The following is a 57,671-nucleotide window of genomic DNA, read 5'->3' as shown; positions in this document are numbered from 1 at the left end:
ATCGTTATCTGGTGGCGGCACAGCAGGCAGATGTTCAGGCGCTGGCGGGTATCTTACGCCAGTTGCCGCTGGCGAATACCAATCAACGGTTGCTGTTGCATTTGACGCTGCATAACCATGCACCGGAACGCTTTTCCGTGTTGGCTCGTGAACGTAAACAGGCGTGGTCGTTGTTGACGAATACAACGGAATGGTCGCTGTTGTTGCGGCTGATCGCGCTTCAATTAACCGGCATCATCGCGATGAAGGATTTGGAAGGACTGATCAAGGCCATTGCGAACCAAGTGCAAACACCGAACACACCACAGGATCATTTGAATCTGGCCAATCGCGCGTTCTTGACCGCTTCTCTTCGGTATATTGCGGCAGGGCAACTGGACAACGCGCAGGAAACACTTGCGTTAATTCGGCAGGCAACAGTGGGTGACATGGGGGTTGAGTTTCAGATTGCCTGCACAAAACGTCTGGTGATGATTTATTCACCGGATAAAAGCAAGGCAGCGCGCGGTTGGCAAGAGCTTGCCCAACTGAAGGCGTTGTTGAATGAGGTGGCGGCACCGGACTGGACGGCAAGTTGGCTGCCAGCTTTGGAGGCGTTAGCTGAGGTAAAGCGGTGTGGTAAGGAAGCCTGACTTTGCTTTTTGGAAAATTCGAATAGTAGCAGTTTGTAACGGACTCGCGATCAGCGGAATTAAGTTGATTGTGGATCCGTTTTTTTGGTGTGTTCCACGTGAAACGTCATGAGTTAAGAAGGAAGACTGTTTTTTGACACGATAATAGGTTCGCAGTCAAAGAAAGTACGCGCCACCTTGTGGATCCTTGATATTGATTCGGACGACCTTCAATAAGTAGCGCAGCCAACGTTCCTGTGTCGGTTGGTCCAAGATATGCTCTAAACTGATGGCCTGTTGGCATAACTCGTATCCGGCTGTGGTTTGACCAATGACGGCTTGGTACCAGCCGCGTAAAAATAAGAGGAGAGCCGAGTTTGAAAGGTCGTTGGTGTCATGTAAAATTTTTTCGGCAGTGGTGAGGACTTTTTTGGCATCGGTTAAGTGGCGTGTGTTGATGAACACGGTGAAGGCGGAGAAGAGCGTCTGAATCCGCAGATTACCGATTTGATTGAAGGCGCGATATTTTTCCGAACGCTTCATCGCTATTGGCAACAAGTTTTGAATGGTTTCAGCAGGTAAGGCGACCATGAGATGGCGGAACCAATAAAGCTCAAAGTAATTCCAGGTTTCGACCGAGTAGAGATAGCTGACCAGCGGCTTGGCGCGTTCCTGCAATTGGGCCATGGCGTCGGTCACATTTTTGAATGGTGATGGCTGGTCAGGGGGCTTGACGCGATCAATCATGGTTAGGCGGAAAATCTGGATGCTGATGAGTTCAAATTGGGTTTGGCGGTTGTGGTCGTGCTCGTACCGTTTCTGCCAAGCCTTTTCCTGTTTCAACAAATATTGATAGTCGGCTAGCGTGGGATTTTCAAAGCCAAGCCGGTCCTGATTGGCGATGACCTCTTCGAAGTCGCGGTGAACTAAAGTGTTGTAAACAAACCGCGTGTGAGCCGAGGGTGGGACGGCGCCTGCCTGGAGATCGCGAATGAAGACGAATTCTTCCACCGAAATGTTGATGCGAAAAAGCAGGTGACTCAGGCGGGCAAAGCTGATATTGGAGTGGCCTTGTTCGAACTTACTAATGAAAGCGATGGAATTATGGGCATCTGCGACCTGTGCCAAGGTCAGATGGTGGTTGCGCCGGAGTTGGCGGAAGACGGCGCCGTCAGTGGGATTGATTTTTTCTACCATAGTGGAATTTCACCTCGCCTTGAGTGTAGCCTGCTTACACTCAAAGTACAAACCAAGTAGGAATCGAAAATGACATGCTTGGCTGCAGGGAGGTAGCAACATGCATGAATATTTCAATAATCGGGGTTATCGCGCCATTTTAAATGCCAGTTTGTTAAGCGGGATTGGCGATAGCCTGTATAACATCGTGTTTATCATTTACGCGGCCACGATGCCGTTTAAAAGTCTGGCCGTCACATTGGCAGCGATGGCAACCACTTTGCCGACGATGCTGTCGCTGGTGACTGGCAGTCTGGCCGATCGAACCCAGGCCAAAACCAGTCATATGGTGGCTACGCGTATTGGCCAAACGTTACTTTTCCTAGGGTTGGCAGGGATGATCCTGCTGCCTGCCAGCTTGCCATTGTTTTTGCTGTTGCTGGGCATCAACATACTTTCTGATACCCTGGGGCAATATGGGAATGGTCTGGTGCTGCCACTGTTGCATCGACTGATTCCCGCTAAAGAACTGAACACGGCGATCAGTTTTCAAAGCGCGACCGGTACGACGGTTCAAATGATTTTTCAGGCGGTCGGTGCGAGCCTGATTGTCTTGCTCAACCACAATTATGCGCTGTTTGGCGGGCTTAATGCTGTGACGTTTTTACTCGCAGCTTGGGTTATAACCCGGGAAAAGAGTCGCCTTAAACAGGCCGAGCCACCAGTTGTTGCGCATACGCATCAGCCGATTCTCAAGAATATTGGTAATGTGCTCAAATTTCTGGCAACCAACCGTTTTCTTTTGGCAGTCATTGTTTTCGCAATGTTTGTCAATACACTGGGCTCATCGGTTGACGGATTAATGTCAGTCTCGCTGGTCCAGCAACCGGGCATGTGGCTGCGTGACTTTGGCACCACGGTGGCTTTGCTGAATATTGTCTTCTCGGTAGGGCTTATTCTAGGCGCACTGTTTGCCCAGGATGGCTTGCAACGGCTCAGTACGTTCAAACTGCTGAGTCTTTTGACAGCGGCGATGATTGGGCTTAGTTTTAGTTTCTTTCTTTTCCGTTCGCTTGCTGCCGTCATGGGATTCAGCTTCGTGACATCCTATCTCATGGGAAAAATCAACCCGCGGGTGTCGACGGTGATGATGCGGCTTGTTCCTGAGCAGCAGATGGGGACAACGGCAGGGGTCGTTAACCTAGTGGCGCTTTTGGGTATGCCGGTCGGTCAAGTGGTTTTCTTCACATTGGCAAATGTCATAAGTGCTTCGGCAAGCTGGATGCTCATGGCGGCGCTGTCAGCGGTGTTATTATTAGTGCTTTTATTAGTGGGCACGCGCATCGCCGACCCTGTCTTTACCGATTCTGAAAACGCTACTGAAAAGGTATAGCTGAGGTTCTCGTTAATTGGTATCTACCAATATACCAATTTCAATAGATACCAATTTGAAGTGCGTACTTGATGTATGCGCTTCTTTTTTTAAATTTCATTTTAAGTGAAAATGCTTGCATAGCGGCGCGGAGGAAGTCATACTAACTTATTGGGAAGCCTTGTATTTTTGATTATTTTTGTTTTTTGCAGATATTATTTTCGAGGCAACCACAAATTTTTAGGAGGCGTAATAATGGTCGGAATCATTCTTGCTAGTCATGGCCAATTCGCTGCTGGCATCAAGCAATCCGGTCAAATGATCTTCGGTGAGCAAGAAAAAGTCGAAGCCGTGACCTTCATGCCCGATGAAGGCCCGGATGACTTGCACAAGCACCTCGAAGATGCGATCGCTAAGTTCGACCCAGACGATGAAGTTTTGTTTTTGATCGATTTGTGGGGCGGATCACCATTTAACCAAGCGAACACGATTTATGAGGAACACAAGGATAAATGGGCGATTGTGACCGGACTGAATTTGCCGATGCTGATTGAGGCTTATGGCTCGCGGCTGTCAATGGATTCTGCACAAGACATTGCCGCACATTTACTTGAAGCCGGACGTGACGGTATCAAGATTAAGCCAGAATCACTGGACAAGGTGAAGAAGCCAGCTGCTCAAGCTGCCGCACCAAGTACAGCCAATGCTGGCCAACCGGGATCATTCCAGTATGTTCTGGCCCGGGTTGATTCACGTTTGTTACATGGTCAGGTTGCAACCACTTGGACTAAGACCACGAACCCGACGCGGATTATTGTTGTCTCTGACACAGTGGCAAAAGATGAGCTGCGGAAGAACCTGATTAAGGAAGCGGCACCATCTGGCGTCAAGGCACATGTTGTTCCGATTGATCAGATGATTAAGTTGGCCAAAGATGATAAGCACTTTGGCGGTCAACGCGCATTGCTATTATTTGAAACCCCTGAAGACGCATTACGCGCCATTGAGGGCGGTGTTCCGATTAAGGAGCTTAATATCGGGTCAATGTCGCATTCAGTCGGTAAGGTTCAGCCTAATAAAGTACTGGCCTTTGACCAGAAGGATATCGACACCTTCCACGAACTGGCCAAAGATGGCGTCAAATTCGACGTTCGTAAAGTGCCATCCGATCATCCGGATGATATGAACGCGATTTTGAAGAAAGCTCAAGACGAATTGAATGCGCAGAAGTAATTTTTGAAATGGAGGAAGAAGACTTATGACTTTGAATTTTATTCAAATCATCCTGGTCCTCATCGTGTCATTCCTTGCTGGTATGGAAGGTATTTTGGATGAATTCCACTTCCATCAGCCAGTTATTGCGTGCACGTTGATCGGACTTGTGACCGGCGACTTGACCCCTTGCTTGATGCTTGGCGGGCAGTTGCAGATGATCGCCTTAGGCTGGGCCAACATTGGCGCGGCCGTCGCACCCGATGCTGCATTGGCATCAGTTGCATCAGCTATTATTCTTGTTCTTGGCGGTCAGGGTACTAAAGGCATTAGCTCAGCGATTGCGATTGCGGTTCCGCTGGCCGTTGCCGGTTTGTTGCTGACCACTTTGGTTCGTACCTTGGCAACCGCGATTGTTCATATCATGGACCGCGCTGCTGAAGAAGGTAGTTTCCGTAAAATTGATTTCTGGCAATGGGTTGCGATCTGCATGCAGGGCTTGCGGATTGCCATTCCAGCCGGCTTGATCCTTGCCGTTGGTGCTGGCCCAGTGCGGGCATTGCTTGAACAAATGCCTGATTGGCTCACTAAAGGTCTTGGCATTGGCGGGGGCATGGTTGTTGCCGTTGGGTATGCCATGGTTATTAACATGATGGCGACCCGCGAAGTATGGCCATTCTTTGCTATTGGTTTTGTTCTGGCGACTGTCAAAGAAATTACCTTAATCGGCCTTGGTGCTATTGGTATTTCCTTAGCACTGATTTACTTGGCACTGTCCAAGCAAGGCGGCGGTTCAGGTAACGGCGGCAGCTCAAATAATAGTGGTGCCGGTGATCCTGTCGGCGACATTATTGACAATTATTGAGAAGGAGGTTGACAAACATGGCTGAAGAAGTTCATATCACAAAAAGCGACCGAATTAAGGTTTGGTGGCGGTCAACCTTCCTTCAAGGTTCTTGGAACTACGAACGTATGCAGAACGGTGGCTGGGCTTACACCTTAATCCCTGCGCTGAAACGTTTGTATCACACCAAAGAAGACCGCGCAGCTGCTTTAAAACGGCATCTGGAATTCTTTAACACTCACCCATATCTGGCATCACCGATTCTGGGTGTTACGATGGCACTGGAAGAAGAACGTGCCAATGGCGCTCCGATTGATGACAAAGCCATTCAGGGTGTCAAAGTCGGGATGATGGGTCCGCTGGCTGGTGTCGGCGATCCAGTGTTCTGGTTCACGGTTAAACCAATTATTGGTGCGTTAGCCGCATCGCTGGCGATGGCCGGCAACTTAATGGGACCAATCCTTTACTTCGTACTTTGGAATGCGATCCGTATGGCGTTCCTATGGTACACTCAGGAATTTGGTTACAAAGCCGGGAGCAAGATTACCGAAGACCTTTCCGGTGGTTTGCTACAGGAAGTTACAAAGGGTGCCACAATCCTAGGTATGTTCATTCTGGGATCACTGGTCAATCGATGGGTTTCCGTCAAGTTCACGCCAGTTGTTTCGGATGTTCCGAACCAAAAGGGTGCCTACATTGACTGGAGTTCATTGCCAAGCGGTAAAGCCGGCATCCAAAAGGCTTTGGAATTGCAATCTCAAGGACTGTCACTAACAAAGAATAAAGTGACAACGTTACAAGATAACTTGGATCAGTTGATTCCAGGCCTAATGGGCTTGTTGCTAACCTTATTCTGCATGTGGTTACTGAAGAAGAAGGTTTCTCCAATCGTCATTATCCTTGGCCTGTTCGTTGTCGGGGTTGTCTTCCACGTCATCGGTTTGATGTAAGACAAATTACCAAAATCGAACAAAACGCCCAAAAGCTCAGACACAAAGTCTGGGCTTTTGATTTATAATGGAAGAGCGTGAGCGTGGCCGGTTAGAAACCGGAGCATAAGTGGCCTTGGTCGTGATGGCCGGTCTTTGGCCATTGCGACCAAGGTCCTTATGTGCAGGTTTCTGGCCACGCGAACGCATTTGTGGCGTTTCGGGCACCGCGTAAGCTTTAAGCTTTAGCCTCTTACACAGAGCTCTTAACCACACTCCCACAGCACACAAGATCAGTCTAAAAGGATGGCAAAAAATGGTTCAATCAATCAACACCAAATCAGAATTAGTGATGGAAGGCACAGCCTTTATGGGAATGCCGGTCTATGGCAAGATCATGATCGGCGATAAGGGCTTCGAATTTTTCAACGAAAAAAATGTGCATGACTTTTATCAAATTCCTTGGGATGAAGTTAACTGGGTCATTGCATCTGTCATCTTCAGGGGCAAATGGATTCCTCGTTTTGCCATTAAAACCAAGAAGAACGGGACGTATACGTTTGCGGCGAAGGATGCCAAAAAGGTCTTGCGTGCCATTCGTGAGCACATTCCTGCCGATCGGATCGTCAAGTCACTGACTTTCTGGCAAGTCGTGAAACGGGCGTTTACTCGGAAAAAATAAATTGCGTCTTCTATCAGAGGGCGTCAAGAAAAGGCAGCTCGCCATTTCCGGAAATCGGAGTGGCAAGCTGCCTTTTTGCATTCTTGATATTTTGTAGCATGGCATCGACATCCGTCATGACCGCTAACGTTACTTAGGCCGAAATTCTTTAAATAGTTCATCAATAGAACCATATTCCGGATCGCGCAGTTGAACTTTCAAAGCGTTGGCGTTGCTAGCGGCTTGTTCCGGCAAGCGTGCGCCAGGGATGACCACGGCAATATCCGGATTTTTCATATACCAGGCAAGCATGATCTGGGCAATGGTTGCTTGATGCGCGTCCGCGATGCCGTCAACTTCGCGTAAGGCGGCCAGAATCGTCTTGAACTGGGAAGCGGAAAAACGGCCGCTGAATTTTTCGGCGTCATCCGGACCATACTTGCCAGTTAATAAGCCAGAGGCAAGCGGGAAGTACGGAACGAAACTGATGTGTTGTTCCTGGAGGTAAGGGAAGAGCTTCGTTTCAGCGTCGCGGTGCACGAGGCTATAATTATCTTCCACAACGTCAACTTGCTGATCCTGATTCGCTTCTTTAATTTGATCGAGTGAAAAATTGGAAACGCCAATAGCGCGAACTTTCCCGGCCTTGCGGGCATTGGCGACAGCATTGACCGCTTCGGCTTTATCGGTTTTTTCATCAGGGAAGTGAATATAGAAAATATCGAGGTAGTCGGTTTTGAGGCGCAGCAACGCGTCATCAATTGCTTGGGTCAAAAACTTGGGGTCGTTGTTGGGCTTGAGATCCTGGTGGGGGTCTTGTGCCGCTTTGGTCGCCAGAACAATTTTTGCACGGTCATAGCCTTGAATCGCCTGACCAATCAAGGTTTCGGATTGGCCAAGGCCATACATATAAGCAGTATCAAGCATGTCGATGCCATGATCCAACGCTGTTTTCACAACCGCCAGTCCGTCTTCGTCATGCAGGTTGGGGAAAAGATTATGTCCGCCAACCTTATTGGTGCCCAAACCTAGCTTGCCGGTAACAACATTGCTTTTTCCGATCGTTGTTGTAAGTGACATTTGGTAATCTCCTTATTTTGAGTGAGCGTGAGCCACCGCGGGTAGAAGTCGGAGTGTAAGTGGCCTTGGGCGTGATGGTCGGTCTTTGACCATTGCGACCAAGGTCCTTACACGTAGACTTCTGCGGTGGCGAACGCGTTATGGTGTGAGCCTAACATAATGCCAGTTTAGAAAAAGTAAGCTTAATGTGCAAACGCTATTTTCGATCCGATGCACTGAAAATGCTGGGAGTTGCGTTGATGACCAGCCCAACCGCAAACATGATCAGGGTTAAGACCACTGTGACCCACAAAAGTAGATTCCATGATCCGGTGAGTGTCTGGATAAAGCCATAAAGCATCGGACCCACTGCCGCGAATAAGTATCCCAAGCTTTGGGCGAAGCCGGATAAACTGGCAGTTTCGTATGCATCGGCCGTTTTCTTTTGGAAGAAGACGATGCAGATGGCAAATGCTGCCCCGGACGCAACGCCCATCAGCAGGGAGAAAATCACGTTTAAGCCGAAGTTGGCACCGGGAATAAGAATGCCCAAGGCGCCTAGTGCAAAGCCCAGCATGATGCCCCAGACGCTGTACGCAAGGCCGTGGCGCCGTTCGGCAATAAATGGAATGGATAATGTCGCCGGCATGCCGCTCAACTGAAAAATCGTAGCCAGATTACCCGCGGTTAGTTGCGAGAAGCCGGCAGCCTGCCACAGACTCGGCAACCAGGTCAGGAGGGAGTAATAGAGAAAGCTCTGTAGGCCGAAAAATAACGCAATCCACCAAGCCAACAGCGAATGAGAGACGGCCACGTTTTTGCGGGCACTGCCTTGCCAGGTTTTGACGGGTGGCAAGGTGCGCAACGCCAATGTCCAAATCACCAAACCGGCCACGCCAACGAGTGAAAAAGCCGCCATGGTCAGCTTCATATGAAATTGCTGGTTCAAGAGGCCAGCCAAGCCGGTCCCCAGTGAAGCGACCAATCCCATAGTCACGGTATACAAGCTGGTTTTAGCGCCGATTGACTGCGGAAACTGATCTTTGATAATCGCTGGCAATAACACATTCCCACCAGAAATCCCAAAACCGATCAGCAGTGTGCCAACGATTAACGCAATCAAACTAGGGATAATCCGCAACAAACTGCCAAGTAACAGGATCACAAGCGCAATGAGCAAACTCCACTCATTACCTCGGCGATTCCCCATTTTGGCGATAACAGGCGATGCCAAGGCAAACATCAGCAGCGGAATCGTCGTTAATAAACCAGCCATAGAAGCCGGTAACCCAAGCGTATGCTCAATCGTCGGCAACAGCGGTGGAATCATGGTAATCGGCAGGCGCAAATTAGCCCCCACCAAAAGAATGCCCCATGTAAGCAAGGTGGTCGAATGATGCTTTTCCATGTGTCATGTCCTCCTCGAAAAGTGACTAGCAGTCTAATGCTAGCACTTTTCCGAAAGAGCGTGAACTGGCGCGGTTAGAAATTGGAGACAAACGCGTTGTAGAAACTCAACAATCAATTCTTCTCATGCACTTGCCACGGCTTGATCGTCAACCCAATAGCAATGGCACCCAACAATGCCAGTCCTGCAGCAACCAGCATGGCGATCTGAAGACCGGCGATAAAGTATTCCGGATGGTTCGTCGGATAAGTGGTAACCCGACTACCGGCAAGCTGGCTCATTGTTCCAAACAAAACCGTTGTTGCCACCGCGGTACCGCTGACCATGCCAAGGTTGCGGGCCAGCGCGTTGAAACTGCCGGCGATGCCCAGCTGATCTTTTGGCACCACTGACATGACCACGTCGCCGATGGGGGACTGGAACAGCCCACTGCCGATACCAATCAAAAGGGTGCTGATGATATAAATCATGAGTGGCGCATCCAATTTTAAAAATGCGCCGACAATGCTACCGGCCGCAATAAGCAGGCTGCCCAGCAACGCAACGGCCGGCACCTGCCACTTGTCAGCCAACCAGCCGCCGAATGGTGCAAAGAACACCATCATCAATGGATAGAGTGACAGCAAGGTGCCTGCCGCGCCCGGCGTGAGGCCACGCGCATCTTCAAGGTAGAAGGGCATTAAAACGGTGCTGAAAAACTGAACCATAAAAATGAAGAAGACGGTCAGGACTCCTAAAGTGAAAATGCGGACTCGAAAGATACTCATTGGCAGTAACGGCGTCTCTTGATGATTTTCAAAGATCAGGAATGCCGCCAGACTGATGATGGCCAAAGCGAAGGTAGCAAGCACAACTGGATCGCCGAAGCCGCTTTGTTGAGCCAAGTTCAGTCCCCAGAAACCGCTGGCGATGGCCGTGGCCTGCAGCAACATTCCCCACTTGTCATACGTGCCGGGTTGCGGTTCCCCGTTATCCATTGACCACAACGAGATTCCCAATGCGACAACGCCGATCGGTACATTGATCAGAAAAATCATCGGCCAACTAAAATGTGCCAAAATAAGGCCACCGAGACTGGGACCGGCCACGCCGCCAAGCGCCACAAACGTACTGACAACGCCCATAGCACGGCCGCGTTCAGCTAGTGCAAACGTCGATGTCACAATCCCGTAAGTGTTCGCCAAGGTCATCGCACCACCGATGGCTTGCACCATGCGGCCCACCATCAGAAAATTAAAGCCAAGATTAATGCCAGCCATCAATGACCCAACCACGAAGGTACCGGTGCCCCACTTGAAAATTCGGCGTTTGCCAATGCGGTCGCCAAGTTTACCAAACGGCAGCAGTAGGGCACTTAATACAATCAGGTACAGAGAGACCGTCCATTCCATCCGGCTCGCCGAAACGTCCAGGTTCTTCGCCATAATCGGAATCGCAATATTGACGATCGAGCCATCAAGATTTGTCATAAAAGCGAAAAAGCCTAATGCTATCAGTAGCCACCAACGTTTGGATCCAGTTGCAAAACGCTGCATATAAATTCCCCCAAACGCGTTTCTGGCGCAGAAGTCTGCGTATAAGGACCTTAGGCGCAATGGCCAAAACCGAGCCATCACGCCTAAGGCCACTTATACTCCGACTTCTAAACGCGCCAGTTCACGCTCTTGAAAATCTTAGGGGCAATGGCTAAGCATGCCATTGCCCCTAAGGACATTGATATTCAATTTTAAAAAGACATCAACTGCTGTCGGCGTTAACCGCATCGTCGAAAAAGGATTAAGCGCCTAAGTTGATGAAGTCACCGTTTTCGAGCAAAATTTTAACGAAATCCGGCACAGTATCGGTCCGGTTCCAGTCGCGCTGCCACTCGCAAGCTAACTGCGCATTGGTAATCAGCTGCGCACCAGCCTGTTCAACCCGTCGCAGGGCCGTTTCGTGGGCAATCTTTGAGGTGCCGCCCACGGCATCGACGACTGGATAAACCTGGAAGCCTTCCGCTAACGCATCAAGCGTCGGGAAGGTGAGACAGGCTTCGGTCCATAATGCGGCCATGATGAGCTTTTTCCGTCCGGTAGCTTTGACTGCTTCAACAAAATCCTGATCCTGCCAGGCATTAATTGAAGTTCGGTCAATGCTTGGTTGGTCGCCGAGAACTTTTTTCAAATCAGGAATCGTGTCCTTATTCCGGCCACTTTTGACATTAACCGTTGAAAGCACGATCGGGACTTGATAAATTTTGGCCAATTTAGCGGTCATCACCACGTTCTGAATAAGCGCATGATGATTCATGGAGCCGATAGATTCGACCTGCGTTGGCTGATAGTCAATCAAAATCAACGCTGAATTTTCTGGTGTCAATAGCTGATCTGTCACAGGATCACGCCGTGGATAACTTGTCATTAAAAATCACTCTCCTAGTTTTAGTGAATGACGAAACTGAAAGTATCCCTACCAGCTCATTCTAATCCGATCTTGATAAAAGCAGTAATAATTTGCCCAGAGCGTGAGCGTGGCCGGTTAGAAACCGGAGCGTAAGTGGCCTCAAACACTTTCAACTATTAAGATCAGCCAAAATATGCCCAACCACGTCATCATGTGACCAACTGGCAGGAATGGTCTGCTCACCGGGAATCCCCAATAAATCATGCGGCTGGAACCAGCGGCGCATGCTGTCGGCACCAAACTCGTTAGCTTTAGCGCGACCGGCATGACGATGAAGGGTTTCTTCAAATGACAGATCATAATAGTAGATGAAAGTGCGATCGGCTGCGGCAATTAATCCTTGCAGCATCTGGCCGTAACGTGCCGCATTCAGGATGCCTTCAACGATAACCACTTTTTCATGTTGCAGTCCGAAGCGGGCGATGAGTTCAATTAAGGCAATATTCGGACTGTTAGGTTTATCTTTTTCCGCTAACATGTCGCGGCGGATCACATCCTGGGAGATCAAAAGTGTGTCAGTGAGGTGTTCACGCAAGACTTTAGCAGTGGTTGTCTTGCCACTGCCTGAATTGCCACGTAGAATGACGAGTTGATGCATCAGTCAAAATACCCTCTTTCCCCAGCGATGAAATGGGCGAGGGCCTCACGATGTTGCTGGTTAAACAAACGCGGAGCGGCTGCGGGATCGAAGAATTTTAGTGCCTCGGTCTCATCGTTATTGCCATTTAGTTCGCCGCCTAATTGTTTCACGAGAAACACTGGGCACAACCACTGGGCGACATCGCCGTTTGGATAGGTGAGGGTCAGATTGCCATTGACGCCGAGCAAGGAGACAACCGTGACCGATAAGTTAGTTTCTTCTTTGAACTCGCGAACCATTGTCTGCGCCGGCGTTTCCCCATATTCAATCGTGCCACTGATGAGCCCCCATTCACCGGTAAAATCGCTGCGTTGCTGAAGTAAAACGCGGCCAGCGTCATCCGTTAAAATGCCAATCGTCCCCGCCATAATCAGCGGCATATGTCCGACTTTTGCGCGAACCTGCTTAATATAGTCTGCCAAAAAAATCCCTCCCGAAAATTGAGTCTACTCCAACAAACAAGTGCGGAGTCATGCTATGATTTAGGTTAACATAGTTGCGACTTGGATTATTTCCTGGGTAATAATTGTGGTATGTTTTAGACAAACATAAAATGCAAGCAGGAGCGTTTAGAAATTGGTGAATCAGTGGCCAGTAACCGCGTTCAGGAAATATAATGAGACCTTTTACTTAAAGCTCCGCAAATCGTGTAACCAAATGAAGAAAGAGAGTGTGCCCAAACATGACAGTAACGTTAAAACATTTTCAAACGGAAGATCTTGAGACATTGTGGAAGGTTGCCTTTTCCGATCCCAATGCAGAATGGCACAAGTGGAATGGGCCTTACTTTAATGACGAAATTCCCACACTGAAAGAAATGCAGGATGATCAGGCCAATCAGACCGGCTATCAATGGGTTGCTAATCCTTTTGTTAACGGCATTTGGGATGATGGTATCTTAATCGGCGACGTCTCCGCGCATTATGAAGACGGGGATTTGCAACGGTGGCTGGACTTGGGTATCGTGATTTACGATGAGAGCTACTGGGGTAAAGGCATTGGCAAGCAGGCGCTGGATCAGTGGATTGATCGGATCTTCGGCCTAATTGACTTGCCGCATCTGGGCATCACGACTTGGTCCGGGAACGAGCGGATGATCGGTTTGGCCAAGGCAGTGGGGATGAAGCAAGAAGCCCGCGTGCGCCAAGTTCGTTATTATCAGGATCGCTACTGGGATTCCATTAAATACGGTATCTTACGTGAGGAATGGCAAGCGCTGCGGCAACAGCAATAAGTTAAAGACCAGCAAAAGAGGCGGCTTAGTCAAGTCGCTTTTTTGCTGGTCTTTTTGGGCTTTAAGTGTGTCTGTAGTGTAGAGGGAGGCTGAACAAAGAAAGCGTCATTGCAGCATAAGGAGTCGCATTTTTCGCCACAAATAAGCCTTTGCCGGTTCACATGACTGGCAAGGGTTTATTTATTTGGCTTCTTCGGTACTTAATCGCTTATAAAGTGCCACTATTTCGCCAGCTAGATCGCGAAAGGTGATGGCGTTCATCAAGTGATCCTGACTATGCACCATCAATAAGGTGACCTTGGCGTGATCGCCTTGCGCTTCCGCCGTCAGCATGCCACTTTGGACATTGTGTGCTTGGGTTAAGAACTGATCGGCTTCTTTAAGTTTCTCATCAGCCAGTTTGAAATCGCCATCCTTAGCTGCGTGAATGGCTTCAAAGGCCGAACTTTTTGCATTCCCGCCATTGATAATCAAGCCCATGACGGTTTCGAGGCTCTGTTCACCTTCACTCATGAAGCTCCTCCTTCACTGTCATCGATTGCCTTTAACGAGGCTTTTAACACTTTTTCGCCGTTCATTAAGCCGTAGTCCTGCATGTTAATGACGCTGACGGGAATGTCTAAATCTTTTTTGAACTGGCCTTCAAGGTAGCGAACTTGTGGGCCGAGCATCAAAACATCTGGCTTCTCTGCCGCAAGCTTGTTGTCGGCATCGGAAGCCGAAGTGGCAAAAATATTAACGGTGATGCCGTCTTTTTCGGCGGCTTTTTGCATGCGTGCAACCAGCATACTTGTTGACATACCGGCAGCGCAGACCAACATAATCTTTTTCTCTGTCATTTTTCTGACCCCTTTTTTAAAAAGTGTAACCGTTTTCTGTTTCTTGTGCTATTGTAATTCGTAGGTACAAATTTTACAAGCGTTTTCAGGATTTGAAATTGGGGGAGGTTGTCGATGTATCACGATATTGCAGAGCAACTGATTCAAGATATTCTGGCAGGACAGTATCCGGTCAAGCTGCCAACCGAGCAGGTGTTGATGGATCGTTATCAAGCCAGTCGCAACACGATTCGTAAAGCATTGGATGTGGTGTTTGCCCACGGACTGGTGCGCCGGGTTCAGGGCAGCGGCTATTACGTCATTGATCATTCGGCGCAGTCGGACGCGGTGCTTAATATGTCGATCGGTTTTGATCAGACGGCCATGGTAAAAGGTGGCCCGCTGACATCTAAAGTCGTTAAGTTTGCGCTGATCCCCGCAACGGCTGCGTTGGCTCAGCGCGGTAATGTCACCCGTGGCGATCCGGTTTACCAAGTCGTGCGACTGCGGTACTTAAAGAAGCAATTGTACGACTTGGAAGAATCGTATTTCCCGCAAGCGATTGTGCCGCATCTTTCGGCTGAGATTGCGCAAGGATCGATCTTCGCTTACTTGCGCAACACGTATCACATGGTCGGCAGTACGACCGAGAACTACATTCAAACATTGCCACTGCCAGCTGACTATGCTGACTTGATGGGGTTGCCGGTAGAAACCAATCATCTTTGTCTTGATGGGATTAACTATTTGGCAAGCGGCAAAGTTTTCAACTTTTTACGAACTTATTTTGTTTATCAGGGTCTGACGCTGTATTACCACACGACAAATATCGATTTGGAGCGGTAGGGCCGGGACTGGCTCACGCTCACCATAACGCGTTCACCAGCCCAGAAACCTGCGTGTAAGGACCTTGGTCGCAATGGCCTAAGCCCGGGCCATCACGCCCAAGGCCACTTACACTCCGGTTTCTAACCGGACTGGCTCACGCTCAAAAAATTTGAGGGGTGTAAATAATGAATAAGCTTATCAATTGGCTCAATAAACATGTTGTCCCAATCGCGGCACGGATCGGGTCGATTCGCTGGTTAGTCGCGTTGCGTGATGCTTTTATTGCCATCATGCCGGCGATGATGGCCGGAGCGATTTCTACTGTGTTGAATGCGTTGATTCGGGATATTCCAACGCAATTCGGCTGGACCGGCTTCGTGAATTCGATGCAGTGGCTGATCGGGATTAACGCGGTTGTCTGGACGGGGACGCTGGCAATTCTCGGATTGATTTTCTCGTTTACGTTCGGTTACCAACTGGCGGTTCAATATAAGGTCGAACCGGTGACGGCAGGGATCGTGACGCTGGGCACATTCATTATGAGCCTGCCGCAAAACTTTACCCTGACCTTGAAAGCTGGCTTGGCAAAAGGGGCCGTCAAAACCCTGACCGATGCCGGCGCTGTTGTTTCCGGTAAAGACGTCAGCATGTGGGGCTTCTTCAACTTTGGCAAATTCTTTGGCGCGTACGGTTTCTTCACCGTCATGCTGATGGGCGCCATTGCTGCAACGATTTATATCTGGCTGATGAAAAAGCACATCACGATTAAAATGCCGGATTCGGTTCCACCGGCTGTCGCCAATGCCTTCACCGGTATTGTACCTGCCGCGGTTGCGCTTTACGCCGTTGGTATCATCAACTATCTGTTCACCCAGTTTGGTACCACGGTGATCGAATTTATTGCTAAAGTTTTGCAGGAACCGCTGTTGGGCTTGAGCCAAGGCTATGGCGCCGTGTTACTGATGACGATTTTGGTTCAGGTTTTCTGGTTCTTCGGAATTCACGGTACCAATGTGTTGGGGCCGGTGCTTGATAGTATCTGGTTGACGGCTCAAATTGCCAACATCAACGCATTCTCAAAAGGGCAAGATCTACCATATTTATGGACCCGTAACTCCTTTGATCTGTATGCTTGGATTGGTGGCGCCGGTTCAACATTGCTGCTGTTAATCGCCATCCTGATGTTTTCAAAACGTGACGATCAGCGGGCAGTGGCTAAGTTGTCCATTGCGCCGGGCTTCTTTAACGTTAACGAGCCGGTCATGTTCGGGATGCCAATCGTGCTTGATCCGATTTACTTCATTCCGTTCATTTTGGCGCCGGTCGTGATGGTCTCAATCGCTTATGGTGCTGTTGTCAATGGGCTCGTCTCACCAATTAAAGCGCAAATTGTTTGGTCCTTGCCGCCATTTCTAAATGCTTTAGTGGCAACCATGGACTGGCGATCAGTAGTCTTGCAGCTGGTTAACATGGTGGTCGGCTTCTTAATCTACGTGCCATTTGTCAAGGCCGCCAACCGCATCAAACCCGCGCAGATTGATGATTGATTTAACAGACACGTCACGGTGCTCAGAGAGGTGATTTCTAATTGGAAATTCAAATGATGTTCAAAGTGCCGGCAGCGTTTATGTACGGCCAACTGATTCGGTCTGTGCAGGCAGATATCAAGACGCATACCGGCCGGGAAGTTCTGCCAGGCAGTCTGGATGGCTTCACGTACCAGAAAAAGTGGGCCAATGGCATGACCGGGAAGCTGACGATCACACATGCCATCGCCAATCAGCGTTACGCGTATGAGCTTGACACCGATCGCGATCATTATCAGGTGGATTATCAATTACGCGATCTCGGTGATCACAAGACAATGCTGCACTATACTGAAACAATTGAGGGTAAAACCGCTAAAGGCAAAGCTAATAATCGCACAGCCGGGTTTTTATTAAACTGGCAACGTAAGCATCGCTTTAAAAAGATGTCGCGCCAAATGGCTGCACAATATTTTAGCTAAGAAGGGATTTTTGTGAAATGAAACGATTAGGCATCTCGCTTTATCCGGATCAAAGCAGTTTCGAGGCGAACAAAGCTTATCTCGATCTGGCCCATCATTATGGTTATAGTCGTATATTCACCTCGCTCTTGCAGCTTTTGGGCGAAGACGGGGAGGATTTGTTGGCGAAGTTTAGCCAAACGATTGATTATGCTAACCAGCTTGGGTTTAAGACGATCGTGGATATCAATCCGGCATTGTTCAAGGAACTGAAGATCAGTTATGATGATCTAAGTTTTTTCGATAACCTCCATGTTTGGGGACTGCGGCTGGATGAAGGCTTCACTGGGGCAGAAGAAGCACGGATGACGCACAATCCTTATGGCTTAAAAATCGAACTGAATATGAGCCGGGGGACCAATTATCTGGCGAGTATCATGTCCTATGATCCCGATCGCGAAAACCTAATCGGCTGCCATAACTTTTATCCGCAAGCCTTCACCGGATTGAGCGATGCCATTTTTACCGAATATTCGCAGCAATACCGCCATTACGGGCTGCACACAGCGGCATTTGTGTCCTCGGCTAACGGAAAAATCGGGCCGTGGCCGATTCATGACGGCCTGCCAACGATGGAAAGTGATCGGCATCGGGATATTGCCAGTCAAACCAGCCATTTGGTGCTGACGGGTCAAATTGACGATGTGATCATCGGCAACGCGTTTGCCAGTGAGGCGGAACTTAAAGCAGTCGCCGCAAACTTTTTGGCGCCGTATCCGGTGCTGCATGCCGATATGCTGGCTAGCATGACGCCAACTGAGGGGAAAATTGCCTTTGCCGCGCCGCATCTTTATCGCGGGGACGCCTCGACTTATCTGCTGCGGGATACCCAGCCACGCATCACGTACAGTGCGGCAGATATCCCCGCTCATGACAACGATCAAGCATTCGAGCGCGGGGATATTCTGGTCGTGAATTCGGCTTATGGCCGGTACAAAGGCGAGCTGCAAATCGTTTTAGCCTCATTTAAGGATGACGGCCAGCGGAATCGGATCGGCCGCATCTGTGCGGACGACCTTGGCTTTTTGGATCTGGTTAAACCTTGGTCGACGTTTGTGTTGGAGAAGTTGAGTAATTGAGGTAAAAGCTTAGGCAATTTGTTCCGAGTCGTGCCAAACTCCGCAATCTCCGGCCAGATGGGGCTGGAACGCTGTGGGCACGACTTCGAACCCGCAAAGACCGCGGTTTCGAAGCTCGGCCTTGTTGTAGGCGGGGCAAAAAGCGCCCCACCAACAACAATTCCACTGCTGAGCCCCATCTGGCCTACGATTGCTCCGCTTTGGCACTAGGGTCTTAATGTTCCCCACAGATTATTTTCCCGTAAACAAAAGCGAAGGCACTTCCGATTTTTTGGGAAGCACCTTCGCTTTTTATTTTGACCGTTAATTATGTTCCACTTAATGCAAGACACCAGCAAAAGTCTTGATAATAACCTGACGTATCAAGTTATTGTGCTTGCTCCTTCTCATGCGCTGCGATAATTTTTTCATCCCGGGCCACCTCTTTCAAGACGTTGCTGACGGCGGTGCCGCCTAGTGACGTGCGGCGATTGACGGCGGCTTTGGAGGTGAGTTCGGCGTAGACGTCGTTTTCGATTTGCGGTGCGGCCTGTTGGAGCTCGCTTAGTGGCATTTCCTGCAGGGCGGTGCCGGATTTGATGCCTTTTAGCACGAGTTCGCCGACGATGGCATGTGCCTGGCGGAAAGGAACGCCTTTTGTGGCCAGATAGTCGGCGAGTTCGGTCGCGTTGCTGAAGTCATGCGTGGTGGCTTGAGCCATGCGCTTTTCGTGCACGGTGAGATCGCTGAGCATGCCGGTGAAAATATGCAGCGAGCCGAGAATGGTGTTGTAGGTGTCAAAAATCGGCTCCTTGTCTTCCTGCATGTCCTTGTTATAGGCCAGCGGGATCGCCTTCATGGTGGTGAGTAGTCCCATTAGAGCACCATACACCCGCCCGGTTTTGCCGCGAATAAGTTCGGCAAAGTCCGGGTTTTTCTTTTGCGGCATAATCGAACTGCCAGTGGAAAAATCATCGCCGAGTTCGATGTAGTTAAACTCAAATGTGGACCACAAGATCAGTTCTTCGGCCATCCTACTTAGATGTTGCATCAAAATGGCACTGTTGCTGAGGAATTCAAGCGCAAAGTCCCGGTCGGATACGGCGTCTAGACTGTTATGGTACAGCTGATCAAAGCCAAGTTCCTTGGCGACCAACGTGCGATCAATCGGGAAGGTGGTGCCAGCCAGCGCGGCCGCACCTAACGGCAAAATGTCGGTGTGCTTTTGGGTAAAGTCAAAACGTTCCCAGTCACGCTGGAACATTTCGAAATACGCCAACAAATAATGGCCATAGGTGATCGGCTGAGCGTGCTGCATGTGGGTGTAGCCGGGCATGATCGTGGCGGCGTGGACTTTGGCTTGGCCGACCAAAACCGTTTGTAAGTTGGTCAAGGCTTCTTTGATTTCCGGCAGACGATGCTTGAGCCAGAGGTGCAAATCGGTGGCAACTTGGTCATTACGCGAACGCGCCGTGTGCAGCTTGCCGGCAACCGGACCGATTTCGGCAGTGAGCAACGCCTCCATGTTGAGGTGAATGTCTTCATTTTCCACGGTAAAATGAAGTTTTCCGGCAGCCAGTTCTTTTTGCAGATGGTGCAGGCCGGCCGTGATTTTGTCTGCATCGGCTTGCGGGATGATGCCGGTTTTCCCTAACATTTTGACGTGGGCCAAGGAACCTTCCAGATCCTCTTTGGCCATTTGTTGGTCAAAACCGATGGAGGCGCCGAAAGCATCGACCCAGTGCGCGGCTTTTTCGGTAAAACGTCCGCCCCATAGCTTATCAGTCATGTTGCTTTTCCTCGGAGTGAACGTGGTTGACCTGCTCGAAAACGGTGGTCGGCAAAGTCCAGAGTTTGATGAAGCCGGCTGCTGCTTCCTGATCGAAGGAATCGGCGCTGGTGTAGGTGGCCAGATCTTCATCATAGAGTGAGTTATGCGCGGACTTGCGGGCAACAGCGACAGCATTGCCTTTGTAGAGTTTCATTTTGACTGTCCCGTTGACAACCGCTTGCGTCTGATCAATGAAAGCCATTAAAGCGTCGAACAAAGGTGAAATCCACTGGGCTTCATAAATCATGTTCGTAAGTTTGTTTTCGATCGTTGGCTTGAAGTGTTGCACGTCGCGTTCGAGCGTCAGATTTTCTAAGTCGTGGTGGGCGGCCATGATGACGGCAGCGGCCGGGGCTTCGTAAACTTCGCGGGACTTGATGCCCACAAGCCGGTTTTCGATTTTGTCAATCCGGCCGATGCCGTTTGCGCCGGCAATTTGATTGAGCTTTTTGATCATAGCGGCCAGCGGCATGTGTTCGTCATTTAAGGCGACCGGCACACCCTGTTCGAAGGTCAGGTCAAGAAAAGTTGGTTCGTCAGGGGCTTCTTCCGGAGCGACGGTCATGCCCCAAGCATCATCAGGCGCCTGATTCCAAGGATTCTCGAGAATACCGGCTTCATTGGCGCGGCCCCAAAGATTGGCATCAATGGAATAGGGGGATGCTTTGCCGATCGGTACCGGAACGTTGTGCTCTTTTGCGTAGTCGATTTCTTCTTCGCGTGACCAGTGAAAATCGCGAATCGGGGCCTCGATTTTCATATCGGGATCCAAGGCGTGAATCGCTGCTTCAAAACGGACCTGATCATTGCCTTTGCCGGTTGAACCGTGGGCGATGGCCGTGGCGTTTTGCTGGTGGGCAATTTTAACTAGATGCTCGATGATCAGCGGACGGGATAACGCTGAGACAAGGGGATAGTCGCCTTCATATAATGCATTAGCCTTGATGACCGGCGCGACATAGTGATCGGCAAATTCGTCTTGCGCATCAACGACGATTGAATCAATCGCCCCGACTTTAAGCGCCTTTTGCTGAATCGCGTCAAAATCGGCATCCGGCTGGCCGACGTTTAAAACCACGGCGATGACCTCGTATCCTTTATCCATCAACCAAGGAATCGCAACGGATGTGTCAAGACCGCCTGAGTAAGCTAATACAATTTTTTCTGTCATGTGTAAATATCTCCTTTTTTATTCTAGTTAAACCTTTTTTCGATCATGCGGAGCAAACGCGACAAGGTGAAGGTCATGATGAAGTAGAAAATGGCAACGACAACCAGTGGCAGGAACGGCTTGAACGAAGCACCTTGAACGACCGTGCCTTCAAACATTAATTCGGTGGCGCCGATGACGGACAGCACTGAACTTTCCTTGATATCGGTGACAAATTCGTTCCCGAGGGCCGGCCAGATGTTCTTCATGGCTTGCGGCAAGATCACATAGCGCATCGCTTGGCGTTGGTGTAGCCCCAGCGAACGGGCCGCTTCGGTTTGACCCACTGGGACAGAGTTGATCCCGCCCCGGATGATTTCGGCAACATAGGCGCCGGAGTTGATGGCCATGGCGATGGCACCGGCAACGAAGGCGCTGAGATCCAGACCGAGAATCTGGGTGCCGAAGAAAACAATGAACGCTTGGACCAGTAATGGCGTGCCTCGAATGAATTCAATGTAGACATTGGCAACGGCCTTGGCGAGCCAATTGCGGCTGAGCTTCATCAACGCCAGCAAGGTACCGATGATGGTGCCGAAGAAGACCGTCAATGCTGCGAAAATCAAGGTATAAATCGCGCCACGGATGAAGTAGTTTCCGTATTTAGCCCAGAAACCCTGGTTCTGATCTTGCAGTTTGTAAGCCGCCTGCAAATACTGCTTATACTTGGCGCCTTTGACCTTGCTGATGGTCTTGTTGACTTGTGCAAGGAGTGCCGGCGACTGCTTGTTAACCGCAATGGCAGTCGGCGCTTTGTCAGTGGCAAAATGCGGATCCAACACCATTAGGCTCGGCGTACGGGCCACATATGAATCGGCAATGGTGCTCGCCATGACGCCGGCGTCCAGTTTGTTGTAAGAAATCTGGGCGATGACGTCATTGGCCTTGTCAAGACTCGTGACCTTTGCACCAGGCAGTTGGGTTTTGGCTAACTGCTCCTGGGTGGTTTGTTTCTGCGCGCCAACCCGCTTACCGGAAAAGTCGGCGATTGATTTATACTTGGCTTTATCGGCTTTGCGAATCACCATGACCTGAGTTTCGTACAGGTATGGTTGCGAGAAATTAACCTCTTTTTCCCGTTCCGGCGTTTTGGACATACCGGAGACAATCAAATCGATTTTGCCGGTTTTCAGTGCGCCGATCAGAGCGGTGAAATTCATTTCTTTGATTTGCAGTTTCACGCCCATATCCTTGGCGATCTGTTTGGACATGGAAATATCCGCGCCGACGATGGTATCGGCCCCATTCAATGTCGCATGGAACTCCAAGGGGGCATAATCGGCAGACAGGCCAACGATCAGATAGCCGCGCTTTTGGATCGCTGCCAGATCATCGCCGGCAGCTGCGGTTGGTGTCGGTTGCTGAACGGTGAAGCCAATGAACATGGCTAAAAGTGAAACGATGGCAACTGCCCAATGTTTGATTCCCCGCATATAATTCACTCCTCGCTAATGATTATAGACTGAATATATACTCATTTCAATGAATATGCAAGGAAAATGTTAAATATGCAAAATTAATTCATTTTTAGTCAGTTGCGCGAAGCCCAGCCAGGAACGGGGAAATGAGGTGCCAAAGCTTGGTATTATCGCGAATGTAGGAGTTGTGGGTTTCACCTGGAAGAATGTGCAATTCGGCATTTTGAATATGCGTCGCAATCGTGAAGGTCTCTTTGCGGGCAATCAGGTCATGACTGCCGGCCAGCACCAGCGTCGGCACGGTGATGGTGTGCAGCATAGCTGGCGTAATTTGCGGTTCGTGAAGCATCATGGCAAGTTTAGGCGAAGGCCGATGCCCGGCAGCAATCCGAAAAAGAATTCGCGAATACCACCGCAACCCTTGAGGCGTCAAATTAGCACCAGCCACAATCAAAGCCCCCACTAACTTCGGGTGCCGAATCGCCAGCAGCAAAGCGATAATGCCGCCATCCGAAAACCCAAGAATGATCGGCCGTTGCAGCGACAACTCGCTGATCAACGCGGCGACATCTTCGGTCATGGCATCATAACTAAGCTGATCCGTGCGGGCGCTCTGGCCGTGGTCACGACTATCAAGCGCAATCACGGTATAATGCGGCGCAAGGTAAGTGATCAAGTCGCTAAAAATCGTGTGATCCTCACCATTGCCATGCAATAGAACAATCGCCGGCCCGTGCCCGCTTTTGTGATAGTAGAGTTTTAGATCGTTGTGATAGAAGAACATGGGGAACCTCCTAAAGAAAGTGAGCGTGAGCCGGCGCGGTTAGAAGTCGGAGTGTAAGTGGCCTTGGGCGTGATGGCCCGGGCTTAGGCCATTGCGACCAAGGTCCTTACACGCAGACTTCTGCGCCGGGGAACGCGTTAAAGAAAGTGAGCGTGAGCCGGCGCGTACTGCCCAAAACAAGGGCTAGACGTCAACTTTTGCGAAATTTAAAAATAAGGCGAAACAAGCGACAGAAGCGGCTTTGACGCGAGTTGCCGCTGCCGCACAGCAGGCGGGTCGCACTCGTCTTACAAAACCGTTATACTATAGAAGAGTATCTTAAACCAAGGAGGGCCGATGATGGCGAAAAAAATCTTGGTCGTTGACGATGAGAAGCCGATCTCAGATATCGTCAAGTTTAATTTGGATAAAGAAGGTTACGATGTCGTAACCGCTTATGATGGCGAAGAAGCCTTAAAGAAAGTTGAATCAGAATCACCCGATTTGATTTTACTTGACCTGATGTTACCGAAAATCGATGGGCTTGAAGTTGCCCGACAAATTCGAAAAGAACATGACACACCGATTATTATGCTGACTGCAAAAGATTCCGAAATTGATAAGGTCTTGGGACTGGAGCTTGGTGCGGATGATTATGTCACCAAACCATTTTCCAATCGTGAGCTGGTCGCGCGCGTGAAAGCCAATTTGCGGCGAACCTCAGCATCAAGCGCCGCCAATAACGAAGAGGATGAGGCCAATCGTGAACTGCAAGTCGGCGATCTGACGATTCATCCGGATGCCTATACGGTTTCGAAACGTGGCGAAAATATCGAACTGACGCACCGCGAGTTTGAATTGCTGCACTATTTGGCGCGCCATTTGGGTCAGGTCATGACCCGGGAACATTTACTGCAAACCGTCTGGGGTTACGATTATTTTGGCGATGTCCGGACAGTTGACGTGACCGTTCGGCGGTTGCGCGAAAAAATCGAGGATAATCCGTCTCATCCGGAATGGCTGGTGACCCGGCGCGGCGTTGGCTATTATTTGCGGAATCCTGATGCTGAATAATTAGGAGCACCACTCTTGAATAAAAAGATTCGCTTCTTTCAGTCGATTCATTTTAAAATCGCGATCGTCTTTATTCTTTTGTTGGTCGTGACGTTGGAAATGATCGGGGCCTATTTTGTGAAGACCCTGGAGCAACAAAACATCGAGCAGTTTAAAACAAGTGTGAACGTGGACAGCTATATCCAGGATAAGCTGGCCGCGGATTTGTTGCGCACTGATACGGATAATGCCAATGATGATATCAAAAGCACGCTGAGCCAAGCAGATATTGCCAACTCAGCTGATTTACAAGTGGTGGATTCAAAAGGGACGATTCGCGGCGACAGTGACATTAATGCCCAGACCAATGTAGGCCAGAAGTCGGCTAATTCCAACATTAAAAATACGCTGTACTCAGGCCAACAGTATGAAGGTTATGAGTATCGCGATCGAACCGGTTCGACTTATTACAAAGTGATTCCGATTAAGAATCCGAATGCCACCGGCGACAACAACTCGGTTATCGGCGCGATTGCGATTTCGGCATCCATGGAGCAGGCCTATGACAGTATTAACAAGATTGTCGGCATTTTCCTGATTTCCAGTTTGGTGGCCGGCTTACTGGGCACACTACTTTCGATTGTCATCAGCCGGGCGATTACCCGGCCGATCGACGAAATGAAGAAGCAGGCGATTCGCATGGCCCGCGGTGACTATTCCGGGCAAGTACGCATTTATGGTCAGGATGAACTCGGTCAGTTGGCGGTTGCGGTCAATAATCTGAGTGTCCGGGTTGAAGAAGCCCAGGAAGCATCTGAGGCGGAGCGCCGGCGCTTGGACAGTGTGCTGGCGCATATGACCGATGGCGTGATTGCGACGGATCGCCGTGGTAACGTCATTATCATCAACCAGACGGCCTTAAACTTCCTCAACACCAAAAATGAGGATGTCATCGGCGTCTCGATTTTGAAACTGCTCAACATTGCCAAGGATTACACCTTACGTGATTTGCTGGAGCATCAAACCGAGTTGTTACTCGATTTTTCAGAAAAAATGGATCATGACCTGATTTTGCGGGTGGATTTTAGCCTGATTCAACGCGAAACCGGCTTTATTTCCGGCTTGGTTGCGGTCTTGCATGATGTTACCGAGCAGCAAAAGATTGATCGTGATCGGAAGGAATTTGTCTCGAATGTCTCGCACGAGTTGCGGACGCCGCTGACGTCAGTACGCAGTTATATCGAAGCTTTGAGTGATGGTGCCTGGAAAGATCCGAAGTTGGCGCCACGTTTTCTGAACGTGACCCAAGAGGAAACAGATCGCATGATTCGGATGATTAACGACTTGCTGAGTCTGTCCCGGCTGGATTCCGGCACCAGTAAATTTAATCTGGAGACCGTTAATCTCAACGAATTCTTCAATTATGTACTGGATCGCTTTGACATGATGCTTAAGACCGATAACGAACACACTGGCGAAGCACGAACCGCCCAGCCGTTGCCGCAACCTGATGGCCATAAGAAACGCTATTCGATTAAGCGGGAAATTACCAATGAGGATCTTTGGGTCGAAATTGATACTGATAAGTTCATGCAAGTGATCGATAACATCATGAATAACGCGATTAAATACAGTCCGGATGGCGGCGTGATCACGGCTCGGCTGTTCCAGACGCATGATCACGTGATTTTGTCCATTAGCGACCAGGGTCTGGGCATTCCGCGTCAGGATCTGGGCAAAATTTTCGACCGCTTCTATCGGGTCGACAAGGCGCGCTCACGCAAACAAGGCGGTACCGGCTTAGGCTTGGCGATTTCCAAGGAAGTTGTCGAAGCCTTGCATGGCCGCATCTGGGTTGATTCCCAAGAGGGTCGCGGCAGTACCTTCTATATTTCATTGCCTTACGAACCGATCACAGACGGAGGGGATGACTGGGATGAAGCTTAGTAATTGGATTTTGCGGGTTAGCCTGATTGCCATGGTCATCTTGAGCTTCGTCTTCACGTCGCTAATTTGGCGGAACCCTTCACGGCAGGAGCGGCGGAACACATCGAATGTGCAGGTGACGACCGAGAACGATCCGAACGTTAAAAAACTGGAAGGCACTATTTATCTGCCGAATCAGGTTTACTACACGCATGGCGGTCAAAAGCAGTTGCTGATGGAAGCCAACGCGAATATGGGTCGGCAAGTACGCCAAACCATGGCTGATTGGCACATGACGAAAATCAAAACGATTGGCAAGGTTTCTTCGACTAACTATGACAATTATTTGCAGCAGGACGACAGTTTACAGCTGATTTACCAAGATGTGATGAGCTTTAAGCAGTTTGAACAGTGGTATTTCAACAAACAGCCAAACCTCAAGTCATCAGACTTTCATTTTAATCGCATCCTGTTGAATCTGGAGACCGGTGCTAATCGTCTGACGTTCATTAATGACGCAACGCGCACGGTTTATGAAGCGAAGCTAACGAATGTGACGACCGGGCAGTTAGAAAATCTGGTTAAAAGGCGGAGCACCAAAGCTTTTCCAATTGAAGAAAAACGGTTGAGCGGTAATGAGGTTGCCTTTTTCACCCAGCCGATTAAGTTGCAGCCGTATGCGTATTTGATGGATCAACAAAGTGCCAATTATTATGTTTCCTTGTTGATGCCGTCTAAGACAGCCAGCAATGTGGATGCCCGGGAAATCGGTGATAGTACGCTGTATACGGCCGGATCGACCCGCCGGATGACCGCTGATTCGACGACCGGGGCCATTGAGTTTGAAAATTATGCGGCAGCTTTTCCCAATAATGGCCTGGCTAATTTCTTCCATGCGACGTTCAAAGGGCTTAGTGCCTTGCAGATGACGAATCTGTCCAGCATGCGGTATTTCCAGTATGATGCGAGTCGCGGTTCTGTCATTTATAAAACGTATGCGCAAGGGTTTCCGATTTTTAATGCCGATCAAAAAGGCGACGTGACAGTTCGGTACACCCAAACGTCCGAGGAGATTAATTTTTCCAATACCAATTTGACGGTGCCGATTCCGACGAACCAGCCTGCGCAAACCTTGCCGGCAACTGCTACTGTCGTGAATCAACTGGTGGCGGCAGGTTACCGGGCGAGTCAGATTACGGATATTCTGATTGGCTATCAGTGGACCGGCAGCAGTAATGATCAGCAGGTGGTTGATCTGCAGCCGACTTATTATGTCGAGATGAAGGGCGAGTATCGCGACTATCAAAGTTGGTTGAATCATAGCAGTGCTTCTTCTGCCAGTGCTGCTAGCAGCCAAACGGCAACCCCAAGTAATAATGCGGCAGCTGGCAGTTCGAGTGATCCGGGGGCGTCGCAGTGACTGAAGGCCTACACTCCGGTTTCTAACCGGGCTGGTTCACGCTCAGCTTAGGAGGCGAGTACTGTGGATTTTCGACGAATTGAATGGATCTTTCTGGTTGTCTTCGTTGGCTTGAATATTTTTCTGGGCATCAGCTATTTTCAGGCGCAGCAAGTCGATCTGGCGACGATTAAGAGCGGGGATGCGGCGACGATTACCGATATTACCCGCGATCAGATTAAGTTGCCGCATTTAAGCAAAAAGACACCTCAAGGCGATTACCTTGCCAGCCAAGCTAACACCGCCTTGTCAGCGGCGCGGAGTCTGCTTGTGAAGCAGCAGGTGACGATTAGCGAAGGTGACTATCAAGAGCTGCAGGCGAGTTTGGATGAGCCGATTACCTTGAAGAAAAACCAGGAACAACAGCAGCTGGCCACATTTGTTAAAAACAACGTCTATCACGGCAAAGAGTACGAATATGCGCCGGCGCTTTCTAACGATGAGCGAATCGTCTTTGCTCAGCATCCTAAAGCCGGGTTAATTTATGATCGGCGTGCAGCGGTCACTTTACATGTTAACGATAATCGCCTGGTAAGCTACACACAGACCTACCTGTCTAAGTTGAGCGTGTTACGGGATCGCTTGAATTTAATGAGTGAGCAGGACGCCGTAATCGCCCTGTATCGGGACAACGACATTCCAAACAATTCGGCGATTGTTTCGACTCAATTAGCCTATAGTTACCTACTTGACGCAAAAGGCAGCACGGTTTATGTGCCCGCCTGGTACATTGGCGTTAAAAATCGGGCAACCGGAAATGTTACGGTTAAACGTGTCAATGCGATTACGCGAACGGTTATGAAGAATCGCAGTGACAATTAGTGTTAGAATGTAAAGCGATAACGGCTGGGTGCCAAATTAGGTAGTCAGCCGAATGGTAAAGTTGGGAGATGTTGATCGTGGGCGAAGATTTTGGGATGCGTGTCAGTGTCCTTGCCAGCAGCAGTTCCGGTAACGCAACCTACATTGAAACGCCTGGTCACAAGGTGCTGGTTGATGCCGGCTTGTCCGGTAAGAAAATTGAAAAGCTCATGCAAAGCATCGGGCGGGATCTGACCGATGTGGACAGTGTTTTCATCACGCACGAACATAGCGATCATGTGCGCGGTGTCGGCGTTTTGGCGCGACGTTATCCGCAAATTAGTGTGTACGCCAATGCCAAGACGTTTGCGGCGCTACCAAAAAGTGTCGGTAAGATTCCAGAAGATCAGTTGCGGCTTTTTGATATGGGCGCAACGCTGACTTTAGGCGATCTGGATGTTGAAAGCTTTGGCGTTTCGCATGATGCTGCGGCGCCACAGTTTTATCAATTTCATCATGATGGCAAGACTTTCACGATCCTGACTGATACCGGTTATGTGTCGGATCGGGTGGCCGGGACGATTCGCGATGCTGATGCTTATGTGATGGAGTGCAATCACGATCTTGAGATGTTGCGGACCGGCCCGTATCCATGGCCGTTGAAGCAACGAATTTTGAGCGATCAAGGGCATTTGTCCAATGAGGACGGTGCCGATGCGCTGATGGATGTGATTGGCTTGCGCACCAAGCGAATTTATCTCGGACATCTATCGCCACATAATAATAATAAACCGCTGGCTCATTTAACCGTTGCCTCGTTATTGGCACAACAAGGGCTCGCGGTTGATCACGATTTTCATCTTTATGATACTGATCCGGCCATTGCCGATCCATTGTTTGTTGTGTGAGATGATTGGTGCAGTGTTTCGGATAGCAGTTGGTAGGAAAAAGCAGACGACTTGTGCATAGGGTTGGCCGCTTTTTTTCTTTTTGACGTGTGTTATGTGTGCCATAACGCGTTCGCCGGCGCAGAAACCTGCGTGTAAGGACCTCGTTCGCAATGGCCTAAGTTCAGGCCATCACGCCCGAGGCCACTTACACTCCGGTTTCTAAGCGCGCCGGCTCACGCTCATTAAAAAAAGCCCTATGTTGTTCATAATTTCGTCAAAATCGCCACTTACAATAATGATTGTAAACAGGGTGAGTTAGAATTGCCCACAAGGAGGATCAAGTTATGGATAATGGAAGTCATAACTTTCAAGAGACACCACAAGATCAGCAACCGCAACGGGGGTCGAAGAAGCCGAAGAATAGCGGCTGGAAACTGATTGCGATTGTGGCGGTGGTTGCTGCTTTGATCGGTGGCGGTGTTGGTGGCGGGACCGCCTACTGGGCGATGAACCACAATGCCAGTCTTGGCGTGACCGATACTTCCGGCAAGGCAGGGACGACGAAAATCTCTAATGTCTCGGTTAACCAAAGCAGCGCATCGGAGCAGGCTTTTGCTAAAGTCAAAGGTGCCGTTGTTTCCGTTGTGAATATGCAAAAAGCCGAAAGTAACAGCGATGGCCTTGACACTTTTGGCGGCCTTGAAGGTATTTTTGGTCAAGGTAACCAACAAAGTAGCAGCAGTTCGAGTAACAGTTCTTCAAGCCTTGAAGAAGCCAGCGAAGGTTCTGGTGTGATTTACCAAAAGAAAGACGGCAAAGCCTATATTGTCACGAATAATCACGTGGTTAGCGGCTCGGATAAACTTGAGGTCATTTTAAGCGATGGCACCAAGTTGACGGCTAGCTTAGTCGGAACCGATTCGACGTCTGACTTAGCGGTTCTGACGATTGATGGCAGCAAGGTCACCACCGTCGCAAGTTTTGGCGATTCAAGTAAGATTGCAGCCGGGCAGACTGTCTTAGCGATTGGCTCGCCGCTGGGTTCACAATACGCGACCAGCGTGACCCAGGGGATTGTCAGTGCCAAGAGCCGAACGATTGATGTCACGGACAGTAACGGCAATACAACTGGCCAGGCAACGGTTATTCAGACTGATGCCGCGATTAACTCAGGAAATTCCGGTGGCCCGCTGATTAACTTAGCCGGGCAGGTCGTCGGGATTAACTCAATGAAGCTATCCGGTAGTTCCAGCAGCAGTTCTGACAGTGCCACAATCGAAGGCATGGGCTTCGCAATTCCAAGTGACGAAGTGGTTTCGATCATCAACCAGCTTGTACAAAACGGCAAAGTCGTTCGGCCAGCGCTTGGCGTTGAGGTTCGCGACTTATCCACCGTTTCTGCCACACAGCAAAAGTCAGTCCTGAAATTGCCATCTAGCATCACCGGTGGCGTCGTGGTTGCCGGCTTTACCAGTGGCAGCAGTGCCAAGACAGCAGGGATGAAGAAGTATGATGTCATTACCGCGTTGGATGGCGTCAATGTTACCAACACAGCTGAGTTACACACACAACTGTATAAACACAAGGTTGGCGATACGATTAAGCTCACCGTGTATCGCGAAGGTCAGCAACAAACCGTTTCATTTAAACTGACTCAGACGACCAGCGATTTAAAGAATTAAATTCATGGACGTGGCTGGGACGTAATTCTCAGCTTCAAAATAAAGACGGTCGAACTTCCATTGTCTGGAATGTTCGGTCGTCTTTCGTTTTCTGTTGATTTAAGCATCTTTTTCAATTTTGAGCATAGCAGAGCGTGGTCTCTGTGGATACATAAAAAGGCCCCAAAATTCCAGATCGTTCGGAATTTCAAGACCTTTTAGTTTGAAGTTGGAGTTATTCTTCAACCTCGTCGGTGCATGAATCTATTTTACCCTTTGCTTTTTATTGTGGTGAAGAAACGTCTGGACGGCTCCGTAATCAGCTTGCCTGGACGGATGCACTACATATGATATGACTTTAGAATTGACCCGGTAAAAGAACAGTCCTCGTCGTTCATATAAGTTATAAAAATACGTAGTACTTAGAAATGATCTTTTTGTCCATATCAACTGGTAAGCTTTACCATTCATGCGAATTGCGGCCTCATGCTCACCCCAAAATTGATTTATGTCACTTTGTCCAAAGGTAGAGATAAAAGTCTGGTGTACACTTGCATTGAACAAAAATAACCCGGAAACCATCAAAACATAAGATAGATAAACTTGGAGTCTCGTTCGCTTTATTTGCTTACCATTTATATAAATTTCCCTGATCAGAAAAAACAAAAACAAAGAAAGCGATCCTACGCCAAGAAGTGTCTGGATCATTGTATGACTAGCAAAGACAAGTGATATAAGAAAGCATACAACTAACACTGCTATTGCGTTCAAATACTTCCAATAAGTCGTCAGATTCACTCCTCTATTTTTCATAGTCACTGCGCAAGAAAAACTGTCAAAGCCTTATATTACAGTCTAATGCATGCGACTGTAAACGTACATCAGTTTTCTAAATGATTTTGAGCTGCAATAAGTTTCCTCTTAGCAAAGAATCCCCGATTGAGAATGTTCGGTTCTTGATCGGGGATTTTTTCGACTCATTCGCGTAGTTAGTCGGAAGCGGTTTCCCCAAATTTTAACGAAAGTTTAGCGAATAACCTGTGGAAAAGTTCAAGAAAAAGTTTTGTCAAGAGTGGGTAACTTTTTGGTAAAAGTGCTCATTGACCTGTGGATAACTCTGTGGATACTGTTCATAACTAAGATTTTCGGGTGTGATTAAGTTGTCCACCGATCTGGGGATAACTTGTGGATAAACTTTTTTGACTTGTGACAAAACGTTTGTTCCCAGCCGTGGGAGCGGGATTGGTGCGCTGAAGTTTGTGAAATCGAACGATTAAAAACTGTGGATGACTGCATTCAAAAAATTTTTTACTTGAATTTTTCGAATCGTCTATTTGGTGTCAATTCCAGTTCTTCATACTATATTTTGGGTGTCAAGTTACGCACATGTGGATAACCCGTGTGGACAACCTGTTGTTGATTGCGAAAAACTCGGAATTTGACTTCTGGTGACAAACTGGATACCATAAAGATGGTAAATAAGTTGTGCACAATGTATTGAAAGGATGGTCCAACATGAAGATCACGATCAAACCAGCTGCGGAGACTTATTTGAACAACCATGTTGCCAAGGATCAACATTTGTTCCTGGCATTGGATGATGGTTCGAGTAAGTATTCCAAATTAGGCGGTTCCTGTGCCATTGGCAATAAGTACCAAATTGTCGTGACGGATACGGACGATCAGGATTATGCACTGCCGCTTGAGAACGATGCCGGCTTCAACTTGACGACCGGCGATCCGGAGACGGATTATTTCGGCAGCGGGCTAACGCTTGATTTCAAGAATGCTTCGTTAGCTTTGCGCGATGATAGCGGCATTTTGGACGGCGCGGTGACACTGAACCATGTGACAGCAAAACCGCAATCCGATGACAAGCGGCGTGAAGAAATGAAATCCTTGGGCGGCAAGATTTGCTAAATAGCGGATCGCTATTGCCAGTTTCGGGGACAGAAACTGTGAAGTAACAAAAGCTAGAAGAACAGAATTAGCACTCGGACATGACGAGTGCTAATTTTTGTGTTATACTTTAGGTGTTCTGAAGGAACAGTAATGACGTCAATGTCCATAACGCGTTCGCAGTCGCAGAAATCTCCGTGTAAGGACTTCAGACGTAAATGGCTGAACTTTGGCCATTTACGTCTGAAGCCACTTACACTCCGATTTCTAAGCGCTCCTGCTCACGCTCACCTTTACTAAGAAAGGAAGTTTTCGATGATGGCTAATGATCTTATGCGGCGCAATGATTGGTTGGATGATCCATTCTTCAATGATTTAGGGCGGCATATTTTTGACAGCTTCACACCTAGTCGTGGTGGTGATAGCAGTCGCCTGCTGAAAACGGATATTCAGGAAAATGACAAGTCATATGTTGTGAAGGTGGATGTTCCCGGTATCGAGAAGCCAAACATTAATCTGAGTTACGATCATGGCGTTCTGAGTGTTGCGGTTAAGCATGAAGAGCAAGCCGATCATTCAGACAACGAAGGCAACATGCTGATGTCTGAACGTAGCTATGGTCGGATGAGCCGCAGCTATCGGTTGCCAAATGTTGATGAGGGTAAGATCAGCGCTAAAGTCACTGATGGTGTCTTGACGATTGATCTGCCTAAGTTGACAAGTGATCAGGAAGGCAACCATCAGATCACGATTGACTAATTCGGATCTGTTTGCCTAGCAACACGATTCACACCAAAGGTTCCCATCGAAAAAATCGGTGGGAGCCTTTTTTTGGTGTGAGCGCGAGCCGGCGCGCTTAGGGGTCGGAGTGTAAGTGGCCTCAGGCGTGATGGCCCGAACTTAGGCCATTGCGACTGAGGTCCTTACCCGCAGGCTTCTGGGCCGGGGAGCGCGTTATAGCAAACAGAAGCAGCAGGCGTAAGAATCAGCGACCATCTTGGCAGCGGATTCTTTCAAACCATTCCCAATCGCATGTGAAATTGACGCACAAATAAGCTTCAATCCGCGAATCTTTTACCTGCAAAGGCGTATAATGGAAGGTAAATATTAGGGACGCCAAAAAATAAACCGGGTACATCATTACCGTTAAAGCGGCAAAAGGGCGCGGTGTTAACGGGATCTTTCCCAGTAAGTTAGCCCAAGCTGAATTGGGCGTTGCGTGAAAAACATTTTCCAAGCCAGATTATATTAGTTCTAAAAAGGATTGCTTTTTCAGATTGTAATGGTTATAATTAAGGTACTTAGGAAAAGGGAGTGGCAACAATGAAGAAGAACTGGCAGTTAATGATGGTGCTCGCTGTAAGTGCCGTTGCGCTGGTCTTTGCGTTCGTATTAAAACAGCCATTGATTGCTCAGGGGCTAATCACGGTGATGGGGTCGATTATCGCCTTGATTATGTTCGGGGGCATGGTGAAAACGATTCGTTCCGGTAATTTTGGGGTTGACTTATTAGCCATTACGGCAGTTGTCGCAACGTTGGCAGTCGGTCAATATTGGGCATCGATGATTGTGTTGCTCATGTTAACCGGCGGCGATGCGTTGGAAGATTTTGCTGCGACAAAAGCCAGCAGCGAATTGAAACAGTTGTTGGAAAATGCACCGACAACGGCTCATCGGATGGTTGATGGTCACGTTGAAGATGTTGATGTTGATGCGGTCCAAGTCGGTGAAACGATCTTGGTTAAGCCGCGGGAAGTTGTTCCAGTCGATGGTACGGTTTTGGCAGGCGAGAGTTTGGTCGATGAAGCCAGTTTAACCGGTGAGTCTAAACCAGTTGCCAAAAACGCAGGTACGGATATCATGTCCGGGACAATTAACGGTGATGCTGCGTTAACCGTTAAAGTTACCCAGCGTGCCGAAGATAGTCAGTATCAAGGGATTATCAAATTAGTTAAGGAATCAGAAGCGCGGCCAGCGCATTTTGTCCGGATGGCCGATCGCTATGCGGTACCGTTCACTTTGATCGCTTATGTGATTGCCGGTCTAGGCTGGTACTTGTCAGGCGACCCGGTTCGGTTTGCCCAAGTGCTCGTTGTTGCTTCGCCATGTCCGCTGATTTTGGCGGCACCGATTGCGATGGTTTCCGGCATGAGCCGCAACAGTCGTAACGGGATTATCGTCAAGTCAGGTACCACACTTGAAAAGCTAAGCGATGCTCGGACGTTTGCGTTTGATAAAACCGGTACGGTGACGCGCGGTATTTTAAAAGTGGCGGCGATCTTGCCACAAGCAGGTTTCTCACAAGATGAATTGTTGAACTTGGCGGCTAGTGCAGAAGGCCAGTCAACCCACATTTTGGCCCGGTCCCTGACCGATGCTGTGCCGGTTGCGGATCGTCTGCCAGCGACCGATGTTTCCGAAGCTACGAGTTTCGGGGTGAATGCGACGGTTGACGGCCACAAGGTTAAAGTCGGTAAAGCAGAGTTTGCCGGGACAACAGATACCATCAATACAACGGCGGTTTATGTCAACGTTGACGGTAAATATGCCGGTGCCATTACCTTCTCTGACCAGATTCGGCCAGAAGCAAAAGAAACGATGTCTAAACTGCACGAATTGAATGATGCTAACTTGATCATGATTTCCGGTGACCAGCAGTCGATTGCCGATAAAGTTGCTGAAGAAGTCGGTATCGACCAGGTTTATGCAGAACAGTTGCCACAACAAAAAATTGAAGTTTTGGACAAGTTGCCAAAAAATGGCCGGCCAGTTGTCATGGTTGGCGATGGGGTTAACGATGCGCCTTCATTGGCGATTGCCGATGTCGGGATTGCCATGGGGGCACACGGCGCAACGGCGGCCAGTGAATCAGCCGATGCCGTTGTGTTACGTGACGATTTGGCTAAGGTCGCTGCGGCAACCTTGATTGCCAAGGAAACTATGGTGATCGCCAAACAGTCCGTGCTCATCGGGATTGCGATTTGTACCGGTTTGATGGTCATCGCCAGTTTCGGGGTTATCCCGACGATCATTGGCGCGATGCTGCAGGAAGTCGTTGATACGGTTACCATTTTGTACGCACTGCGGGCACGTAATGGTTTGCATCGTCAAGCATTGGTTGATCCGGTTCGGGCAGAAGCTCGGGCTTGATGGTTGTTTGGTAGAAAATTATAGATTTTAGCAGTATGTATACGTTGGAAGGCCAATCGGTTTCGCGATTATTCGCGGAGGCGGTTGGCTTTTTTGTTTTGGGTTGGTTTTTGCGTTGGGTGGGCGAGAGGTTTTGCGGTGGGGGAAGTATAGAGGCAGCTTTTTCTATTGTTGGCAATTGGGGTGTTGTTGGACTGTCGTGTTCTATAACGCGTTCGCCGGCGCAGAAGTCTGCGTGTAAGGACCTTGGTCGCAATGACCTAAGCCCGGGCCATCACGCCCAAGGCCACTTACACTCCGACTTCTAAGCGCGCCGGCTCACGCTCAGCGCTTGTTCACGCTCACACAACAGTAACTAGTTCAATGGTTGCAGAAAGCAGTTTATTGGAAGCGGTTACTGCAAGCGCTACAATCATCTTGTAATTAAGGTTCTAATATATCAGATCACAGAAGTTGGCGAGCGCCTTATGACAACGGATGCTTGCAGTGTTAAGTTTTTTAGCTGGTTTCATCGAGAGAAGGAGTTGTGTATGGCAAATCAAACATTTGTAATTTCCAGAAATACAAGTGTCTCGACTGACAATATGGCGGATCCGGTTTTGAAGAATGCCGTCAATATTTTACAGCGGGATATTCAAAAGGTAACGACTTCACAAGCCGATACCAATCAGATTGACTTGGTGTTGCAACCAAAGGCTGATCAGAAAGTACCTGATGCATTTGCAATGCATTATGTTGATCCACAGAAAGTTGAAATTACCGCGGCTACTACTCGCGGGTTGATGTATGGCGCGTTGGCAGTTTCCCGTGAAGTCCTAGGCATTGATGATTTCTGGTATTTCATGGATACGCCGATTAAGAAACAGACAAGCGTCATCTGGTCTGATTTCAGTCAGCAGTTACCAGATTTTCAGACTAAATACCGTGGCTGGTTTGTTAATGATGAACTCCTGATCGCAGACTGGCAGGATCATGATTCAAAAGAGTATGTGTGGGATCGGATTTACGAAACGTTGCTGCGGGTTGGCGGCAACCTGATCGTACCCGGTACCGACAAAGAGAGTCGGTTCCATCGTACCGGCGCGCGGGATATGGGCTTGATTATTGCGCATCATCATGCTGAACCACTTGGCGCGGAGATGTTTGCCCGGGTTTATCCGAATCTTGAAGCTTCGTATCTTAAGTATCCGGAACTCTTTAAGAAGCTCTGGCACGACAGTATTTTGGAACAACGCGGCCATGAAGTCGTTTACGGCTTGGGGTTCCGCGGCCAAGGCGACCGGCCATTCTGGGCAGACGATACGACGCACAAGTGGACGGATGAGGAAAAGGCTAAGGTCATCAATGACACCATCAAGCTTCAATACGACATGGTGCAGGAACTCGATCCCGGCGCACAATGTTCAGTCAGCATTTATGGCGAGTTAACCGGTTTGTTCAATCAAGGTTTACTGAAGCTGCCGCAAGATGTCATTGAGATCTGGGCCGACAACGGCTATGGCAAAATGGTATCACGCCGGCAATGGGATGATGATCCGCGGTCACCGGTTCTGACGATTCCTAACAAGGCGCATCGTGCCCGCGGCATTTATTATCATGTGACGTTCCATGATTTGCAGGCATCCAGCTTTTTGACATTATTGCCGAACAGTCCGCATTTTGTCGCAGCAGAGCTTGAAAAAGTCAGGAAAGCCGACATGGACACTTTGGAGTTAATCAACGTCGGCAATGTCAAGCCGCACATTTTACTCATTCGTGAAGTTGCCCGCTCGTGGCGCCGTGATTTCCAAGTTCGCAGCGAAGACGAGATTATCAAAGACTATGTCAATCATTATTATTCTGAGGCGCAAAAAGAGATTACTGACATTTATGAAGATTATTTCAAGTCGCCTATCCAATATGGTCCGCATGATGATCAAAAAGCCGGCGATGAATTTGCCCCGTATCTCATCCGGAAAGTCGTTAAAGCATGGATGGGTCATTATCCGCAGCTTGAGCAGATGAACTGGTTAACCGGTGATGTGTCACTTGATGAGCAACTTACCAAAATCACGCAATTAATTGATACCAAATACGCCGCATGGGATCATTTGTATCGACGTGCTTCCCAAGTTTACGCCGATATCATGGGCCAGCAACCGCAACGGCTTTTCTACAACGATATGTTGATGGGCATTGCTGTTCACGCCTGCTCGTTACATGCTTTGCGTGCCAGCATTGAAGCTTATCGCCACTACCAAAATGCTGAGATCGTGCATGCTTTTCTGGGTGCCGATGAAGCGGTTCGGGCCAACGATGCGATCATGCGGTTGCGGCGCGATAATCCGTCCCCTAAGTGGGTTGATTTCTTCCACAACGATGCATACTCAAATATTGAGCTGAATGCGATTAAGTTACGGCGCCTGCGCTCGTATCTACGGGTTTTGGGTGACGGTCCGGATGAAGATCAATGGGAACGCAAGTACTTGATGGAACCGGCAGATGCACGCGTTATGCTTTTGTCGAATACCCATCTGGCGCTTTCGGATGATCAAATTGCCAAGAAGTTGCGCGAACAATTGATTGATGAAAAATAATGAATTGAAAGTGTGAAAGAGGAAAAAACAATGGAAAATAAAAAAGCCGTTATCCACGATGGTTGGGACGAATTCGCCTCGAAGAAAATTTACCATTCGCGTGGCAAAAAGATCGGTATCGGCCGGTCACTAGGATTCGGTGTTTTTTCGATGTTCAGTATTTCTATGCAGGGACTGGTTGGTGCATGGCTACTGTTCTTCTATACCACGTTTTGCGGTTTGTCAGCAGGTCAGGGTGCCACCATTTTCCTGATTGGCCGTGTTGCTGATGCGATTGCTTCGCTGGTTATGGGTAATATTTCCGATAACATTTACAAGTTCAAGATTGGCCGGAGGTTTGGTCGGCGTCATATCTTCATTCTAGCTGCAGCCCCATCTGTGTTATTTGCGATTACACTCTGGGTTGCCGGAATGAGTTACTGGTACTATCTGATTACTTATGTGATTACTACGATTTTAATGTCAGTGCTCCAGATTCCTTGGGAAACACTGCCAAACGAAATGACCAAGGATTATAACGAGCGGACAACGATGTCAACTGTCCGGATGGTCATTGCCGGTTTGGGCAACATGTTAGCCCAATTCGTTCCTGCTCAGTTGTTCCGGTTCTATCCAAAAACCTCACCAGTACCATATCTGATTATGCAGGTAATGTTCTCGGTTGTAACTTTCTTCTTGATCGTCATTACTTATAAAACTACTTGGGAACACTTTGTCACTAAAAAAGAAGCCAAGAAGTTACAAGCTCAAGCACTTGAAGATAATGGCGGCAAGAAGAGTTCACTCAAGTCCGAACTTCGCAACTACTTCTCCACATTTAGAATTAAAAGTTTCCGGACGCACATGGGCATTTATCTGAGTTCTTACTTTGCTGCTATCGTGTGGTCCACTACGTTTGTTTATTACATCGTCTTTGTGGTTGGCAAAACAACAAGTGTTTCCGGGATGTTGCAATCGTTGAGTATCGTCTCGGTGCCAGTTACGATTTTAGCGGGTTATATTGTTACGAAGATTTCACCGCGAGCTCTGTACCTGTTCGGTTATTCGCTGATTTTGATCAGTGCTATTGACTGGGCGTTCATCGGCTTAGCCAAACCAGCAGGGGTCATGATCTGGTTGATTGTTGGTACGCTGCTTTATGAAATTGGTTTGTATATTCTCTACTTTGTTCCGTGGAATGTCTTTCCATTCATTCCTGATGTTGATACTTTGGTTACAGGGAAGAACCGTGCCGGACTTTTTGCCTCGGTTATGGTCTTCATCAACCAAATCAGCCAAGGTTTAGCTTCAGTGATTGTGGGTTATATGCTTGATTTTTCCGGCTTCCGTCAATCCACAAGCGGTGCGGTTTCACAGCCGGCAAGTGCCACCAACATGATCTTATTCATCGTTTCTGGCGGCGTGGGTATTATGATCATCATTGCGATGTTATTTGCAAGTCGGTTCCATCTCAGCAAGAAGACATTCAATGTGTTGGCTGCTGAATTAACCCGTTTGCAAAAAGGCGGCAGCATGAAAGATGTCAAGCCGGATACCAAACGGATTTGCGAACAATTGACCGGTGTGCCATATGATTCAATTGAATTCTGGCGTCGCAACGATCAACAGCCAGTAACATCTAACGATCCGTCCAATAAAGCTTAATAAGTTCTGAAGTTACACCCTTTAAGGGGGTGATGTTGTCTAGCAGAGGCCATTTTTCAAGCTCACTGAATTCGCTTAGATCGTTATAGATGCCTAACAACTTCTACTCCCAGAGTTGTTAGGCATTTTTTATTAACACTAATATTACGGGTACAACAACCAAACAGAAAGGAAACCCAACATGCAAGATCCCCTCAATAAAAAAATGTTATACGCTTTCGGAACCAGTATCGTAGAAGGCCATGCTGCCCACGAAAGTTTTGTCGACGACATCGCCAGAGCCCACCACATGGTCTATCACAAGTACGCCATTAATGGTGCTACGATGCGCGTGGTGCCCAATGAAGATCCAGTCATCAACATCGTTCATCAAGTCACGCAGGCACCCAAAATAGTACCGGACTTGATCGTGTTTGACGGTATCGCCAATGACGCCTATGCCAGTGTGACTGATGATCCGAAAGTTCTTGGCAGCATCAGTACCGGATTTGCCGATGAGCTGGACACAGCTACTTATTGCGGTGCGTTCGAGACAGTATGCCGCACGTTGTTAACCAAGTATCAAGGGGCGCATCCACTTTACATTACCACCCACAAAACGCCAGCGCGGACCTTGGCGACCCAAGAAAAACTGCATGACGTTTCACTTGCAATTTGCCGTAAATGGAGTATTCCGGTCGTGGACCTGTATACACAAAGCGGGTTTAACGCCTTCATCCCGGTTTATCAACATGATTATTCCTATGACAAGCTTGATGCTGACGGGCATAACCTCAATGCCGTCGGTGGAACGGGAACGCACCCTAATGCTGATGGGTATCGATTGTTTTACGAGCCGCGGATTACTGCGGCACTTGCAGCGATGTGTTAAAAATACGTTCGTTTTAACAGTTCAAAATTATATTCACACAAAAAAAGCCCGCAACGGGGCTTTTTTTGCGTTGTCCAATAATTGTTTTAAATTAAGACCGCAACTGATGCGCAATCGTCCGAAATTCCCCCGGCGTCAAATGTTCCTGCCGTTTAAACGCCCGAATCATGTAGGTTTCGGAATGAAACCCTGATTGGCGGGCAATTTGGGAAAGTGGTAGATCAGGCTGTTCAATGAGTAGCTGTTTGGCCTGAATGACCCGATAGATTGTCAAAAGCCGACGGGGCGTGGTTTGGTACAAATCATGAAACGTTTGGAGCATGTATTGCACACTGTAGTTGGTCATTTCGGCTAGATGCTCGTTTGTCAGATCTTCTTGAAAATGTTGTTGCAACAGGTTCAGTGTTTGTTCAGCCAGCGCTTGCTTGTTCGCATCTGCTTTTAAACGCGCGGTGTAAGGTTTTAATTTGGTTAAAAAGTTTTGGACAATCGCGGCATTCTGATCGTTTTGATAGCGATGTGTCTGTTGATAACGCGTATGTTCATGAATGAAGCCTAGTACTTCTGTTCCTAGTACCGGAAAGAAAAGCGAGTTGGCGGTTTGCAGGCCAGGGATGAGATCATCGAGAATCGTTCCGCTGAAACTAAGATAGCTCGTCTGCCAAAGCGACGTTACTGGATGATAAGCGTAACTCGTATTCAGGTTAATCAAAATGCCTTGCCCCGGGCGCAAATTAATTTGCTGATCGCCGATGGTCAGTTCGCCTTCACCAATATCACTTTGTAACCATTGGTAATCGCCGCTGCCTTCAGGTCGGGCTATCGCTGACTGAGCCCAGTTAAATCCGATTTTATTAAGCGTAAATGGTTGCTTGCTAGCATGATATGTAATGACGGCTTTTGGATGCTTGTTTGTGGGATGGTCAATATGATAGCCAGTGATGGTCACACGATTACCATTGCTGCCATAACGGCGGCGCGCTTTATCATACCAATCGCCGTGTGCACCGAGCGCTTCGATGGTTAATTCATAGTGACCAAGTGGTTCTGTTGGTGACCGGTAGCACGGTGCATCCTCATGCAGGAGGCTGTAAAAATCCGTGTACACTTGAGTTTTGACTTGGCCAGCTTCATCACGTAACGTTATTTTGGCAAAACCGCCATGCGTACCGGTTTGTCCGGTTATCGTAATGCCCGTGCCATGAAATTTGAGCGTCAGCCTAGCGTCATTGGTCTGTCCGGTCCAAGCCAGTGGGGTCACCGTCAGCGGCTGTTCGCGTTGCTGGTACCAGTCCCATATAGGCCAGTAGTGGGGAATGGATAATGTGGTTTCATGAACACTTAAAGGCAACCAGACGTGAGTGCTATTTTCCAGATGTGGGTAAGTATGCCGATCACCTAAGTACAAGGGAACGATACCCTTGGCAGTGGTCAGAAGCGCGACATCGGCAGTTTGGGAGTTATACGTCAGCGTTCCCGGCGGACAAAATGGGCCATGTGCTGTCCACGGGCCGGTTAATTGGTCGGCAGAAAAATAAATGTTATCGTTGTGCTCCCAGCTGGTCTTTTGGGATGCCAGCAAGAAATAATGATCATGAAAGCGAAACATCGCCGGTGCTTCGGTACCGGGTGCGATGTTGCTGATGATTTTGGCCTCCGCGGTTGTACTGTCAGCCGCTAACCGATAGATATCGCCTTCATGTGTTAGCAAATAATTCGTACCATCATCGTCGGTGAAACTGCCAATATGCCACATACGAATGGATTGGTTGTTGAAAAGCAGTGGACCCTTAAAAGTGAATGTGTCGGTTAGCCGATCAGCCGTGGCATAAGCGACAACCGGATCGAAAGTGCGTTCATCATCGGTGTGCATGAGCATGATATACTGACCGGTTTGGGCGCGGATAACCTTCACCCGATCGCCGATTCGATGCGGCCCTAATAGACCAGACGGCTGAACCGGCAAAGCAAGTCCCGTGAAGGTCCAGTTTTCTAGATCGGTTGATACATAGCGCGAGAATCCGGCGAATTCCGTCGATTCTGCTTGCCGATATTCACCGAATAAATAAAACTTGCCACTTTCCTGGATCAAGCAACCGCCAACAGCATTAACGACTTGCTGGTGTTGATCGTACCAGGGAACCCCATTGAAAATGGCTGGCATGGACGCAACCTCCTTGTCTTGACGAATCCCTACTGCACCAATCATAACAGACGTCATGAATGATATGCTACGTCGCTTGTGGGAAAACTCGCGGAAGAACATGAAGGTTTGTCGGCCAAGATGTTGACGGTGGATGATGTGCACAAAAAAACTGAAGTCCGCGTTTTTGGACTCCAGTTCTCTCAAAAAGACATTAAAGCTAATTGTCTTGGCTAGATGATTGGGCATTATCAGAACTTGTGGTCGGTGCAGAGCTGCTGGTGCTTGAGGAAGCGCTCGTTTTGTTGCTGCTGCTTCCACTGTCACCAGTTGGGCCCCATGTCCACTGATAAGAACCATCACTCATCGTCACTGATTTCACGGTCATATCATCAACAGACTTGCCTTGAACTTTGATGGCTGCGACAGCGTCATCATAAGTCTTGTACAGGCCGCCACTGAGAACCGTCGTCATTGGTTCCAAACTACTTGAAGCAGTCGGGTCGGATGAAGGTTGCGTCTGATTGTCTGACTTGCTTGAAGAACTGCTACTTGTTGCAGTGGAGGAGGACTGACTGGTCTGATTTGACTGACTGGCGCTGCTGGTCGGTGCCTGACTAGATGAGTTATCCTTTTTGCCAACGCCACTGGCCGGTTCTGAACTGTTGGCAGTTGCGGCTTGTTTTTGCGTGCTTTGACCGCTTGATGTCGTGTTACCCATCGCAACGTTTGAGTCGCTGCTTTCCTGTGACTTACGGGCAACTTGGACCAGTGGCAAAACATTCTTAGCAAAATCCTGGTTCTCGACATTTTCAACAGCGTTAACGGCTAAGTCGACACTGCTGCTGCTGAGATCAGACTTGGGATGCTGCAGGTTTTGATCCTTATAGAGTTTCTGAATCTGGGAAATTGCCAGCGACTTTCTGTAAAGCTGACTGACTGATTGTTGGTAATCAGCGGCAAATTCAGGCTTAGTCGACGCAATGGCCTTATAAGCCTTATTGGCCTGCGAACCATCTTCGGCAAGTTGAGCCAGATTGCTGCTCTGAGCCTTCGTGGTTTCTTCAATCGTTAACATGTAACTGGCTGCATCAGCGTCTTGTTTATCTTTCAGAATCGTTTTCTTTTGCTTGCGATCATCAACATTGTTGGCCAGTTGCTTCAACTTTTCCTGAGTTGAAGTTACCGCGGCCCTAGACAAATGTTTGGCTGGAAAAGTTCGCTTTGCGGATGTGTATAGTTGATTGGTTTGTTGCGTTGCCGCTTGAACCGCGTGTTGCGCAAATGAGGTATCGATCGTGCTCCGCATCCCGTAGAAAACGGTCAGGTACCCAGCGATCAAGGTGCCGACCAGGATTTGGAAAATATGTTTCTGTTTCATTGATGCCACCTCCAATAACCTAATGGTACGGGCTGGACTTAACAGGACCATTGCAAACAGGTCACGAATTGAATCTTTTTTGTTACACATTAATATATTCGTAATATAAGGGGTTTACTAAATGAATGCAACCCCTGCCAAATTGAAAAGGAGCCGTGGTGACTATAACGGCAAGAATGAGCGCCCATTAAAATTATTTTTAGTCTATTTGGTTATTTAATGGCCAGATGCTTGACAATTAACCAGGCAGTCGGTTAACGTTGATGTCAATCAAATAAACCGTTCATGCAAACCTTTGAAGTGGAGATCAAGCTGATGGTGCACGCACAGAGAGCCGGCGCTGCTGAGAGTCCGGCCGAACGCAAGTCAGTAAATGGACCACTGAGGGTTCCCCCGAAAGATCATCAAGTACGGGGAAACGTGTTGGCATACGTCAGTTGTCGCCGGGGTGTTGGCCCCGGGCTAAGCGTGATCATCAACTGCCAAGGGCAAAAACCCTAGGCGCAGTCTCATGATCAAACTAAGGTGGCACCGCGGGAAACCGTCCTTAACAAGAATGTTTGTTATGGACGGTTTTTTTGTTGAGCGCGAGCAGGAGCGCTTAGAAATCGGAGTGTAAGTGGCCTTGAAGCCCAAATGGCTGGGCTTTGGCCATTTGGGCTTCAAGGTCCTTACACGTAGATTTCTGCGACTGCGAGCGCGTTATGGAGAGCAACAGCATCGGAGAACTCCCCCTCCAACGCCAAGCACCCTAACCAAAAAACTTTCACGAGGTGGCACAAAATGAAAAAGTATAACTCCCTGGGACTAACCTGCATCACCCTAACCCTACTTCTAGCCGCATGCGGCCAATCAACCAAAGCAGCAACCAACCAACGCACCCTAAACGTTGCTGTCAGCACCGAGGCCAGCTCCCTTGACCCGGCCCACGCCGTCGATGCAACCAGCGGCGCCATCCTGCAGCAAATCATGACGCCATTGTATGACCACGACAAATCCGGCAAGATCATTCCGGCCATGGCTACCAAGGTTGTGAAACCAACTGACAATGGGAAAACTTACACCCTTACGTTGCGTAAAGATGTCAAATGGAGTGATGGCACCCCGGTAACAGCCAAGGATTTTGTCTATTCACTCAAGCGGATTGTGGATCCGAAAACCAAAACCGAATTCGCCTACCAATATGATGCCATTGCCAATTATCAGGACATCGTGGATGGTAAAAAGTCACCCGATACGCTTGGCGTTTCCGCTCCAAGTAAATATGTCCTGAAAATCCAACTTAGTCAGCCGACGCCCTATTTTTCCAGTCAGATGACCGGTTATTACCCGACCAATGAAGCGGCGGTGAAACGTTATGGTAAGAAATTTGGTTCAAGCGCCGACAAGATTGTGACGAACGGCGCGTATAAAATCAAAAACTTTAGCACCACTAGTGATAGCTGGGACTATGTGAAAGATCCGAACTTCTACGCGGCTAAAACCGTCAAGATCAATCACGTTCACGTCAACGTTTTGAAAGATTCCAGCACGGTCGATAACCTTTTTGCGACAGGCAAGCTAGATGATGCGCCGCTATCCGGCAACTTGATTCAAAAAGAAGCGCAAAACCCGGCCTTGACGAAGACACCGGCCGCCAATATGAATTATCTGCAACTCAATACCAAGAACCCGCAGCTTAATAACGTCAACTTGCGCCGTGCCATTTCAGCCGCACTTGATCGGCAGGCGCTCACAAGTAAAGTTCTACAGGATGGCTCCCAGCCGGCCAAGGCTTTTGTACCTAAGGGTCTTAAAACCAATCCGACAACCGGCAAAGACTTTACTGAAGATGCCAAGACGCCGCTGACATATTCGCCAACTAAAGCCAAGGCATATCTCAAGACGGCATTGAAAGAGCTCAACACTGATAGCATCAGTTTTTCGATTCTCACGTCCGATGTTGATACTGACAAGCAAGTCGGCGAATACATCCAGAGTCAGCTAACCAAGGTGCTGCCACAGCTGAAGGTCACGGTCAGCAGCCTGCCAAAAATGACGCGGATCCAGCGATCGCTTGACGGCAAGTTTGACGCGGTCTTGATGGGCTGGAACTCAACGATTCAGGATCCGTCAGATTATCTGAACACGGCAACGGCAGACAACATTTCGAACTTTTCGAAGTTTAGCGATGAGCAATTCACCGCGTTGATGAAAAAGGTCAACACCACCACGGGTCAAAGCGCCACCGCCCGCTATCAGCAAGAACTTGCCGCTAATGCCCGCGTGATTGACGTGGCTGGCTACATTCCGGTCTTTCAAAGTGCCAATAGTCGCCTGATCAACACCAAAGTCGGCGGCTTGCACTACAGCATGTTGCAACCGGCCGAATATCGCTATGCGTATTTCAAATAAGGTTATAAGAAAGCAGGCTTGAAAATGAATCTTCCAATGCAAGCATTTTTAACTCAGTATTTGCAGTTGCGTTCGGTTTCGCTAGATGCGGACAACCAAATTGCCGAAACGGCGGCCTTTTTAAAGCAACAATTTACCAAATTTGGCGCGACCACCAGTCGGATTTTAACCACCGAAGCGGCGAATCCAGCAGTTTACGCGGTTTTCCAGGGTCAATCCGCGGATGCGCCGACGTTGCTTTTCTATAATCACTATGATGTCCAACCGGCAGAACCCCTAGATTTATGGAAAAGTGATCCATTCCAGTTAAAAATGACGGACACTCATCTGTATGCTCGCGGGATTAATGATGACAAAGGTGAGTTAGCCGCGCGGTTGGCTGCGATCCAACGGTTACAGGCGCAAGGTGGCTTGCCTTGTACGATTAAGTTTCTTGTTGAAGGTGGGGAAGAACAAGGCAGTCCGCACTTGGAAGACTTGTTGAAGCAATATGCTGATTTGTTGGCGGCGGACTTTTGTTTGTGGGAATCCGGCGGCCGCAATGAGCAAGGCAAGTTTCAAATTTCGCTCGGCGTCAAAGGCGGCGTGGCGTTTCAGCTCAGCGTCAAGACAGCTGATTTTGATCTTCATTCCAGCTTAGGCGCGATTACCGAGAATCCGGCATGGCGCTTGGTGCAGGCGCTGGCGACCTTGAAGAATGCCAAAGACGAGATCACGATCCCCCATTTTCTCGATGCCGTGAAGCCTTTGACCACCACCCAAAAGCAACTGATCGACAGTGCAGTCTTTGATTATGCGGCTTTTGCCAAGAACTATGGCATCACGCGTCCGGCGACCGTGCCAGCTGACGATATTAAAGAAGCTTTGTATAATCGGCCGAGCATGACGATCAATGGCTTTTCAAGCGGGTATGAAGGCCCGGGGATCGGCAAAACGATTCTGCCGCATACCGCGCTGGCCAAAATCGATTTGCGGCTGGTTCCGAACCAAACGCCAGCCGAGACCGTGCGCTTAATCAAGGCGGCATTAACAGCCAGCGGTTACGATGACGTCATTGTGTCGGACTTTCTCGGCGAGCCGCCTTTCCGAACCGATCCGGACGACCCACGCGTGCAAGAAGCAGTGGCGCTGGCCAAGGCGACTTATGGGGATGACGATGTTCAGGTCGAGTTAAACTCACCCGGCAGCGGCCCGATGAAGTACTTTTACGACATCGATCACGCCCCGATTATTTCCTGTGGCATCGGCAATGCCAACTCGGCGGCGCACGGGCCCAATGAGAATGTGGCGATTGCGGATTACTTGAGTTTTATTGATTATCTAACGCAACTGGTGGATGCGTTGGCGGCGTAAGACAGAAAAATCGACAAACAGCCATGCATATTGGGTTAGCCTTCAAGAGGATGCTAAAACTAGAAGTTATAAAAAGCCTCTCCCCCTAAAGTGAACAGGCATAGCTAGATATCCTAAGTGATTTTGAGACGACAAAGCTCAAAGATCTGATATATCAGTTTATGACGGCGATGCAGTATGTACATTTGAACCGGAATTCTTAAAATCTTTTCCAAATGTCGGAAAAGATTTTTTGATTGTCGCTGTTATTCTATAACAAACGTTTCAAAAAAGTGTTGACTGGAAAACTTTTGGTCCTGTACACTGTTACCACATCTGGTATACATACAATATCACAAGAAGAATATGTTCTTTAGATGAAGGAGAGACATGATGGCCAAAGTTATCTACCTGGGATTAATCGCTTTTTTTTCGACAAAAATTCCATCATTCAAGGCTTCTTACCTTACGATAAGCTCTCAACACCGTATGACGAAGACAATGTAAAATAATCTCGGCAAAAGAGGTGGAAATGATATGTCTTTTGGGAACTCAATTAAACAAAAACGTGAAGCAATGGCGTTAAGCAGATATCAGTTAGCGAAATCAGTTCATACGACGGTGACTCAAGTTGCAATCTGGGAATCTGGCCGCAAATATCCCAACATAAAACAGCTCATCATGATTAGTGATGAATTGGGACTAACCTTAGATGAATTGATAAAAGGAGATTCATCCTTTCAAAAGAAGATTATGATAGACAAAAACAATCATGATGCTGATATGATTGTTAGGTTTTCCATAATTCTCGAAATTGTTTTGTTTGTTGTGGGTATTCTTCTTATTTTTCATTATGCTTAATAGTTTAAGAGATTCAGCAATTCCAAACGCAAAGCAAAAAGAAAGAGGCTGCACGCTATTTTACGCGTAGCCTCTTTCTTTTGGAACAGCTTAACCTTGCGAACTCGAAGAACTAGCAGAATTTGCTGACGATGAGTTGCTAGACTCCTGCTGGCTTTGGTTAGACTCATTGCTGGTACTTGAAGCAGAAGATGTCGACTGACTGTTCGTGGCAGATGACTCGGAGCCGCTTGCTGAGGAACTTGGTACCGTCGAGGACGACACACTTGGTTCAGCACTGGAAGTATCATCCGAGGCCGCCTGTTGAGCAGTGGCGATCGCCGGCAACATCTGGTCGGCCAATTGTTGGTTATCAATATGTTTGAGTGCTGCCAAGGCGGCCTGAATCTCGCTGTTACTTAAGCCGGACTTGGGTTCTTTAAAATCGTCGTCAGTAAATAAGTTGGCGACTTTAGCCACAGCCGCTTCTTGATCGGACAGCTGGGCAACCTGTTTTTGATAAGTCTGAACGAACGTCGGCTTTTGTTTGGCCAGTTTGGCTAACGCTTGCTGCGATTCGCTCGTTAACGTCTTCAACTCAGTCAATTTGGTTGGTTTTTGTGCCACCGCGTTTTTGACAGTTAGCATTTGCTTAGCGGCGTCTAAGTCTGCCTGGGCGCTGGCGAGTTGGCTAGCCTGCTCTGGCTCGGTGAGTTTGCGCCGTGCTGCTTGTAAACTGGCTTCGGCGGCAGCAATTTTTTCCTGACTAAGTTCCGCGGCAGGCAGTTGATGCGATGAGTCTTTGAACAAGGTATCAACTTGATTGGTAGCCGCTTGAACGGCGTGTGCTGATTGGGTGTCGGTCCAGGTGCTGTGCACGCCATAAAAAAGCGTGAAACAACCTGCGACTAGCGTGACGACGATGATCGAAAACAACGTCCTGCGCTTCATAGAATAGTTCCTCCTGGTGAGCGTGAGCAGGAGCGCTTAGAAATCGGAGTGTAAGTGGTCTTGGGCGTGATGGCCCGGGCTTAGGCCATTGCGACCAAGATTCTTACACGGAGATTTCTGCGACTGCGAACGCGTTAATGTGCGTAATAATAAAAAAAGTTCAACTGAAAGCTGCTGCGTTCTAGATACACGAGCATGGAACCCAAGTATCAATGAACAACAGCTGTCCAGTTACAAAAGTTTTGTTTAAAAATACGTAATCTCTTTAGCAAAGCTTAATTCTAGCACGTTCCGGAAGAAAAGCAATGAAAACGGATACAAAACTGCCATAGCAGGGCTCACAAGCTCAAAAAAGCCCTTAAATTGCCATGTAAACCGCGCAATTTAAGGGCACTTTTTAGAAAGCTACAGAAAACAAAGCTTGAAATCTAGAACAATCATGATTTATTCAACATTAACGTGTTCGTGCAAGGCGTCGGCATTACTGGTGTCATCACGTTTAGCTAACTTTAGCGTGAGGGCATCCAAGGTGATGTGGACGGTTTGGTCGAACAAAGTCGAGAGCAGCTGGATTGATTTGACGCCGGCGCCGGTTTTGGTTGCGCCAGGAACAATCACGACCGCATCAGCGAGTTTGGCCAGCGGCGAGTCAACGGCACTGGTAAAGGCCACAATGTTGAGGCCGAGTTTCTTGGCTGCCTCAGTATCGGCAACGATGCTTTTGGTGGTGCCCGAGCCGGAAACCGCCACCCAGGTATCGCCTTTTTGAATGGACGGGGTAATGGTTTCGCCCATCACATAGTCGGTGTAGCCAATGTGCATGAGGCGCATGGCGAAGCCTTTTGCCTGGAAACCGCTGCGACCGGCGCCGATGACGAAGATGCGTTTGTCCTTGGTCAAGTAGGGCATGGCCGCGTCTAATTGATCTTCATTGACGAGCGCCATGACTTGGTTGATTTCTGCCATAATATCCGGAATGACTTTCATGCTTTAATTGCCTCCATAAATTGTTGTGCTGTTGCAACTGGGTCAGCTGCTTTGGTGATGGCGCTGCCGACGATGGCAATTTCGGTCAATCCTTGTGCAGCCAGCGCCGTTGCCCCGGCCAAATCAATCCCGCCGGCAATCGCCAGTCGCTTGAGTTGAGGAAAGGCGGCGTGAAAATCGGCCACCGTTGCGGTTGGATCCAGGTGATCTTGGCGGTCGGTGCTGTGGTGCAGCGCATAAATCGCATTTGGGAAAATACTGATGGCTTGCTGCTTGGCCGCATCAACCTCCATCAAGTCGATCATCATTTCTTTCTTCGCCGCATCCGTCGCCGCTGCCGTTGTTTTCAGAGTTGCCAGTGACGCCGCACCCATCACGGTTAAAATGTCGGCCCCCGCCGCGAAGCCCTGTTTGAATTCATAGCCACCCTCGTCAATCGTTTTTAGATCAATGAGCAATTGTGATGTGCGAATCGCCGCCCGCATCGCGCGAAACCCGGCCAAGCCCTCATCCTTCACCAAGCTGGTGCCCATTTCAATAATCGCAACTTTGCCATCCAATTGTTGCGCTAACGCAACTGCATCGGCTAGCGGTACCCGATCAATTGCCACCTGTAATTTCATTAAAAATCGTCTCCCATCACAGTCAGATTTTTGTCCAAAAATGCTTGCAGTTGCTCAGACGTCGGATAACCGTCATTATCGCCAGGCGCCTGAACCGCAAAAGCGCCAATTGCGTTTGCGCGGACGACTGCATCACGTTGGGACTTGCCTTCCATCAAGGCGGTAATCAGCCCCAAGGCAAAACCGTCACCGGCACCAACCGTATCAACGACCTGCGCCACCTTAAAGCCTTTCACCCAATAACCGGCTTCACCCTTATTCTTAACATACGCGCCTTTAGGACCGACTTTGACGACCACCGTTTGCGTGCGTTCGCTTTGATTAAGGTAAAAATCAGCAATCGTTTCCGGATCACGCGAGCCTACCAAAAGTTCCCCTTCGTTGTCGCCGGGCAAAATAATCTCGGCTTCTTTTGCCAGCTCATTGAGTGTTGCCGCCATTTTTTGCGGGCTGGACCATAACTGCGGGCGCAAGTTCGGGTCGAAGGTGGTCCGGATGTTGTGCTCATGCAGTAAGTCAATCAAGTGGCGAAAAGCAGCTAGCGCCTGTTCCGAAATCGCCGGGAAAATACCGGAAAGATGGGCGAATTTCACCTCCGAAAAATCAATGCGGTCGAGCGTTTTGGCATCGAAGTGGGCGGCCGCAGAACCCCGCCGGAAATAGAAAATATTCGGATCGCCAGTTGAAACCTTATTTTTAAGCTGGAACGCGGTCCAATAATCAGGCGTACTATCAATATAATCGGTTTGGACATGATTTTCACGCAACTGGTCCTTGATGAAATCGCCAAACGGATCTTCGCCTAGCCGCGTGATATATTGCGCCGAGTGACCTAAACGCGAAACTCCGACAGCCACATTGACCTCGGCTCCGGCCAGATACTTCCGGAAGTTCAAGGCATCCTTGAGTGATTGATCTGTATCCTGTGAAGCAAAAAGCGCAATTGGTTCTCCGATGGTAAGAAATTCTGACATGGTATGTTCCCCCTCTTTAAATGAACGCAGATATTACAACAACACATAAGCCGCCAACAAATTCAAGATCGTCGCAATCCAAGCCCAAGGCAATCCGGTTAGCAGAAACGTTTTGGTATCAAGCTTGGCATATTCAACCGACCAGAGATTCCAGGATTGGGTGATGTCGGCCGACACCGCCATCATGGTCGGGACAACGAGCAGCCCGTATAAGAAGTAAGGCGGGAATAAGCCGGTGGCGGTAAAAATCGCCGCCGTCGCCGCGCCTGCTCCATAAAGCATCAACGGGCCGCGGAAGTAGGACAGTGGTGCGATGACGATCATGATGAACACCATCAACAAGCGGCTATCAGGGATGATGTGTTTGAAAACCGCGGTGAACTGGCCCATGGTGTGGACTGCCGCGCTTTGAAACATGGTCAAGACCAGCAACATGATCAGCAAACCGGCAATATCGCCAATGGCCGTTTTGGTCGTGGTGTTCATCATCTGGACAAAATGCACGTAAGATTTCATATTGCCGGTCATTGCAAACGCCAGGAGCGTGGCCAGCAACAATGCCGGAATCGCATCCCATTTGAAGAAAATGCTCATGGCCACGGGCAACACCGGCAACAGATACGTGATCGGATTCACATCCGGCGGGACGCTTGTTTCCGGTGTCTCTGACTCGACAACGAAAGGCTTGCCATTCCTGATTTTCCGGGCATAGAAAATGATCATGGCGATAACGACCAGCATCTGAATAGCCATGGCGACAAAGCCGAACCGCAGATAATGATCACCCCAGACAACCCCTTTGAAGAAAACGGTGAATTGGTTAAACAAAACCGGATTAATATACATGGCTGCGCCGATCGACAGCGTGAAAATCGACACGGCAATATTTTTGGGGACACCCATTGAAAACATAATCGGGAAAAGAATGACCCCGACCGCAATCGCCGAACCCACGCCATAGGCACTTGAGAAGATCAAGGCGGTGATAATGGCAATTAAAATGGTGGCAATCACGGGCGCCTTGCTGCCGACGCTTTGGGTGCGGCGGCTGATCGACCCGGCAATGCCGGTGTCCACTAGCACGCGGCCAAACCAGGAACCGAGAATGATATACAAAGCGGTTTTGCCGTAATTCAGCACGGGATCGGTGAAAATTTCTTTAATCGCGACGTTGAGCGGTATCAGTCCGATGATGGTCCACACAATCGCCATGACGAAGAACCCGACCGTCAAGTTGCCACCCCGCATCGCAAACGTAATGAATAAAACGAAAGTCAAAACAAGTAAAATGCCGGTTATTAGACTCCCCATGTGAAGCGCCCCCTTAATACTTGTTCAACTCGCTTAAAATGCGTTGGTAACTAGAACGGATGCCGCTTTGATCAGGATCCTCAAAGAACTTGTTCTCAGTCGAGTTAAACCGCTCAGCGAGATAAAATGCCGACAAATACGCAGCTAAAGCTTCTTTACTGGCTGCCTCAATATCCACTTTTTCCGGTGACACCTGAATATTTAATGACTTGATAAAATTCAGGGCGAATTGTTCCGGATCAATTTGCAAACGTTGGTTATTCATGTACGTGACCCCCTAGCTTGCTCATCTTGCAGCAGTTTTTTGCCTTCCAAGATAATGCCGTGATGTGCGGTCGGATATTCCAAGGCGATGGGCACTGTGTCTGGCAAGATCGCCAAAATATCACGCCACGGCAGATCGCCTTGATCTAACGGAACGGTGACTGGCTTTTCGCCACCGGTCAGGTCGTCTTTCACGTGGATGTACCGCGTATACTGACGCAGCGCAGTCGCTGCCTTCAGCGGATCTTCGCCAACGAACGGCCAATTACCTAAATCGTAAACATAGCCGATCGGAATATTCGCCGCCGTGACGGCCTGAAGAAATGTCAAAACCGGCTGTAAGCGACCGCTTGTGGTGGTTTGGTCATTTTCGATATTGATTTCGATGCCTTGCTGGGTCAGCGGAAGCAAGGCGTTGGCCAGATCACCGGAAAACTCGGCAAAAGCGCCAATGTTCCACTTGATCTTGGTCACGCCCATGGCTTTTGCCTCATCCAAGTAACCTTGAAGCTTTGGGTTGACCTGACCCTCAGCAACGAAAATTTCGTCTGGAACACTGTAGAAAAGCGTCAGCTGGTGATCCTTGGCAAGTTCAGCCACTTGCGGCAGTTCCCGGGAAATATCGCCAAAATATTCCCGCCTGACTTCAATGGTCGAAAAGCCCAAGTTGACCAACTCTGACACCAGGTCAGCCTGTGATTGGCCTGCCTGCCATTCAGAAGCGAGCAATAAAAGATTGGCAACAATTGGTGCTGGCATGTCAAATCCCTCCCTATTGTGTGAGCGTGAGCCGGCGAGCTTAGAAGTTGGGGTGTAAGTGGACATTGCGTCCAAGGTCCTTACACGCAGACTTTTGCGCTGGCGAACGCGTTAATGGGTGACAACGATGTATTTGGGAAACCGGTTTCCTTAAAGAGTACATCGTCACTATACAAGCGCTTACAATCGTGGTCAAGTAAAACGCCCGTTTTGTTTTGATTAAAGTGTGCGGTCGAGGTAGCACAGCCTAGGAACGCAAAAATCGCCCCTAGAGATTCCATTCATCTCTAGAAGCGATTTACTTTGGTGTCAATTTTCAGAATCAAAATGATGAGCGAATGCGCACATCCGCGGGAATTTCCAGACGCTGGACCGCAACCGGTTCACCGGCGATTTGTTGCGCCAGTAATTGAGCTGCCGTTGTGCCGATGACATCGGGATGTTGTGAAACTGCGGAGATGCCCGGCGTGACCAACTCGGCCCAATCCCAGTCGTCATAGCCGCTGATGGCAATATCTTGAGGGATGCGCAGGCCTTTTGCATGCAGCCAGCGCAGCGTTGCCATTAACAACCGGCCGTTCGCGGCAAAAACCAGTGGATGTGTTTGGGGATGCGCTTCGAGCCAAGTGGCCAGAGGTGCAACACTATCGTTTTCGGTTTCCAATAATGTCACCGTGGTCGCCGTATTTTTAAACGTGTCCAAAAAGGCTTGGTAACGGGACTGGCGTGTGGAAATCTGGGCGATCGGATTGATAAGGATCAGGATATCCCGGTAATGACTTTTGTGGATGGCTTGTGCCAGTTTAGTGGTCGAGCGGTAGTCGTCGGCAGTGACAGTTGGCCAAGCGAGCGGTCGGGTCAAGCGGTCAACCAGAACCATGGGCGTCTGACTGTCACGAATCAGATCATAATGATGGGCCACGGCGCTTAACGGCTGCATGATAATCCCGTCAACATTCATACTCAGTAACATTTTCAACGCTTTTTCTTCGCGTTTCAGGTCATTGGCCGCGTCATTGATCAGAATCTGATCCATCGAATGCTGCGTGACTTTGTTGATACCGCTGATTAATAAAGTCGAATAAATGTTGGAGATATCGGCAACCACAACGCCGATCAAGTGACTGCGGTGGGTTTTCAGCGAGCTGGCTTGGCGGCTGGGGGTATAGTTGAGCTCCGCAATCACCGCAGCAATGTGTGCCTTGGTGGCGTCCGACATATGTTCAAAACGCCCATTCAAATAGCGGGAAATCGTCGCTTTAGATACGCCGGCTTTCTGCGCCACATCTGTAATGGTGAGTTTCAATCGCGCCACCTCCGTTTGCTTTTAATTGTACGACGATTAGCGGACGGTTAACCAGTAACCGGCGCACCCCAAAATGATCAGCGCCACTAAGTTGAACACGGTGAACCCGACAAAAAAGCGTGCGTGTGGGCGACTGCCGTAAACCAAATACTGCTTGAAAACCAATAAGTTAGCCATCGATCCGACCAGCGTACCCACACCGCCGATATTGGAACCATAAAACAGCGCTTCAACATAGCCGGTAAATCGGGCCAACAGAACGGTGGACGGAACGTTGGAAATAACCTGACTGGTCAGAACCCCACTTAAGTAAACTGAATCCTCTGAATTTTCAAGACTGGCAATAAAATGGGTGACCCATGGAATCTGTCCGACCACGCTGACAATCACGAAAAAACCGGCGAAAGTCAAAACAACCGCATAATCCACATCTTTCATGTCTTTTGGATCGAGGGCGACTGAAAGGAGAATCGCTAATACCGCGCCGACCCAAGCAGGCACAATGCCAATGACTCCGGCGAAAACGACGCACGCAACGATGACGGCAAAAATCGTCGGCCGGATTTGAATATGAATATGTTCCGTGGGCACGTTGGGTACCGGGACGTTGCGCAAAAACAGGCTTAGTAACACCAACACCAAGAAACTGCAGGCCAGCAACGGGATTGACCAGCTGAAAAACTCTTTTAGATTAATCTGGAATTGATGCATCAGGAAAATATTGTGGGTGTTACCGAACGGGGTGAAGGCGCTACCAAAGTTGGCAGCCATTCCGATCAAGGTTACTGGGAGAATTTCCGGCAGTTGATATTTCTTGGCCACGCGCAGATATAGCGGTATCAGCGTTAAAACCGTGACATCGTTGGAAAGAAACATGCTGGCAAAAATGGCAAGGAAAATAAACCACCACGTTAA

The 57,671-nt window shown here is 48.9% G+C and carries 51 protein-coding genes (2 of these 51 only partly in view); 26 read left to right on the top strand and 25 right to left on the bottom strand.

Annotation, left to right across the window (positions count from 1 at the left end; all coding sequences use genetic code 11):
- Positions 1-632 carry the 3' portion of a helix-turn-helix domain-containing protein gene (locus LACSTY_RS14295; RefSeq protein WP_087913146.1) on the top strand. Its footprint begins 217 nt before the window's first position, so the window shows 632 of its 849 coding nt (coding positions 218-849); the start codon falls outside the window, past its left edge; it ends in the stop codon at positions 630-632.
- Positions 633-788: 156 nt separating this feature from the next.
- On the opposite strand, the gene LACSTY_RS14290 is transcribed toward LACSTY_RS14295, so the two are convergent.
- Entirely contained in the window at positions 789-1,808 is a 1,020-nt protein-coding gene (locus tag LACSTY_RS14290) for a helix-turn-helix domain-containing protein (RefSeq protein ID WP_087913145.1), read from the bottom strand.
- Between the two features lie 100 nt (positions 1,809-1,908).
- On the opposite strand from LACSTY_RS14290, the gene LACSTY_RS14285 reads away from it, so the two are divergent.
- The 5 genes from LACSTY_RS14285 to LACSTY_RS14265 all read left to right on the top strand — a co-directional run bounded on the left by LACSTY_RS14285 (position 1,909) and on the right by LACSTY_RS14265 (position 6,826).
- Positions 1,909-3,180 carry an MFS transporter gene (locus LACSTY_RS14285; protein WP_087913144.1) on the top strand — a complete coding sequence of 424 codons (1,272 nt, stop codon included), beginning with the start codon at positions 1,909-1,911 and terminating at the stop codon, positions 3,178-3,180.
- A gap of 234 nt (positions 3,181-3,414) precedes the next feature.
- Complete coding sequence (locus tag LACSTY_RS14280; RefSeq protein ID WP_049169395.1) at positions 3,415-4,392, top strand: mannose/fructose/sorbose PTS transporter subunit IIA; 978 nt, start codon at positions 3,415-3,417, stop codon at positions 4,390-4,392.
- Between the two features lie 25 nt (positions 4,393-4,417).
- Positions 4,418-5,236: a PTS mannose/fructose/sorbose transporter subunit IIC gene (locus LACSTY_RS14275; RefSeq protein ID WP_025013158.1), complete on the top strand. Its 819-nt coding sequence runs from the start codon at positions 4,418-4,420 to the stop codon at positions 5,234-5,236.
- Between the two features lie 17 nt (positions 5,237-5,253).
- The gene (locus tag LACSTY_RS14270) at positions 5,254-6,165 is read left to right on the top strand and encodes a PTS system mannose/fructose/sorbose family transporter subunit IID (RefSeq protein ID WP_010490474.1); all 912 of its coding nucleotides are present in this window, start codon (positions 5,254-5,256) and stop codon (positions 6,163-6,165) included.
- A gap of 295 nt (positions 6,166-6,460) precedes the next feature.
- On the top strand, positions 6,461-6,826 hold the full coding sequence (locus LACSTY_RS14265; RefSeq protein ID WP_010490477.1) for a DUF956 family protein: 366 nt from the start codon (positions 6,461-6,463) through the stop codon (positions 6,824-6,826).
- Between the two features lie 129 nt (positions 6,827-6,955).
- On the opposite strand, the gene LACSTY_RS14260 is transcribed toward LACSTY_RS14265, so the two are convergent.
- The 6 genes from LACSTY_RS14260 to LACSTY_RS14235 form a co-directional block, all read right to left on the bottom strand.
- On the bottom strand, positions 6,956-7,885 hold the full coding sequence (locus LACSTY_RS14260) for an aldo/keto reductase (protein WP_087913143.1): 930 nt from the start codon (positions 7,883-7,885) through the stop codon (positions 6,956-6,958).
- A gap of 196 nt (positions 7,886-8,081) precedes the next feature.
- A complete protein-coding gene (locus tag LACSTY_RS14255; protein ID WP_087913142.1) occupies positions 8,082-9,272 on the bottom strand; it encodes an MFS transporter in 1,191 nt (396 codons plus the stop codon).
- A gap of 113 nt (positions 9,273-9,385) precedes the next feature.
- A complete protein-coding gene (locus LACSTY_RS14250; RefSeq protein ID WP_087913141.1) occupies positions 9,386-10,807 on the bottom strand; it encodes an MFS transporter in 1,422 nt (473 codons plus the stop codon).
- A gap of 241 nt (positions 10,808-11,048) precedes the next feature.
- Positions 11,049-11,672, bottom strand: coding sequence for a hydrolase (locus LACSTY_RS14245; RefSeq protein ID WP_049169572.1), 624 nt, complete (start codon positions 11,670-11,672; stop codon positions 11,049-11,051).
- A 151-nt stretch (positions 11,673-11,823) separates the two neighbouring features.
- Positions 11,824-12,312 carry a kinase gene (locus LACSTY_RS14240; RefSeq protein WP_087913140.1) on the bottom strand — a complete coding sequence of 163 codons (489 nt, stop codon included), beginning with the start codon at positions 12,310-12,312 and terminating at the stop codon, positions 11,824-11,826.
- Positions 12,312-12,776, bottom strand: a complete 465-nt coding sequence (locus tag LACSTY_RS14235; RefSeq protein ID WP_087913139.1) for an NUDIX hydrolase — start codon at positions 12,774-12,776, stop codon at positions 12,312-12,314. The genes LACSTY_RS14240 and LACSTY_RS14235 overlap by 1 nt, the downstream gene beginning before the upstream one ends.
- A 260-nt stretch (positions 12,777-13,036) precedes the next feature.
- Here LACSTY_RS14235 and LACSTY_RS14230 point away from each other — a divergent pair, with 260 nt between their 5' ends.
- Positions 13,037-13,588, top strand: coding sequence for a GNAT family N-acetyltransferase (locus LACSTY_RS14230; RefSeq protein ID WP_087913138.1), 552 nt, complete (start codon positions 13,037-13,039; stop codon positions 13,586-13,588).
- 180 nt (positions 13,589-13,768) lie between these two features.
- Here the strand turns inward: LACSTY_RS14230 and LACSTY_RS14225 are convergent, their stop codons facing one another.
- On the bottom strand, positions 13,769-14,101 hold the full coding sequence (locus LACSTY_RS14225) for a PTS lactose/cellobiose transporter subunit IIA (RefSeq protein WP_087913137.1): 333 nt from the start codon (positions 14,099-14,101) through the stop codon (positions 13,769-13,771).
- A complete protein-coding gene (locus LACSTY_RS14220) occupies positions 14,098-14,427 on the bottom strand; it encodes a PTS sugar transporter subunit IIB (protein ID WP_087913136.1) in 330 nt (109 codons plus the stop codon). Before LACSTY_RS14220 ends, LACSTY_RS14225 begins: the two co-directional genes overlap by 4 nt.
- Before the next feature lie 114 nt (positions 14,428-14,541).
- On the opposite strand from LACSTY_RS14220, the gene LACSTY_RS14215 reads away from it, so the two are divergent.
- The 4 genes from LACSTY_RS14215 (at position 14,542) to LACSTY_RS14200 (ending at position 18,360) form a co-directional block, all read left to right on the top strand.
- Complete coding sequence (locus LACSTY_RS14215) at positions 14,542-15,252, top strand: GntR family transcriptional regulator (protein WP_087913135.1); 711 nt, start codon at positions 14,542-14,544, stop codon at positions 15,250-15,252.
- Between the two features lie 167 nt (positions 15,253-15,419).
- A complete protein-coding gene (locus LACSTY_RS14210; RefSeq protein ID WP_087913134.1) occupies positions 15,420-16,781 on the top strand; it encodes a PTS sugar transporter subunit IIC in 1,362 nt (453 codons plus the stop codon).
- Between the two features lie 41 nt (positions 16,782-16,822).
- Positions 16,823-17,242 (top strand): DUF3284 domain-containing protein, encoded by a 420-nt coding sequence (locus LACSTY_RS14205; RefSeq protein WP_087913133.1) that lies wholly within the window; start codon positions 16,823-16,825, stop codon positions 17,240-17,242.
- Between the two features lie 17 nt (positions 17,243-17,259).
- Positions 17,260-18,360, top strand: a complete 1,101-nt coding sequence (locus LACSTY_RS14200) for a DUF871 domain-containing protein (protein ID WP_087913132.1) — start codon at positions 17,260-17,262, stop codon at positions 18,358-18,360.
- Positions 18,361-18,727: 367 nt separating this feature from the next.
- Here LACSTY_RS14200 and argH read toward each other — a convergent pair whose 3' ends face one another.
- From argH to LACSTY_RS14180, 4 genes are all read right to left on the bottom strand, one after another.
- Positions 18,728-20,128, bottom strand: coding sequence for an argininosuccinate lyase (gene argH, locus LACSTY_RS14195; RefSeq protein ID WP_087913131.1), 1,401 nt, complete (start codon positions 20,126-20,128; stop codon positions 18,728-18,730).
- Positions 20,121-21,341, bottom strand: coding sequence for an argininosuccinate synthase (locus LACSTY_RS14190; protein ID WP_010490507.1), 1,221 nt, complete (start codon positions 21,339-21,341; stop codon positions 20,121-20,123). The genes argH and LACSTY_RS14190 overlap by 8 nt, the downstream gene beginning before the upstream one ends.
- Before the next feature lie 23 nt (positions 21,342-21,364).
- Positions 21,365-22,813: an ABC transporter substrate-binding protein/permease gene (locus LACSTY_RS14185; RefSeq protein ID WP_087913130.1), complete on the bottom strand. Its 1,449-nt coding sequence runs from the start codon at positions 22,811-22,813 to the stop codon at positions 21,365-21,367.
- 94 nt (positions 22,814-22,907) lie between these two features.
- Positions 22,908-23,582, bottom strand: coding sequence for an alpha/beta fold hydrolase (locus LACSTY_RS14180; RefSeq protein WP_087913129.1), 675 nt, complete (start codon positions 23,580-23,582; stop codon positions 22,908-22,910).
- Between the two features lie 339 nt (positions 23,583-23,921).
- Between LACSTY_RS14180 and yycF the strand changes: the two genes are divergently transcribed.
- The 6 genes from yycF to LACSTY_RS14150 all read left to right on the top strand — a co-directional run bounded on the left by yycF (position 23,922) and on the right by LACSTY_RS14150 (position 31,372).
- Positions 23,922-24,635, top strand: coding sequence for a response regulator YycF (gene yycF, locus LACSTY_RS14175; protein ID WP_049169559.1), 714 nt, complete (start codon positions 23,922-23,924; stop codon positions 24,633-24,635).
- A gap of 15 nt (positions 24,636-24,650) precedes the next feature.
- Positions 24,651-26,561 carry a cell wall metabolism sensor histidine kinase WalK gene (gene walK, locus LACSTY_RS14170; RefSeq protein ID WP_010490516.1) on the top strand — a complete coding sequence of 637 codons (1,911 nt, stop codon included), beginning with the start codon at positions 24,651-24,653 and terminating at the stop codon, positions 26,559-26,561.
- A complete protein-coding gene (locus LACSTY_RS14165; protein ID WP_087913128.1) occupies positions 26,551-27,960 on the top strand; it encodes a YycH family regulatory protein in 1,410 nt (469 codons plus the stop codon). Before walK ends, LACSTY_RS14165 begins: the two co-directional genes overlap by 11 nt.
- A 63-nt stretch (positions 27,961-28,023) precedes the next feature.
- Positions 28,024-28,821: a two-component system regulatory protein YycI gene (locus LACSTY_RS14160; protein ID WP_087913127.1), complete on the top strand. Its 798-nt coding sequence runs from the start codon at positions 28,024-28,026 to the stop codon at positions 28,819-28,821.
- A 68-nt stretch (positions 28,822-28,889) separates the two neighbouring features.
- Positions 28,890-29,708 (top strand): MBL fold metallo-hydrolase, encoded by an 819-nt coding sequence (locus LACSTY_RS14155; RefSeq protein ID WP_049169556.1) that lies wholly within the window; start codon positions 28,890-28,892, stop codon positions 29,706-29,708.
- A 326-nt stretch (positions 29,709-30,034) separates the two neighbouring features.
- Positions 30,035-31,372: a S1C family serine protease gene (locus LACSTY_RS14150; protein WP_087913126.1), complete on the top strand. Its 1,338-nt coding sequence runs from the start codon at positions 30,035-30,037 to the stop codon at positions 31,370-31,372.
- A gap of 243 nt (positions 31,373-31,615) precedes the next feature.
- Here LACSTY_RS14150 and LACSTY_RS14145 read toward each other — a convergent pair whose 3' ends face one another.
- A complete protein-coding gene (locus tag LACSTY_RS14145; protein ID WP_087913125.1) occupies positions 31,616-32,164 on the bottom strand; it encodes a hypothetical protein in 549 nt (182 codons plus the stop codon).
- 702 nt (positions 32,165-32,866) lie between these two features.
- Between LACSTY_RS14145 and LACSTY_RS14140 the strand changes: the two genes are divergently transcribed.
- The 6 genes from LACSTY_RS14140 to LACSTY_RS14115 all read left to right on the top strand — a co-directional run bounded on the left by LACSTY_RS14140 (position 32,867) and on the right by LACSTY_RS14115 (position 41,491).
- Positions 32,867-33,271, top strand: a complete 405-nt coding sequence (locus LACSTY_RS14140) for an iron-sulfur cluster biosynthesis family protein (protein ID WP_087913124.1) — start codon at positions 32,867-32,869, stop codon at positions 33,269-33,271.
- 297 nt (positions 33,272-33,568) lie between these two features.
- Positions 33,569-34,009 carry an Hsp20/alpha crystallin family protein gene (locus LACSTY_RS14135; RefSeq protein WP_087913311.1) on the top strand — a complete coding sequence of 147 codons (441 nt, stop codon included), beginning with the start codon at positions 33,569-33,571 and terminating at the stop codon, positions 34,007-34,009.
- A 564-nt stretch (positions 34,010-34,573) separates the two neighbouring features.
- Entirely contained in the window at positions 34,574-36,400 is a 1,827-nt protein-coding gene (locus LACSTY_RS14130) for a heavy metal translocating P-type ATPase (protein ID WP_010490529.1), read from the top strand.
- 530 nt (positions 36,401-36,930) lie between these two features.
- Positions 36,931-38,976, top strand: coding sequence for a glycosyl hydrolase 115 family protein (locus LACSTY_RS14125; RefSeq protein WP_087913123.1), 2,046 nt, complete (start codon positions 36,931-36,933; stop codon positions 38,974-38,976).
- 30 nt (positions 38,977-39,006) lie between these two features.
- Complete coding sequence (locus LACSTY_RS14120; RefSeq protein WP_087913122.1) at positions 39,007-40,620, top strand: MFS transporter; 1,614 nt, start codon at positions 39,007-39,009, stop codon at positions 40,618-40,620.
- A gap of 181 nt (positions 40,621-40,801) precedes the next feature.
- Positions 40,802-41,491, top strand: coding sequence for an SGNH/GDSL hydrolase family protein (locus LACSTY_RS14115; protein ID WP_087913121.1), 690 nt, complete (start codon positions 40,802-40,804; stop codon positions 41,489-41,491).
- A 91-nt stretch (positions 41,492-41,582) separates the two neighbouring features.
- On the opposite strand, the gene LACSTY_RS14110 is transcribed toward LACSTY_RS14115, so the two are convergent.
- Both LACSTY_RS14110 and LACSTY_RS14105 read right to left on the bottom strand, forming a co-directional pair.
- A complete protein-coding gene (locus tag LACSTY_RS14110) occupies positions 41,583-43,655 on the bottom strand; it encodes a helix-turn-helix domain-containing protein (protein WP_087913120.1) in 2,073 nt (690 codons plus the stop codon).
- Positions 43,656-43,854: 199 nt separating this feature from the next.
- Positions 43,855-45,015, bottom strand: a complete 1,161-nt coding sequence (locus LACSTY_RS14105; RefSeq protein WP_087913119.1) for a FliK family flagellar hook-length control protein — start codon at positions 45,013-45,015, stop codon at positions 43,855-43,857.
- Positions 45,016-45,798: 783 nt separating this feature from the next.
- Between LACSTY_RS14105 and LACSTY_RS14100 the strand changes: the two genes are divergently transcribed.
- From LACSTY_RS14100 to LACSTY_RS14090, 3 genes are all read left to right on the top strand, one after another.
- Positions 45,799-47,409: a peptide ABC transporter substrate-binding protein gene (locus tag LACSTY_RS14100; protein WP_087913118.1), complete on the top strand. Its 1,611-nt coding sequence runs from the start codon at positions 45,799-45,801 to the stop codon at positions 47,407-47,409.
- A 24-nt stretch (positions 47,410-47,433) separates the two neighbouring features.
- Positions 47,434-48,762, top strand: a complete 1,329-nt coding sequence (locus LACSTY_RS14095) for a M20 family metallopeptidase (protein ID WP_087913117.1) — start codon at positions 47,434-47,436, stop codon at positions 48,760-48,762.
- Positions 48,763-49,278: 516 nt separating this feature from the next.
- Positions 49,279-49,602, top strand: coding sequence for a helix-turn-helix domain-containing protein (locus LACSTY_RS14090; protein WP_049169547.1), 324 nt, complete (start codon positions 49,279-49,281; stop codon positions 49,600-49,602).
- Between the two features lie 90 nt (positions 49,603-49,692).
- Here the strand turns inward: LACSTY_RS14090 and LACSTY_RS14085 are convergent, their stop codons facing one another.
- The 9 genes from LACSTY_RS14085 to LACSTY_RS14045 form a co-directional block, all read right to left on the bottom strand.
- Entirely contained in the window at positions 49,693-50,532 is an 840-nt protein-coding gene (locus tag LACSTY_RS14085) for a hypothetical protein (RefSeq protein ID WP_087913116.1), read from the bottom strand.
- Positions 50,533-50,976: 444 nt separating this feature from the next.
- Entirely contained in the window at positions 50,977-51,519 is a 543-nt protein-coding gene (hxlB, locus tag LACSTY_RS14080; protein WP_087913115.1) for a 6-phospho-3-hexuloisomerase, read from the bottom strand.
- The gene (locus LACSTY_RS14075; RefSeq protein WP_087913114.1) at positions 51,516-52,142 is read right to left on the bottom strand and encodes an orotidine 5'-phosphate decarboxylase / HUMPS family protein; all 627 of its coding nucleotides are present in this window, start codon (positions 52,140-52,142) and stop codon (positions 51,516-51,518) included. Before LACSTY_RS14075 ends, hxlB begins: the two co-directional genes overlap by 4 nt.
- Positions 52,142-53,116: a sugar kinase gene (locus tag LACSTY_RS14070; protein ID WP_087913113.1), complete on the bottom strand. Its 975-nt coding sequence runs from the start codon at positions 53,114-53,116 to the stop codon at positions 52,142-52,144. Before LACSTY_RS14070 ends, LACSTY_RS14075 begins: the two co-directional genes overlap by 1 nt.
- Before the next feature lie 33 nt (positions 53,117-53,149).
- Complete coding sequence (locus tag LACSTY_RS14065) at positions 53,150-54,427, bottom strand: gluconate:proton symporter (protein WP_087913112.1); 1,278 nt, start codon at positions 54,425-54,427, stop codon at positions 53,150-53,152.
- A 13-nt stretch (positions 54,428-54,440) separates the two neighbouring features.
- Positions 54,441-54,692, bottom strand: coding sequence for a hypothetical protein (locus LACSTY_RS14060; protein ID WP_010490551.1), 252 nt, complete (start codon positions 54,690-54,692; stop codon positions 54,441-54,443).
- Positions 54,689-55,450, bottom strand: coding sequence for a sugar phosphate isomerase/epimerase family protein (locus tag LACSTY_RS14055; RefSeq protein ID WP_087913111.1), 762 nt, complete (start codon positions 55,448-55,450; stop codon positions 54,689-54,691). The genes LACSTY_RS14060 and LACSTY_RS14055 overlap by 4 nt, the downstream gene beginning before the upstream one ends.
- A gap of 322 nt (positions 55,451-55,772) precedes the next feature.
- Positions 55,773-56,756, bottom strand: a complete 984-nt coding sequence (locus LACSTY_RS14050) for a LacI family DNA-binding transcriptional regulator (protein WP_161492256.1) — start codon at positions 56,754-56,756, stop codon at positions 55,773-55,775.
- Between the two features lie 36 nt (positions 56,757-56,792).
- Positions 56,793-57,671: the 3' portion of an SLC13 family permease gene (locus LACSTY_RS14045; protein WP_049169539.1), read on the bottom strand. Its footprint extends 222 nt past the window's final position; the window shows 879 of its 1,101 coding nt (coding positions 223-1,101); its start codon lies beyond the right edge, outside the window — the gene reads right to left on this strand; the stop codon is at positions 56,793-56,795.

It is taken from the genome of Lacticaseibacillus styriensis (genome assembly GCF_030770295.1).
Lineage (GTDB): Bacteria > Bacillota > Bacilli > Lactobacillales > Lactobacillaceae > Lacticaseibacillus > Lacticaseibacillus casei.
The sequence above is the reverse complement of the archived record's forward strand: the minus strand, read 5'-3'. Positions and strand labels throughout refer to the sequence as shown.

Excerpts from the sequence above, each read along its gene's own strand:
- LACSTY_RS14115 (WP_087913121.1), top strand. The coding sequence starts at position 40,802 with ATGCAAGATCCCCTCAATAAAAAAATGTTATACGCTTTCGGAACCAGT.
- LACSTY_RS14280 (WP_049169395.1), top strand. The coding sequence starts at position 3,415 with ATGGTCGGAATCATTCTTGCTAGTCATGGCCAATTCGCTGCTGGCATC.
- LACSTY_RS14070 (WP_087913113.1), bottom strand. The coding sequence starts at position 53,116 with ATGTCAGAATTTCTTACCATCGGAGAACCAATTGCGCTTTTTGCTTCA.
- LACSTY_RS14105 (WP_087913119.1), bottom strand. The coding sequence starts at position 45,015 with ATGAAACAGAAACATATTTTCCAAATCCTGGTCGGCACCTTGATCGCT.
- LACSTY_RS14165 (WP_087913128.1), top strand. The coding sequence starts at position 26,551 with ATGAAGCTTAGTAATTGGATTTTGCGGGTTAGCCTGATTGCCATGGTC.
- LACSTY_RS14185 (WP_087913130.1), bottom strand. The coding sequence starts at position 22,813 with ATGCGGGGAATCAAACATTGGGCAGTTGCCATCGTTTCACTTTTAGCC.
- LACSTY_RS14135 (WP_087913311.1), top strand. The coding sequence starts at position 33,569 with ATGGCTAATGATCTTATGCGGCGCAATGATTGGTTGGATGATCCATTC.
- LACSTY_RS14190 (WP_010490507.1), bottom strand. The coding sequence starts at position 21,341 with ATGACAGAAAAAATTGTATTAGCTTACTCAGGCGGTCTTGACACATCC.
- LACSTY_RS14155 (WP_049169556.1), top strand. The coding sequence starts at position 28,890 with ATGTTGATCGTGGGCGAAGATTTTGGGATGCGTGTCAGTGTCCTTGCC.
- LACSTY_RS14275 (WP_025013158.1), top strand. The coding sequence starts at position 4,418 with ATGACTTTGAATTTTATTCAAATCATCCTGGTCCTCATCGTGTCATTC.
- yycF (WP_049169559.1), top strand. The coding sequence starts at position 23,922 with ATGGCGAAAAAAATCTTGGTCGTTGACGATGAGAAGCCGATCTCAGAT.
- LACSTY_RS14255 (WP_087913142.1), bottom strand. The coding sequence starts at position 9,272 with ATGGAAAAGCATCATTCGACCACCTTGCTTACATGGGGCATTCTTTTG.
- LACSTY_RS14120 (WP_087913122.1), top strand. The coding sequence starts at position 39,007 with ATGGAAAATAAAAAAGCCGTTATCCACGATGGTTGGGACGAATTCGCC.
- LACSTY_RS14245 (WP_049169572.1), bottom strand. The coding sequence starts at position 11,672 with ATGACAAGTTATCCACGGCGTGATCCTGTGACAGATCAGCTATTGACA.
- LACSTY_RS14065 (WP_087913112.1), bottom strand. The coding sequence starts at position 54,427 with ATGGGGAGTCTAATAACCGGCATTTTACTTGTTTTGACTTTCGTTTTA.
- LACSTY_RS14095 (WP_087913117.1), top strand. The coding sequence starts at position 47,434 with ATGAATCTTCCAATGCAAGCATTTTTAACTCAGTATTTGCAGTTGCGT.
- argH (WP_087913131.1), bottom strand. The coding sequence starts at position 20,128 with ATGACTGATAAGCTATGGGGCGGACGTTTTACCGAAAAAGCCGCGCAC.
- LACSTY_RS14270 (WP_010490474.1), top strand. The coding sequence starts at position 5,254 with ATGGCTGAAGAAGTTCATATCACAAAAAGCGACCGAATTAAGGTTTGG.
- LACSTY_RS14130 (WP_010490529.1), top strand. The coding sequence starts at position 34,574 with ATGAAGAAGAACTGGCAGTTAATGATGGTGCTCGCTGTAAGTGCCGTT.
- LACSTY_RS14265 (WP_010490477.1), top strand. The coding sequence starts at position 6,461 with ATGGTTCAATCAATCAACACCAAATCAGAATTAGTGATGGAAGGCACA.
- LACSTY_RS14285 (WP_087913144.1), top strand. The coding sequence starts at position 1,909 with ATGCATGAATATTTCAATAATCGGGGTTATCGCGCCATTTTAAATGCC.
- hxlB (WP_087913115.1), bottom strand. The coding sequence starts at position 51,519 with ATGAAAGTCATTCCGGATATTATGGCAGAAATCAACCAAGTCATGGCG.
- LACSTY_RS14180 (WP_087913129.1), bottom strand. The coding sequence starts at position 23,582 with ATGTTCTTCTATCACAACGATCTAAAACTCTACTATCACAAAAGCGGG.
- LACSTY_RS14240 (WP_087913140.1), bottom strand. The coding sequence starts at position 12,312 with ATGCATCAACTCGTCATTCTACGTGGCAATTCAGGCAGTGGCAAGACA.
- LACSTY_RS14075 (WP_087913114.1), bottom strand. The coding sequence starts at position 52,142 with ATGAAATTACAGGTGGCAATTGATCGGGTACCGCTAGCCGATGCAGTT.
- LACSTY_RS14110 (WP_087913120.1), bottom strand. The coding sequence starts at position 43,655 with ATGCCAGCCATTTTCAATGGGGTTCCCTGGTACGATCAACACCAGCAA.
- LACSTY_RS14060 (WP_010490551.1), bottom strand. The coding sequence starts at position 54,692 with ATGAATAACCAACGTTTGCAAATTGATCCGGAACAATTCGCCCTGAAT.
- LACSTY_RS14215 (WP_087913135.1), top strand. The coding sequence starts at position 14,542 with ATGTATCACGATATTGCAGAGCAACTGATTCAAGATATTCTGGCAGGA.
- LACSTY_RS14220 (WP_087913136.1), bottom strand. The coding sequence starts at position 14,427 with ATGACAGAGAAAAAGATTATGTTGGTCTGCGCTGCCGGTATGTCAACA.
- LACSTY_RS14290 (WP_087913145.1), bottom strand. The coding sequence starts at position 1,808 with ATGGTAGAAAAAATCAATCCCACTGACGGCGCCGTCTTCCGCCAACTC.
- LACSTY_RS14200 (WP_087913132.1), top strand. The coding sequence starts at position 17,260 with ATGAAACGATTAGGCATCTCGCTTTATCCGGATCAAAGCAGTTTCGAG.
- LACSTY_RS14145 (WP_087913125.1), bottom strand. The coding sequence starts at position 32,164 with ATGAAAAATAGAGGAGTGAATCTGACGACTTATTGGAAGTATTTGAAC.
- LACSTY_RS14085 (WP_087913116.1), bottom strand. The coding sequence starts at position 50,532 with ATGAAGCGCAGGACGTTGTTTTCGATCATCGTCGTCACGCTAGTCGCA.
- LACSTY_RS14140 (WP_087913124.1), top strand. The coding sequence starts at position 32,867 with ATGAAGATCACGATCAAACCAGCTGCGGAGACTTATTTGAACAACCAT.
- LACSTY_RS14055 (WP_087913111.1), bottom strand. The coding sequence starts at position 55,450 with ATGCCAGCACCAATTGTTGCCAATCTTTTATTGCTCGCTTCTGAATGG.
- LACSTY_RS14230 (WP_087913138.1), top strand. The coding sequence starts at position 13,037 with ATGACAGTAACGTTAAAACATTTTCAAACGGAAGATCTTGAGACATTG.
- LACSTY_RS14150 (WP_087913126.1), top strand. The coding sequence starts at position 30,035 with ATGGATAATGGAAGTCATAACTTTCAAGAGACACCACAAGATCAGCAA.
- LACSTY_RS14125 (WP_087913123.1), top strand. The coding sequence starts at position 36,931 with ATGGCAAATCAAACATTTGTAATTTCCAGAAATACAAGTGTCTCGACT.
- LACSTY_RS14210 (WP_087913134.1), top strand. The coding sequence starts at position 15,420 with ATGAATAAGCTTATCAATTGGCTCAATAAACATGTTGTCCCAATCGCG.
- LACSTY_RS14090 (WP_049169547.1), top strand. The coding sequence starts at position 49,279 with ATGTCTTTTGGGAACTCAATTAAACAAAAACGTGAAGCAATGGCGTTA.
- LACSTY_RS14260 (WP_087913143.1), bottom strand. The coding sequence starts at position 7,885 with ATGTCACTTACAACAACGATCGGAAAAAGCAATGTTGTTACCGGCAAG.
- LACSTY_RS14100 (WP_087913118.1), top strand. The coding sequence starts at position 45,799 with ATGAAAAAGTATAACTCCCTGGGACTAACCTGCATCACCCTAACCCTA.
- LACSTY_RS14225 (WP_087913137.1), bottom strand. The coding sequence starts at position 14,101 with ATGAGTGAAGGTGAACAGAGCCTCGAAACCGTCATGGGCTTGATTATC.
- LACSTY_RS14250 (WP_087913141.1), bottom strand. The coding sequence starts at position 10,807 with ATGCAGCGTTTTGCAACTGGATCCAAACGTTGGTGGCTACTGATAGCA.